The 56,735-nt window shown below is 69.8% G+C and carries 50 protein-coding genes and 2 pseudogenes (2 of these 52 running past the window's edge); 35 read left to right on the forward strand and 17 right to left on the reverse strand.

Annotated elements, in window-relative coordinates; all coding sequences use genetic code 11:
* A protein-coding gene (locus FB475_RS22655; protein WP_141858578.1) for a TetR/AcrR family transcriptional regulator crosses the window boundary here: on the forward strand, positions 1 to 403 show its 3' portion. It extends 239 nt beyond the left edge of the window; 403 of the gene's 642 nt are visible here — the last part of the coding sequence; its start codon lies off the left edge, out of view; it ends in the stop codon at positions 401 to 403.
* A gap of 56 nt (positions 404 to 459) precedes the next feature.
* Complete coding sequence (locus FB475_RS22660) at positions 460 to 1,575, forward strand: epoxide hydrolase family protein (protein WP_141858579.1); 1,116 nt, start codon at positions 460 to 462, stop codon at positions 1,573 to 1,575.
* 78 nt (positions 1,576 to 1,653) lie between these two features.
* Here FB475_RS22660 and FB475_RS38170 read toward each other — a convergent pair.
* Positions 1,654 to 1,977 (reverse strand): annotated as a pseudogene (locus FB475_RS38170) (GNAT family N-acetyltransferase); the annotation flags it as partial.
* 128 nt (positions 1,978 to 2,105) lie between these two features.
* Here FB475_RS38170 and FB475_RS22670 point away from each other — a divergent pair.
* The gene (locus tag FB475_RS22670; protein ID WP_238332347.1) at positions 2,106 to 2,597 is read left to right on the forward strand and encodes a winged helix-turn-helix transcriptional regulator; all 492 of its coding nucleotides are present in this window, start codon (positions 2,106 to 2,108) and stop codon (positions 2,595 to 2,597) included.
* Here the strand turns inward: FB475_RS22670 and FB475_RS22675 are convergent.
* Positions 2,594 to 3,481, reverse strand: a complete 888-nt coding sequence (locus FB475_RS22675) for a helix-turn-helix domain-containing protein (RefSeq protein WP_141858580.1) — start codon at positions 3,479 to 3,481, stop codon at positions 2,594 to 2,596. The two genes, FB475_RS22670 and FB475_RS22675, sit on opposite strands and share 4 nt — an antisense overlap.
* 163 nt (positions 3,482 to 3,644) lie before the next feature.
* Here FB475_RS22675 and FB475_RS22680 point away from each other — a divergent pair, with 163 nt between their 5' ends.
* A complete protein-coding gene (locus FB475_RS22680; RefSeq protein WP_141858581.1) occupies positions 3,645 to 4,475 on the forward strand; it encodes an SAM-dependent methyltransferase in 831 nt (276 codons plus the stop codon).
* A gap of 49 nt (positions 4,476 to 4,524) precedes the next feature.
* Here the strand turns inward: FB475_RS22680 and FB475_RS22685 are convergent.
* Positions 4,525 to 4,653: pseudogene (locus FB475_RS22685) on the reverse strand (ricin-type beta-trefoil lectin domain protein); the annotation flags it as partial.
* A gap of 418 nt (positions 4,654 to 5,071) precedes the next feature.
* On the opposite strand from FB475_RS22685, the gene FB475_RS22690 reads away from it, so the two are divergent.
* Entirely contained in the window at positions 5,072 to 6,256 is a 1,185-nt protein-coding gene (locus FB475_RS22690) for an MFS transporter (RefSeq protein WP_141858583.1), read from the forward strand.
* Here FB475_RS22690 and FB475_RS22695 read toward each other — a convergent pair.
* On the reverse strand, positions 6,253 to 6,828 hold the full coding sequence (locus FB475_RS22695) for a helix-turn-helix domain-containing protein (protein ID WP_238332348.1): 576 nt from the start codon (positions 6,826 to 6,828) through the stop codon (positions 6,253 to 6,255). The two genes, FB475_RS22690 and FB475_RS22695, sit on opposite strands and share 4 nt — an antisense overlap.
* A gap of 54 nt (positions 6,829 to 6,882) precedes the next feature.
* Here FB475_RS22695 and FB475_RS22700 point away from each other — a divergent pair, with 54 nt between their 5' ends.
* Genes FB475_RS22700 through FB475_RS22725 form a run of 6 tightly spaced genes read left to right on the forward strand, consistent with a single transcriptional unit; the run spans position 6,883 to position 10,934 of the window.
* Entirely contained in the window at positions 6,883 to 7,572 is a 690-nt protein-coding gene (locus FB475_RS22700) for an AzlC family ABC transporter permease (protein WP_141858584.1), read from the forward strand.
* Positions 7,569 to 7,892: an AzlD domain-containing protein gene (locus FB475_RS22705; protein ID WP_141858585.1), complete on the forward strand. Its 324-nt coding sequence runs from the start codon at positions 7,569 to 7,571 to the stop codon at positions 7,890 to 7,892. Before FB475_RS22700 ends, FB475_RS22705 begins: the two co-directional genes overlap by 4 nt.
* A gap of 18 nt (positions 7,893 to 7,910) precedes the next feature.
* Entirely contained in the window at positions 7,911 to 8,540 is a 630-nt protein-coding gene (locus FB475_RS22710; RefSeq protein ID WP_141858586.1) for a hypothetical protein, read from the forward strand.
* Positions 8,537 to 9,244: a tyrosine-protein phosphatase gene (locus FB475_RS22715; RefSeq protein WP_141858587.1), complete on the forward strand. Its 708-nt coding sequence runs from the start codon at positions 8,537 to 8,539 to the stop codon at positions 9,242 to 9,244. The genes FB475_RS22710 and FB475_RS22715 overlap by 4 nt, the downstream gene beginning before the upstream one ends.
* A 42-nt stretch (positions 9,245 to 9,286) precedes the next feature.
* A complete protein-coding gene (locus tag FB475_RS22720; protein WP_141858588.1) occupies positions 9,287 to 10,177 on the forward strand; it encodes an ABC transporter permease in 891 nt (296 codons plus the stop codon).
* Positions 10,170 to 10,934, forward strand: coding sequence for an ABC transporter ATP-binding protein (locus FB475_RS22725; RefSeq protein ID WP_238332349.1), 765 nt, complete (start codon positions 10,170 to 10,172; stop codon positions 10,932 to 10,934). The genes FB475_RS22720 and FB475_RS22725 overlap by 8 nt, the downstream gene beginning before the upstream one ends.
* On the opposite strand, the gene FB475_RS22730 is transcribed toward FB475_RS22725, so the two are convergent.
* Positions 10,931 to 11,935, reverse strand: coding sequence for a glycosyltransferase family 2 protein (locus FB475_RS22730; protein WP_141858590.1), 1,005 nt, complete (start codon positions 11,933 to 11,935; stop codon positions 10,931 to 10,933). The two genes, FB475_RS22725 and FB475_RS22730, sit on opposite strands and share 4 nt — an antisense overlap.
* A 6-nt stretch (positions 11,936 to 11,941) precedes the next feature.
* Positions 11,942 to 13,438 (reverse strand): LCP family protein, encoded by a 1,497-nt coding sequence (locus tag FB475_RS22735; protein ID WP_141858591.1) that lies wholly within the window; start codon positions 13,436 to 13,438, stop codon positions 11,942 to 11,944.
* 268 nt (positions 13,439 to 13,706) lie between these two features.
* On the opposite strand from FB475_RS22735, the gene FB475_RS22740 reads away from it, so the two are divergent.
* The 5 genes from FB475_RS22740 to FB475_RS22760 all read left to right on the forward strand — a co-directional run bounded on the left by FB475_RS22740 (position 13,707) and on the right by FB475_RS22760 (position 21,566).
* The gene (locus tag FB475_RS22740; RefSeq protein WP_141858592.1) at positions 13,707 to 14,537 is read left to right on the forward strand and encodes a S1 family peptidase; all 831 of its coding nucleotides are present in this window, start codon (positions 13,707 to 13,709) and stop codon (positions 14,535 to 14,537) included.
* A 102-nt stretch (positions 14,538 to 14,639) separates the two neighbouring features.
* Positions 14,640 to 16,709 carry a spermine/spermidine synthase domain-containing protein gene (locus FB475_RS22745; protein ID WP_238332350.1) on the forward strand — a complete coding sequence of 690 codons (2,070 nt, stop codon included), beginning with the start codon at positions 14,640 to 14,642 and terminating at the stop codon, positions 16,707 to 16,709.
* Between the two features lie 68 nt (positions 16,710 to 16,777).
* Entirely contained in the window at positions 16,778 to 17,740 is a 963-nt protein-coding gene (gene galE, locus FB475_RS22750) for a UDP-glucose 4-epimerase GalE (RefSeq protein WP_141858594.1), read from the forward strand.
* Positions 17,741 to 17,861: 121 nt separating this feature from the next.
* On the forward strand, positions 17,862 to 18,281 hold the full coding sequence (locus FB475_RS22755) for a cyclic nucleotide-binding domain-containing protein (RefSeq protein ID WP_141858595.1): 420 nt from the start codon (positions 17,862 to 17,864) through the stop codon (positions 18,279 to 18,281).
* Between the two features lie 33 nt (positions 18,282 to 18,314).
* The gene (locus FB475_RS22760) at positions 18,315 to 21,566 is read left to right on the forward strand and encodes an AAA family ATPase (RefSeq protein WP_141858596.1); all 3,252 of its coding nucleotides are present in this window, start codon (positions 18,315 to 18,317) and stop codon (positions 21,564 to 21,566) included.
* On the opposite strand, the gene FB475_RS22765 is transcribed toward FB475_RS22760, so the two are convergent.
* Complete coding sequence (locus FB475_RS22765; RefSeq protein WP_141858597.1) at positions 21,541 to 22,329, reverse strand: SDR family NAD(P)-dependent oxidoreductase; 789 nt, start codon at positions 22,327 to 22,329, stop codon at positions 21,541 to 21,543. The two genes, FB475_RS22760 and FB475_RS22765, sit on opposite strands and share 26 nt — an antisense overlap.
* The gene (locus tag FB475_RS22770; protein WP_141858598.1) at positions 22,329 to 23,009 is read right to left on the reverse strand and encodes a TIGR03089 family protein; all 681 of its coding nucleotides are present in this window, start codon (positions 23,007 to 23,009) and stop codon (positions 22,329 to 22,331) included. The genes FB475_RS22765 and FB475_RS22770 overlap by 1 nt, the downstream gene beginning before the upstream one ends.
* A gap of 68 nt (positions 23,010 to 23,077) precedes the next feature.
* Between FB475_RS22770 and FB475_RS37725 the strand changes: the two genes are divergently transcribed.
* Entirely contained in the window at positions 23,078 to 23,497 is a 420-nt protein-coding gene (locus tag FB475_RS37725) for a twin-arginine translocase TatA/TatE family subunit (RefSeq protein ID WP_141858599.1), read from the forward strand.
* 20 nt (positions 23,498 to 23,517) lie between these two features.
* On the opposite strand, the gene FB475_RS22780 is transcribed toward FB475_RS37725, so the two are convergent.
* Positions 23,518 to 24,432, reverse strand: a complete 915-nt coding sequence (locus FB475_RS22780) for a LysR family transcriptional regulator (protein ID WP_141858600.1) — start codon at positions 24,430 to 24,432, stop codon at positions 23,518 to 23,520.
* Positions 24,433 to 24,502: 70 nt separating this feature from the next.
* On the opposite strand from FB475_RS22780, the gene FB475_RS22785 reads away from it, so the two are divergent.
* The 5 genes from FB475_RS22785 to FB475_RS22805 all read left to right on the forward strand — a co-directional run bounded on the left by FB475_RS22785 (position 24,503) and on the right by FB475_RS22805 (position 30,003).
* Positions 24,503 to 25,336 (forward strand): SDR family NAD(P)-dependent oxidoreductase, encoded by an 834-nt coding sequence (locus FB475_RS22785; RefSeq protein ID WP_141858601.1) that lies wholly within the window; start codon positions 24,503 to 24,505, stop codon positions 25,334 to 25,336.
* Positions 25,337 to 25,421: 85 nt separating this feature from the next.
* Positions 25,422 to 26,759, forward strand: coding sequence for a hemolysin family protein (locus FB475_RS22790; RefSeq protein WP_141858602.1), 1,338 nt, complete (start codon positions 25,422 to 25,424; stop codon positions 26,757 to 26,759).
* Positions 26,756 to 27,817, forward strand: a complete 1,062-nt coding sequence (locus FB475_RS22795; protein WP_141858603.1) for a hemolysin family protein — start codon at positions 26,756 to 26,758, stop codon at positions 27,815 to 27,817. Before FB475_RS22790 ends, FB475_RS22795 begins: the two co-directional genes overlap by 4 nt.
* A gap of 41 nt (positions 27,818 to 27,858) precedes the next feature.
* Complete coding sequence (locus tag FB475_RS22800) at positions 27,859 to 28,899, forward strand: NAD(+)/NADH kinase (RefSeq protein WP_238332462.1); 1,041 nt, start codon at positions 27,859 to 27,861, stop codon at positions 28,897 to 28,899.
* A gap of 9 nt (positions 28,900 to 28,908) precedes the next feature.
* Positions 28,909 to 30,003, forward strand: coding sequence for a mannose-1-phosphate guanylyltransferase (locus tag FB475_RS22805; RefSeq protein ID WP_141858605.1), 1,095 nt, complete (start codon positions 28,909 to 28,911; stop codon positions 30,001 to 30,003).
* A gap of 1,220 nt (positions 30,004 to 31,223) precedes the next feature.
* Here FB475_RS22805 and FB475_RS22810 read toward each other — a convergent pair.
* The 3 genes from FB475_RS22810 to cofD form a co-directional block, all read right to left on the reverse strand.
* The gene (locus FB475_RS22810; RefSeq protein WP_238332351.1) at positions 31,224 to 31,904 is read right to left on the reverse strand and encodes a DUF3105 domain-containing protein; all 681 of its coding nucleotides are present in this window, start codon (positions 31,902 to 31,904) and stop codon (positions 31,224 to 31,226) included.
* Between the two features lie 125 nt (positions 31,905 to 32,029).
* A complete protein-coding gene (locus tag FB475_RS22815; protein WP_141858607.1) occupies positions 32,030 to 33,001 on the reverse strand; it encodes a coenzyme F420-0:L-glutamate ligase in 972 nt (323 codons plus the stop codon).
* Complete coding sequence (gene cofD, locus FB475_RS22820) at positions 32,998 to 33,999, reverse strand: 2-phospho-L-lactate transferase (RefSeq protein WP_141858608.1); 1,002 nt, start codon at positions 33,997 to 33,999, stop codon at positions 32,998 to 33,000. Before cofD ends, FB475_RS22815 begins: the two co-directional genes overlap by 4 nt.
* 114 nt (positions 34,000 to 34,113) lie before the next feature.
* Between cofD and FB475_RS22825 the strand changes: the two genes are divergently transcribed.
* The 4 genes from FB475_RS22825 to FB475_RS22840 all read left to right on the forward strand — a co-directional run bounded on the left by FB475_RS22825 (position 34,114) and on the right by FB475_RS22840 (position 40,557).
* On the forward strand, positions 34,114 to 35,358 hold the full coding sequence (locus FB475_RS22825) for a hypothetical protein (RefSeq protein ID WP_141858609.1): 1,245 nt from the start codon (positions 34,114 to 34,116) through the stop codon (positions 35,356 to 35,358).
* Between the two features lie 343 nt (positions 35,359 to 35,701).
* Entirely contained in the window at positions 35,702 to 35,953 is a 252-nt protein-coding gene (locus tag FB475_RS22830) for a WhiB family transcriptional regulator (RefSeq protein ID WP_012919241.1), read from the forward strand.
* A gap of 207 nt (positions 35,954 to 36,160) precedes the next feature.
* A complete protein-coding gene (locus FB475_RS22835) occupies positions 36,161 to 39,076 on the forward strand; it encodes a glycosyltransferase family 2 protein (RefSeq protein WP_141858610.1) in 2,916 nt (971 codons plus the stop codon).
* On the forward strand, positions 39,073 to 40,557 hold the full coding sequence (locus FB475_RS22840; protein ID WP_141858611.1) for a DUF5719 family protein: 1,485 nt from the start codon (positions 39,073 to 39,075) through the stop codon (positions 40,555 to 40,557). Before FB475_RS22835 ends, FB475_RS22840 begins: the two co-directional genes overlap by 4 nt.
* Positions 40,558 to 40,565: 8 nt before the next feature.
* Here FB475_RS22840 and FB475_RS22845 read toward each other — a convergent pair whose 3' ends face one another.
* Complete coding sequence (locus FB475_RS22845; RefSeq protein WP_141858612.1) at positions 40,566 to 40,952, reverse strand: DUF3499 domain-containing protein; 387 nt, start codon at positions 40,950 to 40,952, stop codon at positions 40,566 to 40,568.
* A 31-nt stretch (positions 40,953 to 40,983) separates the two neighbouring features.
* Between FB475_RS22845 and FB475_RS22850 the strand changes: the two genes are divergently transcribed.
* The gene (locus FB475_RS22850) at positions 40,984 to 41,430 is read left to right on the forward strand and encodes a metallopeptidase family protein (protein ID WP_141858613.1); all 447 of its coding nucleotides are present in this window, start codon (positions 40,984 to 40,986) and stop codon (positions 41,428 to 41,430) included.
* 61 nt (positions 41,431 to 41,491) lie between these two features.
* Here FB475_RS22850 and FB475_RS22855 read toward each other — a convergent pair whose 3' ends face one another.
* The 3 genes from FB475_RS22855 to FB475_RS22865 all read right to left on the reverse strand — a co-directional run bounded on the left by FB475_RS22855 (position 41,492) and on the right by FB475_RS22865 (position 46,046).
* A complete protein-coding gene (locus FB475_RS22855; RefSeq protein WP_141858614.1) occupies positions 41,492 to 42,385 on the reverse strand; it encodes an SDR family oxidoreductase in 894 nt (297 codons plus the stop codon).
* Positions 42,386 to 42,419: 34 nt separating this feature from the next.
* Positions 42,420 to 43,169, reverse strand: coding sequence for an SDR family oxidoreductase (locus tag FB475_RS22860; RefSeq protein WP_141858615.1), 750 nt, complete (start codon positions 43,167 to 43,169; stop codon positions 42,420 to 42,422).
* A 135-nt stretch (positions 43,170 to 43,304) separates the two neighbouring features.
* Complete coding sequence (locus FB475_RS22865) at positions 43,305 to 46,046, reverse strand: helix-turn-helix transcriptional regulator (RefSeq protein WP_141858616.1); 2,742 nt, start codon at positions 46,044 to 46,046, stop codon at positions 43,305 to 43,307.
* Positions 46,047 to 46,134: 88 nt separating this feature from the next.
* On the opposite strand from FB475_RS22865, the gene FB475_RS22870 reads away from it, so the two are divergent.
* Entirely contained in the window at positions 46,135 to 47,424 is a 1,290-nt protein-coding gene (locus tag FB475_RS22870) for an NAD(P)/FAD-dependent oxidoreductase (RefSeq protein WP_141858617.1), read from the forward strand.
* On the opposite strand, the gene FB475_RS22875 is transcribed toward FB475_RS22870, so the two are convergent.
* Positions 47,388 to 50,141, reverse strand: a complete 2,754-nt coding sequence (locus FB475_RS22875; RefSeq protein ID WP_141858618.1) for an ATP-binding protein — start codon at positions 50,139 to 50,141, stop codon at positions 47,388 to 47,390. The two genes, FB475_RS22870 and FB475_RS22875, sit on opposite strands and share 37 nt — an antisense overlap.
* A 213-nt stretch (positions 50,142 to 50,354) precedes the next feature.
* On the opposite strand from FB475_RS22875, the gene FB475_RS22880 reads away from it, so the two are divergent.
* The 7 genes in view from FB475_RS22880 to FB475_RS22910 are tightly spaced (at most 37 nt apart) and all read left to right on the forward strand, a layout consistent with a single transcriptional unit that may run on beyond the window.
* Positions 50,355 to 51,449 carry a Gfo/Idh/MocA family protein gene (locus tag FB475_RS22880; protein ID WP_238332352.1) on the forward strand — a complete coding sequence of 365 codons (1,095 nt, stop codon included), beginning with the start codon at positions 50,355 to 50,357 and terminating at the stop codon, positions 51,447 to 51,449.
* Positions 51,442 to 52,185: a ThuA domain-containing protein gene (locus FB475_RS22885; RefSeq protein WP_141858619.1), complete on the forward strand. Its 744-nt coding sequence runs from the start codon at positions 51,442 to 51,444 to the stop codon at positions 52,183 to 52,185. The genes FB475_RS22880 and FB475_RS22885 overlap by 8 nt, the downstream gene beginning before the upstream one ends.
* A 37-nt stretch (positions 52,186 to 52,222) precedes the next feature.
* Positions 52,223 to 53,602, forward strand: coding sequence for a phosphomannomutase/phosphoglucomutase (locus tag FB475_RS22890; RefSeq protein ID WP_141858620.1), 1,380 nt, complete (start codon positions 52,223 to 52,225; stop codon positions 53,600 to 53,602).
* On the forward strand, positions 53,603 to 53,806 hold the full coding sequence (locus tag FB475_RS22895; RefSeq protein ID WP_141858621.1) for a Trm112 family protein: 204 nt from the start codon (positions 53,603 to 53,605) through the stop codon (positions 53,804 to 53,806).
* Complete coding sequence (locus tag FB475_RS22900; RefSeq protein WP_141858622.1) at positions 53,806 to 54,882, forward strand: SIS domain-containing protein; 1,077 nt, start codon at positions 53,806 to 53,808, stop codon at positions 54,880 to 54,882. Before FB475_RS22895 ends, FB475_RS22900 begins: the two co-directional genes overlap by 1 nt.
* Entirely contained in the window at positions 54,876 to 56,027 is a 1,152-nt protein-coding gene (manA, locus tag FB475_RS22905) for a mannose-6-phosphate isomerase, class I (RefSeq protein WP_141858623.1), read from the forward strand. Before FB475_RS22900 ends, manA begins: the two co-directional genes overlap by 7 nt.
* A 23-nt stretch (positions 56,028 to 56,050) precedes the next feature.
* A protein-coding gene (locus tag FB475_RS22910) for a cation diffusion facilitator family transporter (RefSeq protein ID WP_141858624.1) crosses the window boundary here: on the forward strand, positions 56,051 to 56,735 show its 5' portion. 275 nt of this gene lie beyond the right edge of the window; 685 of the gene's 960 nt are visible here — the first part of the coding sequence; its start codon is at positions 56,051 to 56,053; its stop codon lies off the right edge, out of view.

Consider the following 56,735-nt stretch of genomic DNA (forward strand, 5'->3'; position numbering starts at 1 on the left):
GGCGGAGCTCGGCCCGGATCCCGACGTACGGGACTGGGTGACGGTGCTGGTGCGGTCGGCGACGGATCACATGGGAAGCCTGGGTACGCCGAGTTGGCTGGCGCGGTTCAGTGCGCAGCTGATGAACGATCCGGCGCTGCGGGAGATCCAGCTGGAGGAGTCGCTGAGTTCCCCCTCACTGACCCGGGTCGTCGAGGGGCTGGCAGCGGGGCTCGCGGACCTGCCGTCGGAGGTGCGGCTGGAGCGCGGCGACATGGCGCGTCACCTGATCATCCAGATGACGGCCGAGTTCGAACTCGCGCTCGCCGAGGGCCGTCCGACAGCCCGCGCCACCTGGGAGGAAATGGCCAACGGCCTCATCGACGGAATCGTCGGCATGCTGACCGCCCCAGTCACCACCTGACCCTGATGGTCGGCGCCTGCTCGTCGAAGGCTGAGCACGCGACTACAGTGCGCTGGATGATCTCTGAGTTTCGGGTTTCGGTGCCGGAGGGGGAGGTTGCTGAGCTGCGGGAGCGGTTGCGGCGGGTTCGTTGGGCTCGGCAACTACCTGGTGGGTGGGAGCGGGGTGTGCCGGTCGATTACCTGCGGCGGGTGGTCGAGCGGTGGGTGACCTACGACTGGCGGGCGTGGGAGGCGCGGTTGAACGCGTTTCCGCAGTACACGACGGACATCGATGGGCAGACCGTGCATTTCCTGCACGTCCGTTCGCCGGAGCCGGACGCGTTGCCGTTGATCCTCACGCACGGCTGGCCCGGATCGGTCGCGGAATTCCTCGACGTACTGGGGCCGCTGACGGATCCGGTCGCGTACGGCGGAGACGCGCGTGAAGCGTTCCACGTGGTCGCACCGTCCGTCCCGGGACACGGTTTCTCGATTCCGTTGACGGACGGGTGGAACCACGGACGGATCGCCGGCGCCTGGGTGGAGCTGATGCATCGCCTGGGCTACGAGCGGTACGGCGCCCAAGGTGGGGACACAGGCTCGGTCGTCTCGCCACTCGTCGGGCAGCTCGACCCGGACAACGTCGTCGGAGTCCACATCAACGGGGGATTGGCGTACCCGGAGGTGCGGGCCGGTGACGTAACGACCGATGCGGAACGCCAACGGCTGGCCGCGGCGGAGCGGTTGCGCGCGGTCGGGACGGGGTACGCCGACCTGCAAGGAACCCGTCCACAAACGGTTTCGTTCGGGCTGAGCGACTCACCCGTCGGCCAGCTGGCCTGGATCCTGGAGAAGTTCTGGGAGTGGACCGACCCGGCGCGTGAACTCCCCGAGGACGCGGTCGACCTCGACCACGTGCTGACCGACGTGTCGATCTACTGGTTCACCAACACCAGCGCGACTTCCGCGAACCTGTACTTCGAGAACAGGCGCGCGGCCGACGACCTGCGGCCCGGCGTACCGACCGGAATCGCCGTGTTCCCGACCGATCCGGCGATCCGCCGCGTACTAGAACGCCGGCACCGGATCGTCCACTGGTCGGAGTTCGCCCGCGGCGGGCACTTCGCCGCCCTCGAGGCGCCCGACCTGCTGGTCGACGACATCCGCACGTTCTTCCGGCTCGTCCGGTAGCCGGGCGGGAGCGACAAAGCTGAGCAAGGTCCCGTCACGTTCGACGGTGGCGTCCGGCCAGCGACGCCGAACCATCCGGATCGAGCGTTCGTTGGCCGCACTGACCACGAACAGGAAGTACCGTGCGCCGGCCGCGATCGCGTCGGCGGCGGCCACCGAGAGCATCCGTACGCCGAGCCCGCGGCGCTGCTCGTCCTCCGCGATCACGGCGGCCAGTTCGGCGGTTTCCGCGCCCGGCGCCCAGGCCCACATGGCATGTCCGACGATGGTCTCGGCGCGGGTCGCGACGAACGCCGCGCCGGTCGGGCACAGCATCCGGAGCAGGAGCGCGGCCCGCGGCGGCGTACCGATCGCGGTCTGGAACCGGAAGTAGCGGCTGAGATCGGTCAGCCCGGTGAGCATCCTGGCCAGTTCGTCCGCGTCGGGTTCACCGGCGCGGCGGACGAGTGGCGGTCCCGTCTGAGTCTGGTTCACGGATTCAGCCTTGCTCGGCTTGGCTGAGTCTGTCAAGCGGACTTATCATCGATCACATGAGCATGGCAGTGAGCGAACAGGTCCCGGAAGCGATGCAGTGGTCCACCGAGAACTGCACGATTTCCCGGACGATGGAGATCCTCGGCGACAAGTGGACTTTCCACGTACTGCGTGAGCTCTTCGTCGGGGTGCGCCGGTTCGAGGACATCCGGGCCCGCGCGGGCATCCCGCGCCAGGTGCTGACCGAGCGGCTCGCGGCGCTGATCGAGCGCGGCCTGATCCGCCGGCACCCGTACCGGCTGCCGGGGCAGCGCGAGCGCTCGGAGTACCGGTTGACGCAGGCCGGCATGGACCTGTACCCGGTGCTGGTCGCGATGGTGCAGTGGGCCGACGAGTACCTCCCGCTCGACGCCGGCCCGCCGATCGAGCCCCGGCACCGCGGCGACTGCGGCGAACGCGTCAGCGTGGTGATGAAATGCGAAGCCGGCCACGAACCGGCGCCTCGCGAGGTCGCGTTCCGCCCGGGGCCGGGCGCGCAACGGCGTTAGTTCGTTGTCTCGTCGAGGCGTTCGATCGCGCGCCGGATCAGTGTCTCGGTGTCGCGCGGCTGGGCCGCGGTGATCGACACCGCGTCCATCGTGACGACGTACGTGTCGAGCTCCTCGCGCTTGTCGAGGTACACCGCGCTGGTCAAGTGTTCGATGTAGACGATGTCGGGCAGGTCCGGGTCGTTGAACCGGAGCAGCGTGAACGCGCCACCGGTCGCGGTGTACCCGCCCTTGTCGAACGGAATGATCTGCAGCGTGACGTTGTGCCGCCGGGACGCCTCGATCAGGTACTCGAGCTGGTTGCGCAGGATCTGCGGGCTGCCGATCGGACGCCGCAGCACCGACTCGTCCAGCACTGCCCACAGCCGTGCGGGTCGCTGCCGCGTCAGCACTTCGTGGCGGCTCATTCGCAACGACACCAGGCGATCGACCTCGGCCTTCGGCAGCGGGACGTCCTGCCGGCCGAGCTGGATCACGGCCTTCGCGTACTCCGGGGTCTGCAGCAGGCCGGGGACGAACTGCAACTCGAACGTACGAATGAGATCGGCCGCCATCTCCAGGCCGAGATAGTCGTGGAACCAGGCCGGCGTCAGGTCGTCGTAGCGCTGCCACCAACCGGGGTCGTTCGCCTGCCGGGCCAGGGTGAGCAGGCGTTCGCGCTCGTTCTCGTCCTCGAGCTTGTAGAACGTCAGCAGGTCGTCGACGTCGCGGACCTTGAATCCGACCCGGCCGAGCTCGAGCCGGCTGATCTTGGACTCGGATCCGCGGATCTCCCAGGCGGCCTCGGTCCGGCTGATGTTGGCGGCCTCGCGCAACCGGCGCAGGTGGGTGCCGAGGATGATGCGCTGAGCGGTCGGGCCGCTGTACGCCCCCGGCTCGGTCACCTCTGGCCTCCCAGCAGCAGTGATTCGGTGCAGCAGTTGATCATTTCACAACGGATCGTGACTATGTCTACTCGTAGCCGCCGACACGGTGTGTTCAGCGCGCCGTACTCTCGGTAGAGTCTCCCGCACAGACTTCCCCGATCACTCTCTGCGAGGTTCACCGATGGTCGATGCCACCAAAGCGCCAAGCTCAGTTCCGGTCGGTGTCGACACCAGCCGGGCCAGCATCGCGCGGGTGTACGACGCCTTCCTGGGCGGCAAGGACAACTTCGAGGTCGACCGCGAGGTATTGCGTGGGGTCCAGGCGGCCGCGCCGCAGGCCCAGGACCTGGCCTGGTCGAACCGGAACTTCCTGATCCGCGCGTGCCGGTTCCTGGCCGGCCAGGCGGGGATCACGCAGTACCTGGACTGTGGATCCGGTCTGCCCACCGCTGAGAACACCCACCAGGTGGTGCAGCGGATCCAGCCCGAGGCCAAGGTGCTCTACATCGACAACGACCCGGTGGTGCTGGCGCACGGCCGCGCACTGCTCGAGGAGAACGAGAACACGCTGTTCGTCAGCGCGGACATCTTCGACCCCGACGAGGTGCTCGGCAACCCCGAGGTCCGCAAGTTCCTCGACTTCGACCAGCCGATCGCCGTGATCCAGGCCGGCACGCTGCACCACTACATCGGCGACGAGGGTGCGCAGATCATGCAGAAGTACATCGACGCGGTGGTGCCCGGTTCGTACACGGTGATTTCGCACTTCTACGACCCGGAGACTCCCGAGCACTCCGCGGTCGCCCAGAAGATGGAGGACAAGTTCATCCACAGCCCGATGGGTAGCGGCCGGTTCCGCACCCGCGCCGAGCTGATGACGTTCTTCCCGGGCCAGGAGCTGGTCGAGCCGGGCCTGGTGCTCTGCGACGAGTGGTGGCCGGACGGCCCGCGGATCAAGCCGCTGAACCAGGTCGAGGAGTGCATCGTCGGCGCGGTCGGCCGCAAACTCTGAGTTCGCAACTGCGGGGCGCCCTGGTCCAGGGCGCCCCGTTTTGCGTTCCTCAGAACGTCCAGCGTTGCGCCGCCGAGTTGTTGCAGGCGGCAACGGTCACTGGGTTGCCGAGGGCAACAGGTGCGGTGAGGCAGCGACCCCCGCTGCGGATCGTGCCGTCGCCGGGCATCGTCCACTGCTGATTGGTTGCCGGATCCGGTCTGCAGGCTGCCGAGTTTGAACGACGTTCCGGCGGTGACGTCGCGAACGGTCACCCCGTACCAGCCGCCGCCTTCGCTCGCGACAGCGAATGCGTAGGTGTGGCCGGGCGTCGGTGCCTTGTCGAGGCGGCAGCTGCCACCGGTGCCGTCCTCCTGGAACTTGATGCAGTACGTGCCGGCGTCGCCGGCCTTCCAGTCGGTCGAGTTCCAGAGTGAGTACAGGAACATGCCGCCGCCGTCGCGGTAGCTGCATGCCGGTGTACCCGCCGACGTCACCGCCGGTGAAGCCGAACTGGTTGGCCCAGTAGACGTTCGCACGACCGGGCGAGTTGCTGATCGTCATCCGGTACTCGACCGTGCGGTTTGTGATGGAGCTGGACGGGCACTTTGGGTGAGATGAGTAGTGCAGTGCAGCGGATCGGAACGGGGCGGCGCGGGCCGTTTGTGGTGACGGCTGTTGCGTTGTTGGTGTTGTTGTTCGATGGGAATCTGCCGACGCCGCTGTATGGCGTCTATCGGGAGCGGTTCGGGTTTTCCGGGACCGAGCTGACGCTGATCTTTGCTGTCTACATGGCCGTTCTGGTGCCTTCGTTGATGGTGTTCGGTCAGTTGTCGGACCAGGTCGGGCGGTCGCGGGTGCTGATCGGCGGACTGAGTCTCGGCGCGGTCGGACTCGTCCTGCTCGCGGCGGCGCAGGGCACCGCCTGGCTCTTCGCCGGCCGGATCGCGGCGGGGATCGCGCTGGGTGCGACCGCGGGAACGGCGGCCGCGGCGCTGGTTGAGTTCGAGCCGGATGACGACCGCGGCAAGGCGGCGCTCGCCACGGTGCTGGCACAGAGCGGCGGCAGCGCGGCCGGGCCGTTGGTGGCCGGTGCGCTGGCCGAATGGGCGCCGTACCCACGGCAACTTCCGTACGCCGTCGGGCTGGTGCTCACTGTCCTCACGGCGATCGCCGTCTCCCGGCTGCCGCGCGAACCGGTCAGCGGCCGCTGGCGTCCGCAGCGTCCGTCCGTACCGCCGGAGATCCGGGCCGACTTCGCCCGCGCGAGCCTGAGTGGTGCGACCGTCTGGGCGGTCGGTGGACTCTTCCTGTCCGTCGTACCGTCGTACACCGCGCAGCTGCTGCACAATCACAACCTGGCCTTGCTCGGAGCTGTCCCGGCGATGATGCTTATCGCCGCATGCGCGGTCCAGGCGGTCTCGGTCCGGATGCAGCTACCGCCGCGAAAGGCGCAGGCCGCGGGACTCGGATCGCTGGTCGTCGGCCTTGCCGCGCTGGTCGGCGCCTTCCCGGCGAAGTCGCTGCTCCTGGTCGTCGCCGCGGCCCTGTTCGCCGGTGCCGGACTCGGTCTGACGTACTTCGGCTCGCAGGCGGAGGTCAATCAGCTCGCACCAGAGGCCCGCCGTGGCGAGGTGACCGCCGCGTTCCTGACCTGTGTGTACCTGGGCGTGGCCGCGACCGCCATCTCAACAGGTCTGCTGAGCGACGCGTACTCGCTGCCGACCGCGATCGCCGTGGTCTGCGGTGTGGCCGGGGCGACGGCGCTGGTTGCTGTCGGGTGGCAGCTCAAACGCGATTAGACATGCTCCGAGACGAGCGTCGCGGAGGTGTTCTCCTCGAGGGCCTGGAAGAGGTGCGGCAGGTCGCCGGGGTACGCGACATAGTCGCCGGGGTTGAGTTCGACCGGATCGTCCTGCGGGCCGACCAGAGCGCGGCCGGAGGCGAGGATGACGTGTTCGACGACCCCCGGCATATGCGGATCAGACTTCCGGCCGGGGCCGGGAGAGGCGACGATCCGGTACAGGTCGCGGCGGGCGTTCGGCGGGCTGGACGCGACCAGCGTGGCGCTGTAGTCGGCCTGGTCGGAGTAGATCGCCGGGCCTTCGCCGGCGCGGATGATCTGCACCTTCGGGCGCGGTGGGTCGAGCAGCGCGGCGAACGGAGTATCGAGTGCGACGGCGAGCGCCCACAGAGTTTCCACGCTCGGGTTCCCGGTGCCGGACTCCAGCTGAGACAGCGTGGACTTGGCCACGCCGGCCCGCTTCGCTACCTCGGTGAGCGAAAGTCCGGCGCGAGCGCGGTGCCTGCGCAGGGAGGCGGCGATGACGTCCAGCGGTGCTCGGGTGCTGTCCATAGCTCGTGTTCGCTCCATCGGTCCGATTGTTCGGCTTGACGAACGGGCGGGATGGTGTTCATCATAGTGCCCATGCGTTCGATTTGGCGAACACTGGACCGTGGGTTGGCCCGCGACATCGCGCTGGTGTGTCTGGCCGACGGTGTCGTGGGCCTGTCGTACGGCGCGATCAGCGTCGGCGGCGGACTGCCGTTGTGGGTGCCGATCCTGCTGTCGATCGTGGTGTTCGCGGGCGCGTCACAGTTCCTGTTCGTCGGGATCGTGGCAGCCGGCGGCAGCCCGATCGCCGCGATGGTCGCGGGGCTGCTGGTGAACACCCGGCACATCCCGTTCGGGCTGGCGGTGAGCGACGTCATCGGTCGCGGGTGGAAGCGCTGGCCCGGCAGTCACGTGATGACCGACGAGAACGTCGCGTTCGCGATGGGGCAGGACGAACTCGAGCGGCAGCGGGCGGCGTACTGGGCCGGCGGCATCGGCATCTTCGTCTGCTGGAACATCGGCGTCGTGATCGGCGGGCTGGCCGGTTCGGTGATCACCGACACCGATGTCTTCGGGTTGGATGCCGCGTTCCCGGCCGTGTTGATGGCCCTCGTCCTGCCCTCGTTGCGTGATCGCCGGACGCGGACGGCGGCGCTCGTCGGCGTCGTGATCGCGTTGGTGGCAACGCCGTTCCTGCCCGCGGGCCTGCCGGTGCTGCTGGCGCTGCTCGGTCTGCTGTGCTACCGGTCCGACAAGCCGGCTGTCGAGGAGGCAACCCGATGACCAACACACCTCTACTCCTCGTCGGTATCGGAGTGCTTGCCGTCGGCACCTTTTCGCTACGGTTCGCCGGCCCGGCGTTGCGGAGCCGCTTCGAGGTCCCGGAACGGATCCAGCAACTCCTGGCGGTCGCCGCGATCGTCCTTCTCACCGCCCTTGTCGCCACGTCCGCACTGACCGACGGCCACGGACCTGCCGGCATCGCGCGCCCCGCCGGGGTACTCGTCGGCGGAGTCCTCGCGTGGCGGAAAGCACCGTTCGTTCTGGTGGTGGTGGCTGCCGCCGCTACGGCGGCCGGACTTCGTCTGCTCGGGGTGCCGTAACCGCGCTACCGTGCAGGTATGACGATGCAGCCCGCTGCGCCCCGGAAGTCGATTCTGCCGATGATCGGCATCGCCTGTCTCGTCGTCGGCGTACTCCTGGCCGGCTTCTTCGCGTGGCGGATCGTCGTCACGGCGCCGCGCTCGCCGCAGCCGATCGAGAACGGGCGGGTGCACCTGAACCACGAGGGGCTGACGATCTACTCGTCGATCCCGGTGCTCGGCCCGCCGTGTTCGGCGCAGGACGCGAACGGGAACGACGTACCGCTGAAGAAGGACAACGGGTCGGAGACCGTCACGATCAACGGCAGGAGCTGGTACGTCGTCGCGCGGTCGGCGAAGCCCGTACCGGCGGGGGATTACAGCATCTCCTGCACCGACGGCGAGACCAGCGCGACGTACGCCGCCGGGCCGAAGTTCTCGGTGATCGCGTTCGTGGTGTCGATCCTCGGTACGGTCTTCTCGCTGCTGATCTTCATCGGGCTCGGCGTCGTGTTCCTCGTCATCGGCCTGATCCGCCGCAACCGCCGTCCACCCACCACCTATCCCGGGCAACCAGGTGCCCTAGGCAACTATCCGCCACAGCCACCGAACTACGGCTATCCGCCGTACAACCCGGGCCCGAACCCCGGCCGCCCACAGGACCGGTGACCGTGGACCTCGACTGGCCCGGCTGCCGGAACGTCCGTGATGTCGGCGGCCTGCGCACCTCCGACGGCCGGGTGATCCGATCGGGTGTGCTGATCCGCGCGGACAGCCTGCAGTACCTGACCGAAGACGGGGTCGAGGCCGTACGACGAGCAGGGGTGGGCCGCATCCTCGATCTGCGCGGCGACGGCGAGGTGGCGGCGTTCCCCACACCGTTCACCGGAACACCTCTCGCCGTCCGGCAGTCCTTACAAGACCCGGCCGATCCGGACCACGGCCGGGCGACGATCGTCGAAGCGTGCACCTGGATGCTCGACCGGCGCCCCGAGTTGTTCGCCGCCGCGGTCAAGGCGATCGCCGACGAGCAGGACGGCGCGGTAGTGGTGCACTGCCACGGCGGCAAGGACCGCACCGGCATGGTCGTCGCGCTCGCGCTCAGCGTCGCCGGCGTACCGGAGGAGGAGATCGTCGCGGACTACTACCTCACCCAGTCCCGGTTGGCGCCCTGGCTGGAGGAGCAGCTCGCGGCCGAGCCCGACACCTCGAAACACCCGGAAATGCTCGAGTTCCGCGACACCCGGGCCGAGTCGATCGTCGCGATCCTGCGCCATCTGGACACCGAGTACGGCGGCCCGGAAGCATACCTGCGGCTCGGTGGTATCACTGATAACGACCTCAGCAAGCTGAAAGCCCGCTTAGTGGGCTGACCTCCGTCACCAACGCGTCACACACCGCAGTACATTGGCGCAATGCCTGTCGCAGCAACGCCGACCGGGGTGTCCGACCCGGCGGCTTTGGCCGAACGCTACGGACTCACCAAGAGCTCGCTCCGCCCTCCCTTCGGTTCGTACCTTCGCGAGCTGTGGAGCCGTCGAAAGTTCGTCGTCAGTTACGCCACCGCACGCACCTATGCCATGTACGCCGGGGCCCGCCTCGGCTCGATCTGGCAGATCCTCACGCCGCTGCTGAACGCCGGGGTGTACTACCTCGCGTTCGGTGTGCTGCTCGGGACGAAGAACGGGATCGACAACTACGTCGCGTTCCTGCTCAGCGGGGTGTTCGTGTTCACGTTCACCCAGCGCTGCATGACCGAAGGGTCGCGCTCGCTGGCCTTGAACCTGTCGCTGATCCGCACGCTGCACTTCCCGCGCGCGACGCTGCCGCTCGCCTACGTGCTCAACGAGCTGAACCAGATGCTGATCTCGATGGGCCTGTTGTTCCTGGTCGTAGGCTTCACCGACGGTCCCACCTGGCGATGGCTGATGATCGTCCCCGCGATGTTGCTGCAGGTGATGTTCAACGTCGGCATCACCCTGGTCTTCGCGCGGATCGGTACGTTCGTCACCGACATCAGCCAGCTGCTGCCGTTCATCACGCGCACCTGGCTGTACGCGTCCGGGATCTTCTTCTCGCTGCCGTACAAGCTCTCCCAGCTGCACGCGCCGGGCTGGGTCGTCCAGGTACTGGCGTTCAACCCGATCTCGGCGTACATCGACGTCGTCCGGCGGGCGTTGCTGCACGAGCATCTGAAGAACGAGCTGCCGCACGCGTGGTCGATCGCGACCGTCTGGGCGTTCGTGATGCTGGCCGGCGGGCTCTGGTACTTCTGGCGGGCGGAGGATCGTTATGGCCGTGGTTGATGCAGAGGCTGAACCGACGGTCATCGCCGACCAGCTGGACATCATCTACAAGGTGATCGCGGGCCAGGGCGGCAAGGGTACGGCGGCGACCGCGCTGCGCCGGATCATCAAGCGCCAGGACCGGCCGACGATCCGCGAGGTGCACGCGGTCAAGAACGTCAGCTTCACCGCCTACAAGGGCGACGCGATCGGCGTCATCGGCCGCAACGGCTCCGGCAAGTCGACGATGCTGCGCGCGATCGCCGGCCTGCTACCGCCCGCGTCCGGCGTCGTCTACACCGGCGGCCGGCCGTCGCTGCTCGGCGTCAACGCGGCGATGATGAACGACCTGACCGGCGAGCGGAACGTCGTCCTGGGCTGCCTCGCGATGGGCATGTCCCCGGCCGAGACGCAGGCCCGGTACGCCGAGATTGTCGAGTTCTCGGGTATCGGTGACTTCATCGACCTGCCGATGTCGACGTACTCGACCGGTATGCAGGCACGGCTGAAGTTCGCGATCGCGTCCGCGAAGACGCACGACATCCTGCTCGTCGACGAGGCGCTGGCGACCGGGGACGCCGAGTTCCGGGTCCGCTCGGAGCGCAAGATCAAGGAGCTCCGCGACCAGGCCGGCACGGTCTTCCTGGTCAGCCACAGCCTGGAAGTGGTGCAGGAGACCTGCAACCGAGCGCTCTGGCTGGATGCCGGCGTACTGAAACTCGACGGCCCCGTCGAGGAGGTCGTCGAGGCCTACATCAAGTCCACCAGAGCTGGTTAGACCGCCTTCGGGCGTTCGCGGAGGCCGATCAGGAAGCCGAGGCCCCAGGAGATGTGCATGGTGGCGCAGACCAGCGGCATCCAGAACAGCGCCTTCCAGGGCAGGTAGCGGCCCTCCATCGCGGAGCCGAAGATCAGCAGCAGCGCGTACCCGAGCGGGGCCAGGAAGCCGAGGTCGAGCCAGCTGATGCCGGTGGCCAGGCCGATGATGCCGAGGATCGTCCCGACCGCCAGGCCGATCACCGCGACCGGCGGGGCCAGGTACCGCTTGCTGGCGGTCTCCGGGTGCCGGCGGATCACCTCGCGGCGCCACTGGCCGGTGTGGAAGAACTGCTTGGCCACCGCGGACAGCGAGGACCGCGGCCGGTACGTCACCGACAGGTCAGGGCTGAACCAGATCAGGCCACCGGTCTTGCGGATCCGGTAGTTCAGCTCCCAGTCCTGGGCGCGGTGCATGGTCTCGTCGAAGCCGCCGACCCGCTCCAGCGCGGCCCGCCGGAACACGCCGAGGTACACGGTGTCGGCCGGGCCGGCCTTGCCGCCCTGGTGGAACGTCGACGCGCCCAGCCCGAGCCGGGAGCGGTACGCGCAGGCGACCGCCATCTCGGTCGGGGTCCGGCCCTCGGCGGCCATCACGCCGCCGACGTTGTCCGCGCCGCTCTCGTCCAGCACCTCGACAGCGCGGGTGATGTAGCCGTCGGTGAGCGCGCCGTGCCCGTCGACCCGGACCAGGATGTCGTGCTTGGCGTGCGCGATGCCGACGTTCAGCGCGGCCGGGGTCTTGCCGGTCGGGTTCGGCACGATCGTGATCCGGTGGTCCTTCTCGGCCAGCTTGCCTGCGATCTCCTCGGTCCGGTCCTTGCTCGGGCCGATCGCCAACACGACTTCCAGCTCTCCTGGATAGTCCTGGTCGAGGACGCGGCCGACCGCCTCCTCGAGGTGGCGTTCCTCGTTCAGCACAGGCATCACGACGGACACGGGTGGCCAGTGGGACAGCGGCATATCAGGTCAGGCCTTACAGATCGAGGCGACGTCGTCGACGCCGGCGGCGGGGGTGGTCGGAGAGCTGGTCGGCTTCTCGGTCGAGTGGTGAGTCGGCTTCTTCGTGGTGGTGCTGCTCGGAGCGTGCGTTGCGCTGGTGCTACGCGGAGTGTTCGAGGTCTTACCGTCTCCTCCTGAGCCGTCCTTGTCCAGCGATTCGGACTTCGCGATCGCCTCCGCGACCTTGGCCCGGATCAGCGCGAAGTCCGGGTCACTGGTGTGGATCAACGGCGGGACCGCGGAGAAGCTTGACACCGGCAGCTTCTTCGCGTCCAGCGCGAGGTCGGTGAAGGTACCGAGTTCGCTCGCCGGGATGCTGGTCTTGACCACCTCTTTACTGGCCGAGGCGATCGCCTGGAACTTGGTCAGCACGACCGACGGCGACAGCTGATTGAGCATCGCGGCCATCACGCACTTCTGCCGCGCCATCCGGTCGTAGTCCGACGACTCGGCCCGCGACCGGGCGAACCAGAGCGCGTGGTAGCCGTCCAGGTGGACGTTCTTGCCCGGCTCGATGTAGCCCTTGATCGGGGTCGACTCACCGCCGATCGGGACCCGCTTGCCGATGTCCAGGGTGATCCCGCCGACCGCGTTCAGCAGGTCGCGGAAGCCGGCCAGGTCGATCAGTACGTAGTAGTTGATCTTCAGCCCGGTGACCGCCTCGATCGCCTGCGTGGTTGCGGTCTCACCGGGGTTCGGGTCGCCGGGGAACAGACTCTTGTGGCCGACGGCGTAGGTGTAGACGGCGTTCAGCAGGCACTGGGCGCCGCAGTCCTTCCACTTGAAGCCGTCCGGGAACTGCTTCGCCATCGCCGTACCGGCCGGGAACGGCACCTTGGCCAGGTTGCGCGGGAGGCCGATCAGCACGGTCCGGCCGGTGTTCGCGTCGACGCTCGCCACGGTCATGCTGTCCGGGCGGGTACCGACCCGGTCGGCGCCGGAGTCGCCGCCCATCAGCAGCACGTTGTACCGGCCTTTGTCGGCCTTCGACTTGGTGCCGCTGCCGAACACGCTGGCGACGAAGTCGCGCTGGGTGTTCACGATCACACTCGCGTAGATCAGCGCACCCACCACGACGAAGATCAGTGCGCCGTCGAGAATGCTGGTGATCAGCCGGTGGTTGCGCTCGAGCATCAGCGGCTGGCTGATCCGGTACGCGTCCACGAACAGCGCGGCCCAGCCGACCGCGAGCAGGATCAGCAGGATCTGCACCAGCCGCAGCGTGTTCGGCCGGGCCAGGAAGTTGATCGTCCCGGAGCGCCAGATCAGGCCCAGGACGATCAGGAACACGACGACCGCGATCAGCCCGGCGACGACCCGCCAGGCCCAGCGACCGGCCTTCCGGCTGCCCGCAACGATCTGCGCCGATCCCGGCAGGATCAGCGTCATCAACAGCAGTGTCAGCGCCCGCTTGAACCGGACCGGTTCGCGGAGATTGCGCAGGTCTGGCTTCTCCTGCGGCATGACGTCCTTCCGTTCGCAGGAAATTCAACGCAGTTCGGGCGGTCTGATAATGCTCTCGACCGTACCTGGTTGCCTCTCTTCACTTGGTACGACGTGCCGGTGGCGCCGATGGTTCGCACCTGGGCGGATCCGGAGACGAAGGGTAGCAGTCCGGACACGGAGCGCAGGAAAACCCCTGCGCTCACCCTGCTTCACGGAGCTGTGATGGTCCGCGCCGGAAGGATGCGTTACGAAGTCCTCTAAGTACAAACAGTGAGGAAACCGCCCCATGAAACTCTTCCGCACAGTCCTGGCCGTGACCGCGGTCGCCACCACCACCCTCCTCGGCACCAGCGCCGCCCAAGCCGCTCCGGGCGCCGACTTCACCGGCATCGCCGCGCTGAGCAACTGCTCCGCGTCCCTCGTCCGGTACGCCGAATCCGTCGACACCGACAAGGCGCTCGTACTCACCAACGGCCACTGCTACGAGGGCGGCTTCCTGCAGCCCGGACAGGTCCTGGTGAACAAGGCCTCGACGCGGTCGATCACGTTGCTGAAGCCGGACTCCAGTCGCGCCGGTACGGTCCGCGCCGACAAGATCCTGTACGGCACGATGACCAAGACCGACCTGATCGTGTACGAGGTGAACGAGAGCTACGCCTCGATCAGGAGCCGCCTGAAGGTCACTCCGCTGACGCTGGCCAAGCAGGGCCCCGCCGACGGCGCCGGCATGGCCGTCGTCTCGGGGTACTGGAAGCGGATCTACACCTGCTCGGTGCAGGCCACGATCCCGCAGCTCCGCGAGGGCGACTGGACCTGGCAGGACTCGATCAAGTACCGGCAGCCCGGGTGCGAGACGATCGGCGGTACGTCGGGATCGCCGGTCGTCAGCACCTCCACCGGGGAGATGATCGGGATCAACAACACCGGCAACGAGGACGGCGAGCGATGCACGGTGAACAATCCGTGCGAGGTCGACGCCGACGGCAACGTGACGGTCGACCAGGGCGCCGCGTACGGCGAGCAGACCTGGTGGCTCTACACCTGCCTGACCGCCAACCGCACGATCGACCTGGGCAGGTCCGGTTGCCAACTGCCGAAGCCGGTCGGCCGTCGCTGACGCTCTGCTGACACTCGGTGCATGATGCGTGCGGGGTGACGCACGCCACTCGGAATTCCGGTAACGTCGCCCCGCATGGCAGTCGACTCAGCTACTGACCGCGTGCCCACGACCAGTTGGCCGAGCCCGTTCGGCGTACGGACGCGGCTGGTCGCGTCGAGCGCGCTGATGCTGTTCACCGAGCTCGCGCTGATCCGCTGGACCGGCTCGAACGTCGTGCACCTCAGCTACTTCTCGAACTTCGTGCTGCTCGGCTCGTTCCTCGGCATCGGGATCGGCGTGCTCCGGTCCGGCCGGGCGAAACGGCTGCCGTACTACTCGCCGATCATGCTCGGGCTGCTCGTCCTGGTGATCGCCTGGAAACCGGTAACGGTGAACCGGGGCGGGTCGTCCAGCGTCATCTATTTCACCAGCCTGAACACCACCGGCCCGCCGACCTGGGTGATCCTGCCGATCATCTTCGTCGCCGCCGCGGTCGTGCTGGCCGGACCGGCTGAGCTGGTCGGCCGGTGTTTCGCGGAGCTGCCGCGGCTGACGGCGTACCGCTTCGACCTGGTCGGCAGCCTGATCGGGATCGTCTCGTTCACCGCGCTGTCGTTCCTCGGCGCGCCGCCGATCTGGTGGGGCCTGATCGTGACGATCGTGTTCGCCGTACTGATCATCCCGCGGACCGTGACGGCACCAGGCAAGCGGATCGTCGCCACCGCGGTGAGCGCGGCGCTCGTACTGACGCCGCTGATCGTGATGCTCGGCGTGCTGTTCCACGAGTCGACCCGGCCGGACCTGAGCTGGTCGCCGTACTACAAGGTGAAGACCAAGCAGTACACCTGGGAAGGCGTCCCGCTGCTCACGATCACCGTGAACGGCGTGCCGCACCAGCAGGCGATCCCGGCCGAGTCGCGGCTGCAGTGGGAACCGCAGTACGGCCTGCCGTACGAGCGGGCGACCGCGGGCAAGCAGCCGAAGAACGTGCTGATCATCGGCGCCGGCTCCGGGTCGGACGTCGCGATCGCGCTGAAGAAGGGCGCCCAGCACGTGGACGCGGTCGAGATCGACCCGCGGATCCGCGACCTCGGCAAGGCGCTGAACCCGGACCGCCCGTACCAGGACCCGCGGGTCTCGTCGCACATCGACGACGGCCGCGCGTACCTGTCCCGGACCGACAAGAAGTACGACCTGATCCTGCTCGCGCTGCCGGACTCGCTGACCCTGGTCAACGGTGCGAGCTCGCTGCGGCTGGAGAGCTACCTGTTCACCACGCAGGCGTTCGAGTCCGCGAAGCAGCACCTGAACCCCGGCGGCGCGTTCGCGATGTACAACTACTACCGCGAGACCTGGCTGATCGACCGGCTGGCGTCGACCGCGCAGCAGGCGTTCGGGCACAAGCCGTGTGTGGACAAGATCGGTGACGGCCTGCAGCAAGCGGTGGTCACGGTCGGCCTGACCGAGCAGGACCAGACCTGTGCGTCGGAGTGGGCCGGACCGAGCGAGATCACGCCGCCGCCGGCCACCGACAACCGCCCGTTCCTGTACCTGTTCACTGACCGGATCCCGTCGTTGTACCTCGTCACGCTCGGGCTGATCCTCGTCGCCGGTCTGGTCGGCGTCGGCATCGCCGGCGGCGGAGCGTCGTACAAGCGGATGCGTCCGTACGCGGACCTGTTCCTGCTCGGCGCCGGGTTCATGTTGCTGGAGACGAAGAGCATCACCGGGTTCGCGCTGCTGTTCGGTACGACGTGGGTCGTGAACGCGATCGTTTTCGCCGGCGTGCTGGTGGCGGTGCTCGCGGCGGTCGAAGTGACGAGGCGTTTCAAGACGCCACCGGTGAAGGTGATGTTCGCGGTGCTGTTCGGCGGCCTGGCGCTGTCGTGGGTGTTCCCGGACAGTTGGCTGCTCGAGATGCCGGTCGGCCTGCGGGCGCTGGTCGCCGTACTGATCGCGTTCCTGCCGATCTTCGCGGCGAACGTGATCTTCGCGAAGCGGTTCACCGACACCGCGGACGGTACGGCGTCGTTCGGGGCGAACCTGCTCGGCGCGATGCTCGGCGGCTGTCTGGAGTACGCCGCGCTGATCATCGGGTTCCACGGGCTGCTGATCATCGCCGCGCTGCTCTACGCCGGGGCCTTCCTGCTGACACCGAAGATCAAGGCCTTGGGGTCCACTGGCAACTGACTGGCAGTTGGTACGGGTTCGGCCCGTTCACGCCGGTTCCACCGGGTCGTGATGGCAGGATCTGAGACATGACGTGGCTCGTGACTGGTGGTGCTGGGTACATCGGAGCGCATGTGGTGCGGGCGTTCCGCAACGACGGGATCGACGTGGTCGTGATCGACGACCTGTCGAGCGGGAAGGCGGAGTTCGTCCCGGACGGCGTGCCGTTCGTCCGGGCGAACCTGCTGGACGGTGCAGCGGTCCGGGAGGCCCTCGACGCTGCCGGCGGCGTCGAAGGCGTCGTACATCTGGCCGGCTTCAAGTACGCCGGGGTGTCGGTCGAGCGGCCGTTGCATACGTACACCCAGAACGTGACCGGGATGGTCTCGCTGCTCGAGGCGATGGCGGAGAAGTCCGTGTCGAACATCGTGTTCTCGTCGAGCGCCGGGGTGTACGGGACCCCGCGCGACGAGGTGGTGACCGAGGACACCGCGCCGGATCCGCAGTCGCCGTACGGCGAGTCGAAGCTGATCGGCGAGTGGCTGCTCCGCGACCAGGCCGCCGCGACGGACCTGCACCACACCTCGCTGCGCTACTTCAACGTGGTCGGCTCCGGCGACCCGACGGTGTACGACGCGAGCCCGTACAACCTGTTCCCGATCGTCTGCGACCTGCTCAGCCAGGGCAAGACCCCGCAGATCTACGGCACCGACCACCCCACCCCGGACGGCACGTCGGTGAAGGACTACGTGCACGTCGCCGACCTCGCCCGTGCGCACGTCGCGGCGGCCCGCGCGCTCGAGTCCGGCAAGACCCTCGAGCGCGTCTACAACCTGGGCAGCGGCACCGGTACGTCGGTCCGCCAGATCATGGACGCCGCCCGCCGGGTCACCGGCATCGACTTCACCCCGTCGGAGGGCCCACGCCGGCCTGGCGACCCGTCCCGCGTGGTCGCGAACGGCGACCTGGCCGCTCGCGACCTCGGCTGGCAGAACACCTACACCGTGGACGAGATGTTCGCGACCGCCTGGGAGGCGTGGCCGAAGGGCTGATCCGGATCCCTTCATCGTTGTACATGCGCCCTCATGGTCGCGGAACCGGACCGGCTGTAGCCTGTGCCGCAGTTTTACAGTGCTGCCCCGGTCCCGGGGCACCGATCGAGGGGTGCGATCCATGAGTTACGAGAGCCTGCCGCAGTTCCTGGCGAAGATCGATCTCTTCCACGGGCTGTCCGCGAAGACGTTGTCGGAGCTGATCGAGCGCGGCACAACGCTCAAGATCGCGGCCGGCAACCACGTGGTCGAGCAGGGCGCCAACGATGCCGGGCTGCAGGTGGTCCTGGAGGGCTCGGCCGAGGTGGAGGTCAGCGGCGCCGACCGCGCCCCGCTCGCCCCGGGGGACTACTTCGGTGAGATCTCGCTGATCGACGGCCTGCCGCGTTCGGCGACCGTGGTCGCCGGACCGGACGGCCTGACCACGTTCGCGTTGTCCGCGCTTGCCTTCGCGCCGGTGGTGCGGGAGAACCCGGACGTCGCCGAGGCCCTGCTCAAGGCCCTGACGGCCCGGATCCGTTCCCTCGAGTCCGCAGGCTGATCCCGTCGTCGGTGGGTCGGGAACGGTGATGCGATGACCGAGGAGCGCAAGGTCGTCACGGTGCTGTTCTGCGACCTGGTCGGGTTCACCGCGGCGTCCGAGTCGGCCGATCCCGAGGACGTCCGCCGGTGGTTGGCGCCGTACCACTCGACCCTGCGGCAGACGGTCGAGCGGTACGGCGGAACCGTCGAGAAGTTCGCCGGGGACGCCATCCTGGCCGTGTTCGGCGCGCCGCGGTCCAGGGAGGACGACGCCGAACGCGCGGTCCGCGCGGGGCTGGCGATCCTCGACGCGGTGGCCGCGCTGCCGAACGGCCCGCTCGAGGTCCGGGTCGGCATCGAGACCGGGGAAGCCCTGGTCCAGGTCACGGCGCGACCCGAGTTGGGTGAACCGTTCGTCACCGGCCTGGTCGTCAACCTGGCCGCCCGGCTCCAGGCCTCCGCTCCGATCGGCGCGGTCGTGGTCGGTGCCGGCACCTACGCGGCGACCAGCCGGGTGTTCGGCTACGAGCCGCTGGAACCTGTGGCGGCGAAGGGCATCAGCCGTCCGGTCGAACGCTGGCGGGCGGGTCCACCGCGTGCGCGGTTCGGCGCGGACGTGATCCGCGACCTGAGCACCCCGCTGGTGGGCCGGCAGCGCGACCTCACGCTGCTGTGTGCCACGTTCGAGAGGGCGGTCGCGGAACGCGTACCGCAGTTCGTCACGCTGCTCGGCGAACCCGGGATCGGCAAGTCCCGGCTGGTCGCGGAGTTCGGCGCCTGGCTCGACCGGCGGCCGGAGCCCGTGACGTGGCGCGAGGGTCGTTGCCTCCCGTACGGCGAGGCGCCGTTCGCGCCGCTCGCGGAGATCTTCAAGGCCCAGGCCGGGATCCTCGACACCGAGCCGCCCGGACAGGTCGCGGCGAAACTGGACGCGATCCTGCCGGACGGCACCGATCGCGCCTGGTTGCGGGCCCGGGTCGGTCCACTGGTCGGCGCCGAAAGCTCCGCCCAGGCGGGCTCGGTCACGCAGGAGGAGTCGTTCGCCGCCTGGCGGCAGTTGCTCGAGTCGTTCGCCGACCAGTCGCCTGTCGTGCTGGTGTTCGAGGATCTGCACTGGGCATCGGACGCGCTGCTCGCCTTCGTGGATCACCTGGCGGAGTGGCTGACCGACCTGCCGCTGCTGGTGCTCGTCACCAGCCGGCCCGAGCTGCTCGAACGCGGACCCCGCTGGACCCGCGGCGTCCAGAACTCCCTCACGGTCGGCCTCGCCCCGCTGGCCGACGACGAGACCGCCCAGGTGCTGACGAACCGGTTCGGCGGCCTCGACATACCGGACGAGATCCGGCAGCGACTGGTACGGCGTGCGGACGGCAATCCGCTGTACGCCGAGGAACTCGCGCGGATCGTGATCGACTGCGGACCGGACGCCTCCGGTGAACTGCCCGCCGGGATCGCGGCGATCATCGCGGCCCGGCTGGACACGCTGGATCCCGGGCAGAAGGTGCTGATCGCCGCCGCTGCCGTCATCGGCCGCGTCTTCTGGGCCGAAGCAGTAGCGGCACTGACCGGCCGGACACCTGCTGACGTCGTCACAGCGTTGCGGGAGCTCGCCCGCAAGGAACTCGTGCGGCCGGTCCGGCAGTCGACGATGCTCGGCCAGCACGAGTACACCTTCTGGCATGCGCTGACCCGCGACGTCGCCTACAGCCAGCTGCCCCGCGCGGCCAGGTCGGCCTCGCACCTGGCCGCTGCCGACTGGCTGGAGCTGCGCTGCGCGGCCTGTCAGGCCGAGACGCCGAACCTGATCGCGCACCACCTGACCACCGCACTCGACCTGGCCACGGCGCTCGGCGACACGGCGGCGGTGGCTTCGATCGCGCCCCGGGCCCGTCGCTACCAGCTGATGGCCGCCGAGCAAGCCATGAACCTCGACACCAGCCAGGCGATCGCACTGCTCGACCGCGCCCTGGCTCTCACGCCGGAACGGGATCCGGAGCGTCCCGAGGTGCTCACCCGCTGGGGCTGGGCAGCCTTCCTGGCCGGCCGGCTCGACGACGCGCGGGCCGCGTATCGCGAAGCCGTCGCCGGCTTCGAGGCGTCCGGCGACCGCCACGGACTGGCGCTCGCGTTGCGCGCGTCGACGTACGCGATGAACAACATGGCGGAGAGCCTGGCGACTGTGGACCGGGCGGTCGCGATGCTGGAAGGTCTGGGGCCGAGCGAGGACCTGGTGCAGTTGCTGTCCGGGCAGGCCAGCCTCCGGCTGGTGGCGAGCCGCCGGGCCGGCGCGATCAGCGCCGCCGACCGTGCTCTGCGGATGGCGGCCGAGCACGGGTGGGCCGTACCGCACCGGGCGCTGGAGGCCCGTGGGCTGGCCCGGATCAGTCAGGGCGACACCGGTGGGCTGGTCGACGTCAAGGAGGCGTTGTCCGCGCTGCTCGACCTCGGCCGCGGGCGGGATGCGGCGGTGACCTGGCTGAACTACGGCTGGGTGCTGTGGCAGATCGAGGGTCCGGTGGTGGCCGAAGGTGAGTTGGCCACCGCCCGCGAGTTCGCCGTACGGCGCCGGCTGGTCGAGCTGGAGCAGCAGATCGGCTGCACCGTGCTGCAGTTGATGATCGAGACGGGCAGGCCCGAGGAGGCTATCGCGGCGTGCCGGGCGCAGCTCGCCGATCCCGGTCCGGCGTTCACCACGTTGCGCCGGATCGAGGTCCTTGCGGCGCTGGCCGTGGCTGAGCTCGAGTCCGGCGGCCGCCCGGACGCGGTGGAACCGTCTTCCGGTTCGGCTGCGGGCCCGGTGACGATCCGGGAGTACGCCGAGGAGGCGTACCGGCTGGCGGTCGATGCCGGTTGGCCTGATCTCATCGCCGTCGCCGCCTCGCCGGCCGCGACGGTGCGGGCCCTGCAGGACGATCGGAGCGGCGTACTGGAGATCCTGGAACTGTTGGCCGGGCTGTCCGATCTGCGGGGCAGCCTGGAGTTCGAGGCCAGGCTGCCGTCGTTGGTTCGAGCCGCTCTGCTCGCCGGCCATGCCGGACCCGCCGCGGCTCTCGCGGACCTGGTGGAGCCGGTGCTGCCGCTGCGTGAGTACTCGGTCGGGACCGCCCAGGCGCTGCTCGCCGAGCATCGCGGCGAGCTGGAGACCGCGGCCGCCGGATTCTCCCGGGCGGCCGCCGACTGGGGTGCCTTTGGCAACAAACTCGAACAGGCCCATGCCCTGCGTGGCCTGCATCGCAGCACCGGCGATCCGGACGCGCTCGTCCGGGCCGAGCAACTGTTCAGGACTCGGGATACTCCTTCTTGAAGAACCCGGACGGGCCCAGGTTCATCCCGCCCGGACCGGTGAGGACGCCGCCTTCGACCGGGAGGGTGTGGCCGGTGATCCAGGCGGCGTCGCCCGAGGCCAGGAAGGCGACCGCGGCGGCGATGTCCTCCGGTTCGCCGACCCGGCCGAGCGGGTACATCCTGCTGAAGCGTTCCAGGGTGCCCGGCTGGTGATCCCAGACCGGGGTCCGAATGGTGCCGGGGGCAACGACATTGAAGCGGACGCCGAGTTCGCCGTACCGGGCGGCGTAGTTGACCGTCATCGCGATCTGGCCGGCCTTGGCGGCGGCGTACTCGATGTTGCCGAAGGCAGCGAGTCCGTTGACCGAGCTGATCGTGACGACGTTGCCGCGGTTCTTCACCAGTTGCGGGAGCGCGGCCTGGATACAGCGCGAGGCGCCGACCAGGGTCAGGTCGAGTTGCGCGTGGAACTCCTCGGCGGACGCGTCCTCGGGGGCCGTCCGGACGATGCAGCCACCGGCGTTGTTGACCAGGACGTCCAGGCGGCCGAACCGCTCGGTCGCGGCCGCGACCGCCGCGTCCACGTCGGCGCGGTTCGTCACGTCGACGCGTAGCGGCAATGCCTGGTCGCCGATGCTCTTCGCGACCTCGGCGAGCTTGTCCTCCTGGAGGTCGGTCACCACCACCGCGGCGCCCTCGTCCGCCAGCCTGCGCGCGACCGCCGCACCGATACCCTGCGCGGCCGCGGTGATCAGCGCTACCTTGCCCTCGAATCGTTGCATTACCCCTCCAGGACTCGATCGACCTTCTCGTCCGCTACCCGGCGGTCCAGCTTCGACGCGTCCAGGTTGCGGCAGAGCACGATCGAACCACCTCCCGCGATCACTCCGATCAGCAGGTTGACCCCGTCCCGGTCGGTCAGGGTCCGGGTGGTGAGGATGCGGTCCGCGACGGGTTCCGCCGTACCGATCAGTTGCTCGTGGGTGAGTTCGTCGTACGCCGGGGAGGTGGGCGTCGGCGGGTCGTACGGCGAGAAGACGTCGGGGTGGTTGTAGACCTCCGCGCCGTAGTCGTGCACGCCGTCCGGGAGCGGGTCACGGAACCGGCCGCCGAGGGGGAGGAGTGCGGACGCGACGGTCTCCCGCTCGCCGCGGATCGCGAGCTCCGGGCCGGTGATCGCCAGCGTTCCGGTGCCGCTGGTCAGGGCTGCACCGGCCGACCAGGTGGACAGCGCCCAGACCACGCCGAGCCAGTGCGGCGGGAGGCCGATCGCGACGGTGTCGCCGGAGTCGACGTCGTACTCGTCCTGGAGCAGGTTGGCGGTCTTCGCCACCCAGTTCGCGGTGGTGACCGCGCTGAGTTCGATCCGCTCGCCGGTCGCGTCGTCGTAGTAGGTGAGGAACGGCTTGGCCCCGTCCCGGCGAACCGCGGCCGCGAACAGGTCGGGCAGGACTCGTGACATATGGCCCACCCTACGGTTCGCGCACAGGCGTACGTTGGAGGGGGAACAAGTGGAAAGAAGGGCTACCCATGGTGCCGGAGCTAGCGCTGCCCGAAGGCGGCGAATGGATCGTCATCCTCGTTATCGTCGTACTGCTGTTCGGAGCCAAGAAACTCCCCGAACTGACCCGCAACGCCGCCAAGGCGATGAAGGAGTTCGAAAAGGCCCGCCAAGGCTCGGACGACGAAACCCCGGCCCAGGTAACCCAGTCCCAACCCCAGGCAACCCAGCCCCCACCGCCCCAAGCCCAGCAGCCCATCCAGCCCCAGGCCGCACAGCCCCAACCGCAGGCGACCCAGCCGCAGGCGCAGGCCCCTCAGCCACCCCAGCCGCAGGCCCAGGTCCAGACCCAGCCGGTCGGCCCTCCTGCCCCGCAAGCTCCAGCCGCGCCGCACGCCACGCCCGCGCCGCAGCCACCCACGGACGGCACGCAGAACACCGGCCAGTAGCCCGCAGGACGCCCGCCTCGTCAGGTGAGTTCGGCTGCCGTGGTGCGTAGGGCTGCGGCTACTACGGCTGTTGGTTCTGGGAGGGGGCCCGGCATGCGGGCGAGGAGGGTGCGGCGGAGTTCTTGGGGGCCTCCGGTGACTGGGAGGATTTTGATGCCGGGTGGGACTGCGGGGGTGAGGGATGCGGGGATCGTGGTGATCCCGGCGCCGGCGGCGACCAGGTGGAGTTTGGCCAGCCAGTCGCGGGCCGTGTGGGCGATCAGCGGGCGCTCGTCAAGTCCGGGCCACACCCCCAACCACAGTTCACTGCTGGAAGCCGGCCCGGCGATCCAGCGTTGGCCGTGGAGGTCGGCGACCTCGACCGAGTCGTACGCCGCCAGCGGGTGACTGGCCGGCACCGCCAGGCGCAGGCTTCGTTCGGCCAGGGTCTCGAGTTCGAGCGCCGGTGATTCCGCGTCCGGCGGGCGGAACGGTGGCGCGGACGCGATCAGCGCCAGGTCGATCGTCCCGGCCCGGAGCGCCCGCACCAGCGCGGGCGTGGAACCCTCGCGCGTCGTCACAGTCACGGCCGGGTGCGTACGCCGTACCGCGCTGATTGCCCGTGGCAACAAAATCGCGCCGGCGCTGGGAAACCAACCGAGCCGCACGGTACCGCCCGCAGCCGGCAGCCCGGCGAGCTCCCGCGCTGTCGCGTCGAGCTGATCGAGGATCCCGGCCGCGGTCCGAAGTACGACCCGCCCGGACGCCGTCAGCTCGACCCCGTCGCGCCGCCGCTCCAGCAGCCGGCCCCCGGCGGCGCGTTCGAGTGTGGCGATCTGCCGGGAGACCGCGGACTGCGTGTACCCGAGCGCGCTCGCCGCAGCGGTGAACGTACCCCGCTCCGCCACCTCCCGGAACACCCGCAACGCGACCAGCGAGACGTCGGTGAGGTCCATGACATCTACGCATACCACGTGTGCCGAACTTTCGTTGGAGTCATGCCTCCCACGGACCTACGTTGAAGGCATGAGAACCGCACTGATCACCGGAGCCAACCAAGGCATCGGATATGCACTCGTAGCAGAACTCGCCGACCGGATGGACCCCGACGACCTCGTCATCCTCACCGGCCGCAACTCCGAACGCGTCGCCGCAGCGGCAAGCCGGCTCCAGGGAAAGGGCAAGGCCCGGGTCGAGGGGCGGGTGCTGGACGTCACCGATGGTGAGGCCGTGCGCCGGTTGGCCGTCGAGCTCGGCGGCGTGGACATCGTGGTGTCGAACGCGGTCGGGCCGTTGGAGCCGGGGAAGACCGCCGCGGAACAGGTGGACGAGTTCGTGGACGTGGCGAACCTCGGCGCGCAGTCGATACTGCGGGCGTTCGGGCCGATCCTGCGACCGGGTGGCCGGCTGATCGTGGTGGCGAGCTCGCTGGGGACGCTGGCACAGCTCCCGGAGAAGTTGTGGGACCGGTTCGACGGCGCCTCGCTGGAGGACGTCGAGAAGGTCGTCGAGGAGTGGCGTACGGCGGTACACGACGGTACGGCGGCCGCGGCCGGTTGGCCCGAATGGATCAACCTCCCGTCGAAGGTCGCCCAGGTGGCGGCGGTCCGCGCGGTTGCGGCGGAGCGTCGTACGACGGATCTCGCCGACGGCACGCTGGTCGCGTCGGTGTGCCCGGGGCTGGTCGACACCCGCGCCTCGCGGCCGTGGTTCGAGGACTTCAGCCAGGCGAAGTCGCCGGCCGACGCGGTCGTACCGATCGCGGACCTGATCCTCGCCGACCACGTCGACCCCGACCAGTACGGCGAACTGATCCGCGACGGCCAGGTCGTTCCGTGGAAGCCGTTCATCACCCAGTAAGGCGTTCTTCACCCTGAGTCAGGGCCGGCCACCGGCGAACGACCCCGCGGTCGTGCGGGTGCTCGAATTCCCATAGGGTCTTGTCATGCTGATCCTGGCCGGCCTGGCTCTGATCCTGGTGCTGACCGTTGCCACGGGCTACTTCGTCTCCCAGGAGTTCGCGTATGTCGCCGTCGACCGGAGCCGGCTGCGGACGCTGGCCGCGGACGGTGACCCGGCCGCCGCGCGGGCACTGAAGGTCACGTCGCGGCTGTCGTTCGTCCTGTCCGGCGCACAGGTCGGCATCACGATCACCGCGCTGCTCGCCGGGTACTTCGCCGAGCCCTACCTGGGCGAGGGCCTGGAGCACCTGCTCGGCGCGGCCGGCGTACCCAAGAGCGTGAGCCTGTCGATCTCGGTGGTCCTGGCGTTGCTGTTGGCAACGATCATCCAGATGGTGCTCGGCGAGCTGGCCCCGAAGAACCTGGCGATCGCGCGCGCCGAGGCGATCGCGCTGCGGCTGTCCAGGTCGACGCTGATGTACCTGGCGGTGGCCGGCCCGGTGATCCACCTGTTCGACTCCGCGTCGAACCGGATCCTCCGCCGGGTCGGCATCGAGCCGGTCGAGGAGCTGCCGCAGGGCGCGACCGCGCAGGAGCTCGACCGGATCATCGAGACGTCGTACGAACAGGGCCTGCTCGACGAGGACACCATGCGGCTGCTCGACCGCGGCCTGGACTTCCGCGGCCGGACCGCCGGCGAGGCGATGGTGCCGCGGGTCGACGTGGTCACCGTGCACCGCGACGAGCCGTTGACCCGCGTGGTCGAGCTGCAGGACACCGGGCACAGCCGGTTCCCGGTCGTCGGCGAGTCGGTCGACGAGGTGGTCGGCGTGGTCGCGATCGGCGACGTGGTCGAGCTCGAACCGGCCGACCGCGCGGCGATCGCGGTCGGATCGCTGGCGTCCCAGCCGGTCGTCGTACCGACGACGCTGCCGCTGCCCGCCGTACTGGAACGCCTGCGGGTCGCGCGCCGGCAGCTCGCGATCGTCGTCGACGAGTACGGCGGGTTCGCGGGCATCGTCTCGCTGGAGGACATCGCCGAGGAACTGGTCGGCGAGATCCGCGACGAGGACGACCTCCCCGAAACCGGGCTGGTGCAGGGCGGCGACGGCTCGTGGGTGGTACCGGCCAGATGGCGGCTCGACGAGGTCGCGGAGGCCACCGGCGTACCGCTGCCCGAGAGCGACGACTACGAGACCGTGTCCGGACTGGTGATGGCGCTGCTCGGGCGGATCCCCGCCGTCGGCGACACGCTCGTCGTCGACCTGCCGCAGCGGATCGACCACGACGGCAGGCCGTTGCCGGCGGAGTCCGTACGGCTCACGGTGCAGACGATCGAGCGCCGGGTGCCGGGCATCGTGATGATGGAACGAGTGGCATGAGTACGACGTGGGCGTTGCTCATCTCCGCCGTACTGCTGGCGCTGAACGGGTTCTTCGTCGCGGCCGAGTTCGCGTTGGTGGCGTCGAAACGGCACCGGCTCGAGGAGGCGGCCGCGTCCGGCAGCCGATCCGCACGGGCCGCGATCGCCGGCGTCAGCGAGTTGTCGCTGATGCTCGCGGGGGCGCAGCTCGGGATCACGTTGTGCACGCTGGGGCTCGGTTCGCTGAGCGAGCCGGCGGTCGCGCACCTGCTGCATCCGCTGTTCGAGCTGGCACACGTTCCCGAGGGCGTCGGGCATGTGATCGCCCTCGTCATCGCGGTCGGCGGTATCGGCCTGCTGCACGTGCTGCTCGGCGAAATGGCGCCGAAGTCGTGGGCGATCAGCAACCCGGAACGGTCGGCGTTGATCCTCGCGATGCCGTTCCGCGGGTTCACGTACGTGTTCCGCCCGCTGCTGAGCGTCCTGAACTGGATCGCGAACCTCTGCGTGCGGTTGATCGGCGTGACCCCGCAGAACGAGATCGCCAACGCACACGGTCCGGACGAGCTGCGGCTGCTGATCGAGTCGTCGCGCGAGCACGGCACGCTCGAAGAGCCCGAGCACGAACTGCTGACCGCGATGCTGGCGTTGCAGAACACCACGGTCGGTCAGGTGATGACGCCGATCGCGGAGCTGTCCACGGTCGCGTCGACCGCGTCGGCCCGCGAGGTCGAGCGGACCAGCCGGCGCGAAGGTCACTCGCGCCTGGCGGTGGTGAGGTCAGGTCCTGGATCACCAGGGATCTGTGGCATCGTGCACGTCCGCGACGCGGCCCGGGTGACGACCGCGGGCGACACGACGAGCCGGGCCGCGGACCTGATGACGGCGCCGCTCGAACTCGGTGCGAACACCCCGGTGGCGAAGGCGATCCGGACCATGCGCGAGGAACGCTCACAGCTCGCGGTCGTCCGCGGCGGGGACCAGGCGATCGGGGTCGTCGCGCTGGAGGACCTGCTCGAAGAGGTGATCGGTGAGTTCGACGACGAGACCGATCCGATCGTCAGGGCCGCTGAATAGCAGGGTTACGGTGTGGTGTGGCGATTAAACGGCTTGGCTTGGTGGTTCATCAGGGTCGTCCGACAGCGGTTGAGACCGCTGAGACGGTACGGCGCTGGGCGACCGCTCACGGTATCGGCTGTACCGACATCGACGTCTGGAAGGACCACCAGGAACGCCGTACCGGTACCGACGAGCTGCATCACGCCGGCGACCCGGACCTGGTCGTCACGCTCGGCGGCGACGGGACGTTCCTGCGCGGCGCGCGGATCGCGGCGAAGAACAACGCCGCCGTCCTCGGGGTCGATCTCGGCAAGGTCGGGTTCCTGACCGAGGTCGCCTGCAAGGACGTCGAGGCCGCGCTCGAAGCGGTGCACCACGGCGGCGCGACGTACGAGGAACGGATGACGCTGACGATGCGCGCGTCGCGGCCGTTGGAGATCCCGGCCGGCATCGAGTCGCTGCTGCGGTACGGGCACGGGCCGTCGCTTCCACCGCCGCCGGTGCGGCACGAGATGGCCGAGGGCGACGGGTGGGGGATGGCGCTCGACGTGACCGCGTTGAACGACGTCGTGGTGGAGAAGCTGGCGCGCGATCACCAGGTCGCGTTGGGCGTGTACCTGTCCGGGCGGCTGCTGGCGTCGTACTCCGCCGATGCCGTGATCGTGGCGACGCCGACCGGGTCGACGGCGTACAGCTTCGCGGCCGGTGGGCCGATCCTGTCGCCGAACACCGAGGCGATCGTGTTCACTCCGGTCGCGCCGCACATGACGTTCAACCGTACGGTCGTCGCGGCGCCGGACGAGCCGATCGCGCTGCGGGTGCTGCCGCATTCGGGGCAGGCGGCGGTGAGCATCGACGGGCAGCTGCGCGGCGTACTCGATCCGGGGGACTGGATCGGGGTGTACGGGTCACCGCGGCGGCTGCGGTTGGTACGGCTTCGGCCGACCGACTTCTACGGGCGGCTGCGAGACAGGTTCCGGCTCACGGACGCGCCCGCGACCGCGCTGGACGGCGAGGCCGAACTGTTCTGGCAGCCCGCGGATACGCCTGTCCCACCGGACCTTCAGCACTTGCGTCTGTCGCCTGGTGACGACCGGTAGGGTCTCTCCATGCGAAACGTGGTGATCCTCGCCGGTGGTTCGGGGACGCGGTTGTGGCCGATGTCCAGAGACGACCGGCCGAAGCAGGTGCTGCCGTTGGCGGCCGGCCAGTCGCTGCTGCGGGTGGCGTACAACCGGCTGCTCGGACTCGTCGACCCGGAGAACATCTACGTCTGCACGGTCGGCGCGATCACCGACGTCGTCCGCAAGGAACTCCCCGAGCTCGGCCCGCACAACATCATCGGCGAACCCGCCCGGCGCGATACCGCGAACGCGATCGGCCTCGCCTCGGCCGTGGTGGCGCGCAACGATCCGGACGCCGTCGTCGCGTTCGTCGGCTCCGACCACCTGATCAGCCCCGAGCAGGAGTTCCGGGACGCGATCGAGCAGGGCTTCGAGGTCGTCGAGGCGCGCCCCCGGTCCCTGGTCACGTTCGGGATCGAGCCGACCCACCCGCACACCGGCCTCGGCTACATCGAGCGCGGCGCGCCGATCGAGGGCACCACGGCGTACGTCGTCGACCGCTTCCGCGAGAAGCCGGACCGCGAGACCGCCGAGGAGTACCTGGCCACCGGACGGTTCTGGTGGAACTCCGGCATGTTCGTGTGGCGCGCATCGACCGTGCTGAACGTCCTCGACACCCTGCTGCCCGAATCGGCCGCCCGATTGCGCGACGTCGCCGCGGTCTGGGACACACCGGCCCGCGAGCAGACCCTCGCCGAGATCTACCCGAACCTCCGCAAGATCAGCATCGACTACGCCGTGATGGAACCGGCGTCCCAGGGCAAGGTCGACGCGGACGTGGTCGTCGTACCGATGCCCGTCCACTGGCTCGACGTCGGCTCCTGGGCCGCGCTGGCCGACACCTACACCGCCGACCCCAACGGCAACCGCACCGACGGCGCCACCCTCAGCTGCCTGCTCGATTCCCACGACAACATCATCGTCACCGACGACCCCGACCACCTGGTCGCAACCGTCGGCCTGCGCAGCCACATCATCGTCCACACCCAAGACGTCACCATGGTCTGCCCCCTCTCCGACGGCGAACGAGTAAAAGACCTGGTAGCCCAAGTCCAGTCAGACCACGCCCGGTACCTCTGAGGTCCGCCCGCGCACGCTCCGCAGGTGCTCCGGTCGCGGTGCTCCCTCCCGCACCTGCTCCGCGCACTCCCACCCACCCCCGGGCTGCCGCCCGAAGCATCCGTTTCCGGCTGACGCCGGGAGTTTCCGGCTGGCGCCGGGAGAGTTTCCGGCTGCCGCCGGGGAGTTGAGAGCTGCCGCTCGCGGGTGACTGCTTGGCGGGTGTGTTGCGTGAGCTGGATGTGGTGAGAGGTGGATGTGGTCAGCCCCGCGCGCGCTCCGCAGGTGCTCCGGTCGCTCCGCTCCCTCCCGCACCTGCTCCGCGCACTCCCACCCACCCCCGGGCTGCCGCCCGGAGCATCTGTTTCCGGCTGGCGCCGGAGGGTTTCCGGCTATCGCCGGGAGGGTTTCCGGCTGGCGCCGGGGAGTTGCGAGCTGCCGCTCGCGGGTGACTGCTAGGCGAAGGTGGCGGGCGAAGCCGCCGGTAGTGGGTGGTGCGGGTTGCAGGTGGTGGGTGGGGGCTGAGATGGTGAGGGGGAGGCTGAGGTGGTGAGGGGGAGGCTGAGATTGCAAGGGGTGTAAGTAGTTAGGCCTTAGCGCGCCGCGTGCTCCGCAGGCGCTCTCGTCGCCGCGCTGCTCGCTCCCACGCCCGGGGGCAGTGCCCGGAGCATTCGTTTGCGGCTGACGCCGGGAGAGTTCCGGCTGGCGCCGTGAAATGTCGGCGCTGAGCCGGTGGGTGGGAGCACCGTGACCGGAGTGGGGCCTGATCACCTCCAGCACTCGGCACATCCAGCTCGCGCAGCACAGCCGCCAAGCAGTCACCCGCGAGCGGCAGCTCGCAACCCCCCGGCGGCAGCCGGGAGAATGCCGGCGCTAAGCCGGTGGGTGGGTGGGAGCGCGCGGAGCGGGTGCGGGAGGGAGCACCGCGACCGGAGCACCTGCGGAGCACGTGGGGGCTGACCACATCCACCACTCACCACATCCACCACTCACCACATCCACCACTCACCACATCCACCACTCACCACATCCAGCTCACCCAGCACAGGAACCAAGCAGTCGCCCGCGAGCGGCAGCTCGCAACTCCCCGGCGGCAGCCGGGAAATCCGGCGGTAGCCGGGGGTGGGTGGGAGTGTGTGGAGCGGGTGCGGGAGGGAGCGGAGCGACCGGAGCACCTGCGGAGCACGCGGGGGCTGACCACATCCACCACGTGCGGAGCACGCGGGGGCGGGCCAGATCCGTTAGCCGCCGTTGGGTTCTTGGGCGTCGGTGGCGGGGTATTTTTCCATGAAGTTCTTGAGGGCTTCGCCGCTGACCGAGTTGCAGAACTGGCGGTGGCCGAAGGACTTCTGGGTGGTGGGGTCGGGGGCGCTCCAGTGGGCGAACGCGATGTTCTTGCCGTCCGGCCAGCCCTTGCCTTCGGACTGTTTGTAGGGGGCGGCGATGAACTTGTTCAGCGAGCTCTGGGGAAGCTTCGACTTGGCGATCTTCTCGATCTTGTCGATCTCGTTCTTGGGCAGCGTGTCGCGGTACCAGAGGATCGTGTAGCCGTGCTCGAGGTTGTGGACGAGGTTCTCCACCGGCGGGCGGTCGCTCATCGAGTAGAACTTCTTGTCGAACGGCGCCCAGACGGCGTAGTGCGGGCCGGACGACGGCGGGGACACGGCGTACGCGATCTTCTCGCCGTCGGGGCGGTGGTCCTGGGTGCCGCCGCCGTCGTCGTTGGTGGGCGCGTCGCAGGACGCGGCCGAGGCGGCGACGCCGAAGTCGGTGAGTGCCTGGTTCTTGGTCCGGGAGTCCTGGACCAGGCGGATCGCCGGGTAGGCGATGATCGCCAGGCCGACCACGATCGCACCGGCCACGATCATGATCGTGCGGCGGCGGTCCCCGGCGGCCTGCTCGCGCTGCATCTTCTCGATCATTTCGCGGCGCGACTGTTTCTGCGACGACGCTTTACCCACAGTGTTTGGTCTTCCCGGAAGGGGCGGCCACCGCGCCGCCGTGCGATGGCAGTGTACGAGGTGACCCTAAGAAGTTGCCTAGAAAACTATTTCGAACGGGACCCGAACGTGACCGTCGCCGCGCTCCCGGGCCCCGGACGCACGGCGACGCCGTAGCCCTCGGCATGCAGCAGTACGGCGACCCGCTCGGCGACCATGCCGACCAGCACACCCTCATCCGCGGACACCGTGACGACCCCGTCACCCACCTCGAGCGAAACGCCGTCGAGAGCCAGCCCGGCGAACACCTCCGAAGGATCCAGGCCACGCGGCCCAGCAGGAGCCTGCCGGGACAGTACGGCGGCCCGCGCCGCCTCCCGCGTCCCGAGGCTGAACATGTCGAACTCGGCGTCCCGGACCAACGCCCGCGCCCCGGGACCGTCCGAGCCCACGGGCAGGACGACGTCCTCGAGCCCGCGCAGTACGGCGACCGGTACGCCGTCGGCCTTGCCCTTCACCAGCTCGCTCGCACTCGCGATCTCGTCCGCGAGCGCGGGCTCGGTGACCGCGAGCACGTTCCCGTGGCTGTCCGTCGTACCGCGCAGGTCCTCGACGACGCGCACGCCGGCGGCGCCGATCGCCAGGTCGGTCTGCCCGTTCCGCCAGGGACGACCGAGCGTGTCGGTGATGACGATGCCGACGTTCACGTCGTACCGCTCCTTCAAGGCCACTCGCAAAGAACGCGCCGACGCGTCCGGGTCGACCGGCAGCAGCAGGACCGTGCCAGGGGCGGTGTTCGACGTATCCGTACCGGCCGCGGCCATCACCAGGCCGTGTCGCGTCTGCACGATCCGGGTGTCGCCGCGCTGCGCGACGACCCGCACAAGCTCGGCGTCGACCGCCTCCTGCCGGGTGCCGTACGTGAGCCGGCCCTCCGCTTTGCTGACGATCTTGGACGTCACCGAGACGACGTCGCCGTCGCGCAGGTCGGTGCCGTCCGCGATCAGCGCGGCCAGGTCCGCGCCGGCCGCCACCTCGGGCAGTCCGGTCACCGGGAAGATCTCCAGCTGCTTCCTCATCGCCACACGGCCTCCGCGAGGGTCAGTGCCGCGTCAGCCATCGCGGCGGTTTTGGTCTCGTCGGTCATCCACAACGGCACCGCCTGGACGTGAATTCCGGCTCCGGCGATCGAATCCGCCTGGATCGCGTCCGAGCTGTCGATCAGCCAGCCGTCCAGTACGCCGCCCGACGTGCGGGACCCGTAGTACCGCGCGACGGCCGACGCGGTGGACGCGACGCCGACCGCGGCGAGCACCTTGTCCGCCATCCCGCGGACCGGGCCGGTACCGATGATCGGCGACAGCCCGATCACCGGAGCAGACGTTTCCCGCACCGCCTCGCGGATCCCCGGTACGCCGAGGATCGTGCCGACCGAGACCACCGGGTTCGACGGCGGGATGATCAGTACGTCGCAGTCCGCGATCGCATCGAGTACGCCGGGTGCGGGCTTGGCCTTGTCCTGGCCGACGGCAACGATCTGGTGCGCCGGGATCGACGCCTGGTGGCGGACCCAGTACTCCTGGAAGTGGATGGCCTTGCGCCGACCGGGCTGCTCCGGATCGTCGACCACGACGTGGGTCTCGATCCGGTCGTCGCTCATCGGCAGCAGCCGGACCGGGAGCTTCCAGCGCGCGCAGAGCGCCTCGGTGACCGCGGTCAGGCTGTACCCGGCGTCGAGCATCTGGGTCCGGACGAGGTGGGTGGCCACGTCCTTGTCGCCGAGCCCGAACCACGTGGGCTCCACGCCGTACGCCGCGAGCTCCTCCTTGATCACCCAGGTCTCGTCCTCGCGGCCCCACTTGCGCTCCTCGGAGATGCCGCCGCCGAGGGTGTACATGACGGTGTCGAGATCGGGGCAGACCCGCAGGCCGAACAGGGTGATGTCGTCCGCGGTGTTCCCGATGACCGTGATCCGGGCATCCGGACGGGCCTTGATCAGGCCGCGCAGGAAGGCCGAGCCGCCGATCCCGCCGGCCAGGACGGTGACCCGCTCGGGGCGTCGTTCAGGCAATCGCATGGGAAGAGTCTGCCCGAGTCGTCAATGCGTCGGCCCACCGCACGACTATGCTGCACTGCGTCATCAGATCCGCACAGCTCAGTTGTACGGCCCCCCAACATCCGAGGAGCCCTCGTGGTCACCGACGCAACCAAGAAGCTCAGAGAGCCGGTCGCGTACATCCTGCTCGCATTCGCCGGTCTGCTCGCAGTGGCAGCGCTGTTCCAGTTGTTCGTCGGTGGGATCGGCTTCGTGGCCGCGTCCGCCGGTGTGCACAGCATCATCGTCCCGCCGTCCGTCACCACGCTCGCGCTGCTCCCGGCGCTGGTGGGCGCGGTCTGGCTGGTGAACGAGGGTGAGCGGACGCCGAACGCCCGGATCGTCACGCTGGCTGCGCTCGTCGTCACCGGTCTGTTCCTGCTGATCGGCCTGATCGCGACGTTCGCGCAGTTCAACGGCGGCGGCACGGCCGGCGAGAAGATCGTCGGGTTCATCGCCTCGCTCGGCGGTCTCGCGCTGTACGGCGGTGTCGGTCTGTACGCACTGAAGACCTTCCAGGCGCTGCCCGCGCCGGTGAAGGTCCCGAAGCAGGGCCAGTTCCAGGGCCAGCCGGGACATCAGGGTCAGCCGGGTCAGTACGGCGGCCAGCAGTACGGCCAGCCGGGCTACGGTCAGCCGCAGGGCTACGGCCAGCCGGACCCGCAGGCGCAGTACGGCGGTCAGTACGACCAAGGCCAGCAGTACGGCGGTTACGCGGGTGCCGCTGGGGTGGCCGGTGCCGCAGGTGCCGCTGGTGGTTACGCGGCGGGTCAGGGCGACCAGCAGCAGTGGCCGCAGGAGCAGGGCTGGGGCCAGGCCGAGCAGCAGCAGAACTGGTCGGCCGGCGAAGCCGAGGCCCAGCAGCACGCCGCCGGTCAGCACTCCCCGCAGCACGCGGGTCAGCAGGAGCACGCGTGGCCTGCCGAGGGCCAGGCCGCTGCCGAGCCGACCCAGGCCTGGGGTGCCGACAACCAGCAGCAGTGGGGCGGTCACGAGCAGCCGGCTCAGCAGTGGCCGCAGGAGCAGCAGCAGTGGGGTGCGGACGCCGGTCAGCAGCAGTGGGCCGGCCAGGAGTACGGCCAGCCTGAGGCCGAGGCCCAGCAGCCGCAGCAGCAGGCGTGGCCGCAGGAGCAGTCGTGGCCGCAGCAGGCCGAGGACCAGCCGGCCGCCGAGCAGCAGGCTGCCCCGGACAGTGCACCGGCTGCATCTCCTGCATCGCCTGCACAGCCGGCCGAGTCGGCCGACGAGACCCGCGTCGACCCGCGCGTCGAGGGCGACAAGAACGACCAGAACCAGCAGGGCCAGCAAGGTCAGCAGGGCTGGTGGTCACAGCCTTCCTGATCACGCTGACTACATCAGTGATCCAGGACGGCAAGCCCTTGCCGCTCATCTGGGAGATTTCCCTTCCGCACAAGGTTTGAGGCCGGGTACCCGGCGCGAGAGGCCTGTATCCACAGGCCTCTCGTTCTTTTGCGGCCATGTTGCGGATGATCCCAATAGCAGAGCACGGCTTGACTTTCGTGGATTGCAGGAATGTAATTTCAACCGTGTCGTTCGTTAGGACACTCGGTATCGGGGACCGTTGCAGAGCGCAGGACGGACGAGGTCAGGCATGTGGACCGCAAACCCACATGTACAGGGGAACGAACAGGGTCGAGGAGGTCGTACCGTGACAGAAGGCCTGATGGCGATTGTCGACGGTGAGGCGATCGAGGAGGAGCCGAACTGGCAGGAACGGGCGCTGTGCGCCCAGACCGATCCAGAGGCTTTCTTCCCGGAGAAGGGCGGTTCCACCCGCGAGGCCAAGAAGGTGTGCCTCGGCTGCGACGTCCGGGGCGAATGCCTCGAGTACGCGCTGCAGAACGACGAACGCTTCGGTATCTGGGGCGGTCTGTCGGAGCGGGAGCGCCGCAAGCTGAAGAAGAGGGCCGTCTGACAGCCGGCTGAGAGCAGCAGACAACAACACAAGCAACAGCAGAGACTTCCGCGAGGCCCCGGACGATCGTCGTCCGGGGCCCGCGGCTTTTCCACGCAGCTGTTGACGCGGCTTTCCCGACGCTCCGATGTCGGCTGTATGGTGAGTCCTCGCCGGGACCTGCGGTCGCGGTGACCGTCCGCAAGCATCGAGGTGTCACAGCTCCGCATGGAACAAGAAGCCCCGGCAGGCTGGGAATTCTTCGACTCCGTCGATTTCCCGACCGATCACACCGGCGACCACATGCGTCGTCCGCGGGTCCGCCATGTCGTCACCGCGGTGGTGGTCGGGCATGAGGGTGCGGCCTGGCTGCCGCGCCTGTCGGAGTCCTTGTGGGCGCTGAACCCACGTCCGGACCGGCTGATCGCGGTCGACACCGGATCCACCGACGAGACCGCCGAACTGCTCGCCGCGATGCCGGGTGTGGAGCCCGTCGTCGCAGCCTCCGCACGCACCGGCTTCGGGACGGCGGTCGCCCGCGGCCTGGAAACCCACGGTTTCGCGCCGATTCCGAGCGCCGTCGGTCCGTACGGTGACGACGGCCACATGCCCGTGGTGGAGTGGCTGTGGCTGCTGCACGACGACTGCGCGCCGGCGCCGAAGGCACTGGAGAAATTGTTGCTCCAGGCCACTATTTCTCCGCAGACCGGGGTGTGGGGGCCGAAGCTGCGGCTCTGGCCGCGGGACCGCGAGCTGCTCGAGGTCGGTGTCACCACGTCGCTCGGCGGCCGCCGCGACACCGGCATCGAGAACGGCGAGCTCGACCAGGGCCAGCACGACCAGCCGCGGAACGTGCTCGCGGTCAGCTCGGCCGGCATGCTCGTTCGCCGCGACGTGTGGGAGTCGTTGCACGGCTTCGATCCGCGGCTGCCGATGTTCCGCGACGACATCGACTTCGGCTGGCGGGCCAGCCGGGCCGGCTTCCAGGTCGGGGTCGCGCCGGACGCGGTCGTCTACCACGCGCAGGCCGCGGCCACCGGTGAGCGGGCGCTGGCCGGCACCCGGCGGCACGCGTACCAACTCGACCGCGCCCATGCGTACTACACCGTTCTCGCGAACGCCCCCGGCAAGCTGCTTCCGCTGCTGATCCTGCGGTTCCTGTTCGGCACGGTCCTGCGCTCGATCTGGTTCGTCGTCGGCAAGACACCGTCCGGTGCGGTCGACGAGTGGACCGCCTTGCTCGGCACGCTGCTGGCCGGCGGCTGGACCACTGCGCGGAAGAACCGCCGCAATCTCGACCAGGTTCCGTACGACGACATCAAGGGCCTGTTCTCCCGATCGGTGCACGCACTGCGGCACAACCTCGAGGAGACCACCAGCACGATCTCGGAGCGGATCCGGGAAGCCTGGGCCGACGAGCCCGAGGAACAGGTCGTCACCACGGCACGCCGGGCCAAGTCCACGGCGCGCGTCGCGGTGGATCAGCCGCGGTGGCGGCGGCAACTGATCCGGCGGCCGTTCCTGGTCGCGTGGGTGGTGCTCGCGCTCGGTGCGTTGGTCGCGGCGCGTGACCTGATCGGTGGCGGTGCGCTGCGCTCGCACCTGCTCTTGCCTGCCCAGGAGAACATCGCGGCGCTGTGGCATGCCGCGGCGTCCGCTCCGCCCGGGGTCACCCCGCCCGCCTGGCTGGGGCAGATGTGGGCGTTCTCGACGGTGATGTTCGGTCCGGGCGGCGCGACGAACATCCTGCTGCTCGGTGCGGTTCCGCTCGCCGGCCTGGCAGCCTGGGCGTTGCTGCGCGCGTTCGTGGTCGATCGGGTGGCGCGCGCTTGGGGCGCTTCGGCGTACGGGCTGGCCGTCTTCACGAACGGTGCGATCTCGCAAGGGCGGCTCGGGACGTGTGTGGCGGCGATCGTGCTGCCGCTGCTCGGTGCCGCCATCCACACCGTCGCCCGGCGGCGGCGAGTGGTCGTCCAGGGCAGTTGGCGGGCCGCGTGGTTCGCCGGGATCTGCCTGGCAGTGCTGTTCGCGTTCACGCCGGCGCTCGGGTTGCTGATCGCGGTCATCCTGGTCTTCGGCGCGGTGCTCGGCCTCGGCTGGCGGCGCCAGGGGCGGCAGTTGGTGTTCTCGGTCGTGCTCGGCCTGCTGCTCGTGCTGCCGTGGACGATCGACCTGATCAAGCACCCCTCGAAGCTGGGCCAGGAGGCGGGCGGTCCGCCGACCGCCGCGATCGGTCCGGGCGACAGCCTGCCGCATCTGTTGACCGGTACGCCGCTCGGTGCGCCGACGCCGTGGTGGTTCGCCGTACCGCTGATCCTGGTGGCGCTGGTCGCGCTGCTGCGCGAGTCGCGGCAGCGCTACGAACTGCTCGGCTGGTTCGCCGCGCTGGCCGGTCTGGCCGGGACGCTGGTCGCGAGCCGGCTCGGTGGCGGCGCCGGTCCGTTGATGTTCCTGATGACGGCCGGCTGGATCATCTCGGTCACGGTCGCCTGGGATTCGGTCGGGAAGTCGCGGGAGATCCTCGTCCAGGGTGTGCTCGGGATCGCGCTGGTGACGACGATCGTCACCGCGGGGTTCTGGCTCGTCCGCGGGACCGACGGCCCGTTGTGGCGCGGCCCGGCCCAGGACCTCCCGGCGTACCTGGTGGCCTCGCAGGATCCGCCGGACAACCAGTCGATCCTGGTCGTGCGCAAGGCACCGGGCGGCCAGATGCGGTTCTCGCTGGTCAAGGACGGCGGGCCGCGGATGGGTTCGCTCGAGGCGGCGCCGACGCCGGCCCAGACCAAGCCGATCACCGACGTCCTGGCCACGCTCGGCGGTGGCGGCAGCGGTGAGGAAGGGCGCCAGTTGGCCGGTCTCGCGATCGACTACGTGTACCTGCCCGGCCCGGTGGACCCGACACTGCAGTCGACACTCGACTCGCTGCCCGGCCTCACCCGGGCCAGCGCGAACGACGGCGACGCGTCCTGGCTCGTGGACCGCTCGAAGATCACCGGCACGACGCCGATCGTGGACCAGACGCATTCGGTCTGGCGCGTCCTCGGGCTGATCGGCTGGATCATCGCGCTGATCTTCTGCCTGCCGACGGTCCGCCGTACCGTCGCCGTACCGCAAGGAACCCACGCGAGGAGGGATCCGCGGTGAGCCGGTTGCTGTCCGATCCGCGACTCCGGATCGGCGCCGTCGTCGCGGCCATGGCCGTGCTGGCCGGGCTCGGGATCGTCACCCATCCGGGCAAGGCGGACACCCGGGTCGAGGCGGCCACCACGGAGCCGTCCCGGGTGATCGTGAACCGGACGGCGCTTGCCTGTCCGGTGCTGTCCGCGGGCGGCAAGATGACCAGCGTCGTGAACGCGGTCTCCCCGACCCTGCCGGACGGTACGCCGACCTCCGCGGGCGCGGCCCAACCGCTGTCGATCGCGCCGCTGCCGGCCACCTCCAACCCGGTCGGCTCGTTGCTGAAGCGCGGCACCATCGGCTCGAGCCCCGTGTCGTCCAAGCCCGTCCCACTGTCGATCCAGGGCACCGGTCCGCTGGCCGCGGGCACCGTCGGCACGAGTACGACGACCGCGCCCGACGGCGAGGTCAACCGCGGGATGGCGAGCGTGCCGTGCCAGCTGCCCGGATCGGACTTCTGGTTCGTCGGGGCATCCGGTGCGAGCGACCGGCGCGACGTGTTGGTGCTGACCAACCTGGACAGCATCAACGCCGAGGTCAACGTCAGTGTGTACTCGCGGGCCGGTGCCGCGGACCTGCCCGCCGCACGCGGCATCGTCGTTCCGGCGCACGGCACGTCCGAGTTGTTCCTCCGGCAGGTCGCGCCGGACCTGCGCGACATCGCGCTGCACGTCGAGTCGACCGGCGGCCGGGTCGCGGCCGCGGTCCGGTCGAACGCGTCGAGCGCCGGTAAACCGCTCGGTGTCGACTGGCTGAACCAGTCGGCCGACCCGGCCACGATGTCGTTCGTCCCGGCGGTCGCGCCGGGCAACGGGCAGCGGATCCTGTCGATCGCCAACCCGACCGACCTGCAGGCGACCGTCAGCCTGACGATCAACGGACCGAACGGGCCGTTCAAGCCGGCCGGTCTGGAGACCGTGATGGTCGATGCCGGCGCGGTGAAGACGGTCGCGCTCGACAAGGTGCTGAACGGCGACGCGAGCGGGATCACGCTCACCTCGGACCAGCCGGTGACCGCGGCGCTGCGGGCCACCGACGCGAGCCGGACCGAGTTCTCCTCGATCGGATCCGCCGACGCGCTGGCCGGCCCGGCGTACCTCGTGCTGCCCGCCCATCGGCAGCCGGTCGTGCTGCAGGTGACCGCTCCGGGCAAGACCGCGAGCGTGAAGTTCGAGCTGCGCGACGCGGTCGGGCGGGCGCTCGTGACGCGCGCGCTGGACATCGTGAACGGCGCGACCACGCCGATCTCGTTCCCCGCGCAGCCGCGACCGACGTACCTGATGGTTCAGCAGACCCGCGGGACGGTGGTCGCGGGCGTCACGCTGATGCCGGCGCCGAAGCCGTCGAAGGACGACGTACCACAGGTGGCCGCGTGGCCGCTGTCGACGTCACTGGTGTTCCGCGCCCAGCTCGGCGCCCAGCCCGACGTGAGCGCGGCCCTCCGCTAGGGCGTGCCCTAACCCTCGCTGGTGTTGGCGCCGGGGTCCTGCAGCATTCGCAGGTGACGGCGGCGGGCGACCTCGACCGGCGCGCCCGGCGTGCCGGCGCGCGGTTCGCCGCGCGGTGGGAGCGGGCGGGCTGCTTCGCGGACCGCGTTCGCCAGCGCCTCGAGGTCGTCCGACGACGGGCCGGCCGCGGCCGGGTCCGGAGCGAGCCGGATGACCTCCCACCCGTTCGGCGCGGTGAGGCGGTCGGCGTGGTCGGCGCACAGGTCGTAGCAGTGCGGCTCGGCGTACGTCGCCAGCGGACCGAGCACACAGGTCGAGTCGGCGTACACGTAGGTGAGCGTTGAGACGGCAGGCTTCTGACATCCGGCGCGCGAACAGATCCTGGCGATGCTCACGGACAGACGTTACCCCCACTAGGCTGAGCGTGTGACCGAGGCTCGCCGTCATCGCAGGCACATCGACCGCCACGGCCGCGGCCTGCTCGGCCCGATCAGCCGGCCGAGCAAGTTCGCGCCGCGGGGTCTGCCGCTGCAGCGATCGCTCGCGGCCTCGTTCGACGAGGTGGTCGCGATCGAGGTGACCCGGCTGGAGAAGCGGCTGCCGCAGGTGGTCGCGCGGGTCGAGTTCGCGATCGAGGACGTCCCGAACCTGGACCTCGACGCCACCGAGATCCCGCTCACCCACGCCACCGGCGGCACGTCGCACGAGCCCTACCGGATCGTCGTGTTCCGCCGCCCGATCGAGCTCCGCGCCGAACGGTCCGGCAGCAGCCTGTCCTGGCTGGTCCGCTCGGCCCTCGTCCTGGAACTGGCGGACGTCCTGGCCCTCTCCCCGGAACAGATCGACCCCGACTTCGACACCGGCGAGGACTGATCGCCTCGCGTCAGGTGCCGGACCGGTGGGGAGGGGAACCGGTCCGGCGGTGGGGGGACGGTCAGGACAGGTGCGGACCGAGGAGGTCGGTCAGCTCGATGCGTTCGTAGAAGCCGGCCCGGAGGCGGTCGCCGAGGTTGTCGGCTTCTTCGGCGCCGTCGTTGACCGGGTCGATGTGGACGCGGAACGGCCGGCTGCCTTTGGGCAGGTCGACGACGCGGGCGATCTGCCGGGCCACCTCCGTGGGGTCCGCGGTGCTCGGCGCGAGCTTGGCGAGCCGGGTACCGACCTGGTCGATCAGGCCCGCGTACAAGGTCTCGTACGCGGCCACCGTCTCGCTGTCGGCGGGGTGGCCCGCGTGCGCGAAGTGGTTCGTGCCGGTGGTGAACGACCCCGGTACGACGATCGTCGTGTCCACACCGAACCGGGCCAGCTCGGCCGCGTAGCTGACCGCGAGCGAGTCCTCGGCGGCTTTCGCGGCGAAGTACGGCGCGAGGTACGGCGGCGTACCGCCCCGGGTGCTGGAGGACCCGACCCAGACCAGCAGACCGTCCCGGCGCGCCCGCATGTGCGGCAGGATCGCGCGGTTCACCCGCTGCGTCGACAGCACGTTGACGTCGTACACCGCCACCAGTTCCTCAGGCGTGAACGCTTCCGCCGGCCCGAGGACCATGTGGCCGGCGTTGTGTACGACCACGTCCAGCTCGGCGACCTCGTCGAGCACCCGGCGTACCGCGGCGTCGACCGAGTCCTGCGAACTGACGTCCATCTCCAGCGCCCGGACGTCCACGCCGTTGGATCGCGCGTACTCCTCGAGCTCGGCCACCGCGGCGGCGTTGCGGTCGGTGGTGTGCCGCATCCCGGCGTACACCCGATGCCCGGCGTCGGCGAGCGCCCGCGCGGCCATGGCGCCGAAACCGCTGGAGGCACCGGTGACGATGATGTTCTTGGACATGCTCGTTCCTCCCTGGATGACCCCTCGGCGAGACTTAGATGACGCCGCCGTTGACGTAGATGATCTGGCCGTTCACCCAGCGCGCCGGGCCGGCGAGGAACGACACGGCTTCCGCGATGTCCGGCGGTCCGCCGAGGCGCTGGAGCGGAGCCAGGTTCGCCAGCCTGTCGATGGTCGCCTGGTCCTTGCCGTCCAGGAACAGGTCGGTCGCGGTCGGTCCGGGCGCGACGGCGTTCACGGTGATGTCCCGGCCGCGCAACTCCCTGGCCAGGATCAGTGTCATCGCGTCGACCGCGCCCTTGGTGGCCGCGTAGCCGGTGTAGCTCTCGAAGCCCAGCTTGACCACCGACGACGAGAAGTTGATGATCGCGCCGCCGGGCCGGACCCGACGGGCCGCCTGCTGGTTCACCACGAACGTGCCCCGGATGTTGATCCGGTGCATCCGGTCCAGGTCGGCCAGCTCGAACGTCGCCAACGGCGACAGCAGCATGATTCCGGCCGTGTGCACGACGACGTCGACGCCTCCGTAGAGCCGCTCGGTGGCGTCGAACAGGTCCGCGACCTGCGTCTCGTCCGCCACGTCGGCACCGAACGTGCTGGCGGTGCCGCCTTCGTCGACGATCAGCTTGGCGACCTGATCGGCGGTGTCCGGGTTGCCGGCGTACGCCACCAGGACGCTCATACCGTCCGCGGCGAGCCGCCGGGAAACTTCACGGCCGATGCCGCCGGATCCACCGGTGACGATCGCGACGCGGGCATCCGCACTGGTTCCGGGAGTGGCCATCTCGAGATCCTCCGATCAGGGGTACGCCGTCCTTCGCGGCACTTCGGATGGCCTCACTCTCGCGCCACACCGGCAGGCATTGCCCCCGTCACCCCCGGGGTTCGACCCCCGGGGCTCTGCTGTCCCGGGGAATGGTCAGCCGGTCCGGACCACCCGATCGAGCTCGTACCGGGAGGTGATGCCGAGCTTCGCGAAGACGTTGCCGAGGTGGTACTCGACCGTGCGCGGGCTCAGGAACAACCGGGTGCCGATCTCCGGGTTCGACAATCCCTCCCGGGCCAGCCGCGCGACCTGCGACTCACGGGCCGTCAACGCGGCGGCGGTGGCAGCCGTCCGTTTGCGGGCCTTCTCGCCGGTGGCCAGCAGTTCGTGGTGGGCGCGTTCAGCGAAGGCACCGAGGCCCATCGCGGTGAACTCGTCGTGGGCGGCCCGCAACTGTTCGCGCGCTTCGAGCCGCCGGCCCCGCCGCCGCAGCCATTCGCCGTACAGCAATGTGGCGCGGGCCGATTCGGTTCGCATCCGGGTACGCCGCAGCCGGTCGACGGCCTCCTGGTACAGCGCCTCGGCCTCGTCACCGTTGGTCAGCAACGCCTGGCACCGCGCTTGCAGTCCGCGGGCCCACTCGGTTCGGCTCGCCTGGGTCATGGTGGTGATCCACGCGAGGACCTCTGCGGCGAGGTCGTGGCTCCCGCTGCGGACGGCCGCTTCGACCAGCTCTGCCGCCGCCCAGTTGGCCACCCCGGGATAGCGGAGCTCGGGGTACTCCTGGTGACGCAGGGCGTCCTCGGACGAGGCGGCTGCCTCGGCGTAGTTGCCGAGTCCGTTGTGCGCCACCGCGTTGGTCCAGTGCGCCACGGCGATTCCGATACCCTCGCCGCGGCGGGTCACGTCGGGAACGGTGTCCTCGATCAGAGCCTGCACCTCGCTCTGCTGACCGGAGTACGCCGCCAGCGCCATCGCGGCGTACGGCGCGAGGTTGCTGCCGGTTGCCTCGGTGATGGTCGTGCCCTCGTCGATCAGCAAGGTGGCCGCGGCCAGGTCGCCGGCGAACAACAGCATGTAGGCGCGCGTGCTGAGTGCCAGTGGCAGCTCACTGAGCGCACCTCCTTGGCGGGACAGCTCGACGTACCGCGCGGACAGCGCGTGCCAGGCCTGGTCGTCCCACAGATGCAAGGCGGCCTCGGTGGCCAGCCACGACCAGCGCAACTCCTCCTGCGGTGACATGTCGCTGCCGAATGTGTCCAGCGCCTGCCGCAGGAGCGGTGCGCCGGCGGCGTACCCGTCGACGAAGTTGGCCGCGAGGCCGTCCAGCAGAAGGTCAGGCGCACGCGGACTGTCCGGTTGTGGCGCCGTACTGGCGGCGTGGGACACGTCGAGCGTGCCACCGCCCGGACGCGCCAAGTCCCCGACGAACATGGCAGCCGTCAGGCCGTCCAGGTACGTCGCCCGGCACAGCTCGACGTTGATCGGCTCCAGCCGCTGCGCTGCCTTCAACAGCAGCGGCGGTGCGTCGCGGCCGCGGCTCGTGACGAACGCCAGTTGCGCTCGAAGGAGGTCCACCCGCGCTTGCTCCAACTCCTTCAGCGGACCGGCCTCGGCCATGGCCAGCAGGTCCGTGGCAGCGTCGAACGCACCGGACTGGAGCTTCGCCTGCGCCGCGTCAAGTGCCCGGGCCGCGCGCTGCTGCGGATCCGGCGTGAGTACTGCGGCCCGCTCGAGGAACGCGGCAGCGGCAGCGAGGCCGCCACGTGCCTGCGCGCGCCCGGCCGAACGCTCGAGCTCCCGGGCTACGTCCTCGTCGGGGGCGTCCGCGGCGTGCGCGAGATGCCAGGCCCGGCGATCGGCGTCGGTGTCCGGATCGGTGACGTCCGCGAGCGCGCGGTGCGTCTCGGAGCGCTGTTGCGGTGTGGCCTCGCGGTAGATCGCCGAGCGCACCAAGGGGTGCCGGAACGTGATCCGGTCCGAGATCTCCAGCAGTCCCGCGAACTGTGCCCGGTCCGTGGTTTCCACGGTGATGCCGAGTCGCTGCGCCGCCCGGCGGACCAGCGCCAGATCGCCCACGGGTTCGACGGCCGCGACGAGCAGCAACCGCCGTTCGTCGGCCGACAGGGGTCCGAGCCGGCGGCGGAAGCTGTCCTCGATCCGGCCGGCCAGACTCCGCGCGTCGAGCAGCCCGAATCCGCCGGCCAGCTCGGTGTAGCTGAGCTCGCGCGGCAACTCCAGGAGGGCGAGTGGGTTTCCGCGGGTTTCGGCCACGATGCGGTCGCGGACGCGTTCGTCGAGTGCTCCTGGGATCGCGGCGGCCAGAACCTCCCGGGCGCCGTCCGGCGACAGTCCGCGCAGTACGAGTCTCGGCAGGCCGGCGTACGACCGGTCGTTGACCGGATCACGCACGGCGAACACGATGCCGACCGACTCGGCGACCAGCCGCCGGCTCACGAAGGCCAGCGTCTCCGCGGTGATCCGGTCGAGCCATTGGGCGTCGTCGACGACGCACAGCAACGGACGCTCTGCCGCGGCCGCCGCGAGCAGGCTGAGCACGGCCAGACCGACCAGGAAGCGGTCCGGGACCGAGCCGGTCCGCAGCCCGAAAGCGGTCGCCAACGCGTCCTGCTGCGGCGCCGGAACGCTGTGCAGATGGGGGAGCAGCGGTGCGCAGAGCTGGTGCAGGCCGGCGAAGGCGAGTTCGGCCTCCGCCTGCACGCCGGCCGCGCGCACGATCCGGCAGCCCGATGCCTCGCCGACCAGGTACTCGAGCAGCGCCGACTTGCCGATCCCGGCCTCGCCGGAGATCACCAGCGACTCGCTGACTCCGTGGCGCAGGTTCGCCAGCAGGTTGTCCAGCTGCTCGCACTCGCTGCGCCGGTCAACCAACATGTAGCGAAACTAACGCCGATCCCGGCCCCGTGCCCACACCCCGTGCCTCCCGGATCCGATCCCTGGGCTTGCGGGCGACGCTAGTTCGATGAGCGTTCCTCGTGTGGTGATCGTGGGTGCCGGATTCGCCGGGTACAACGCGGCCCGGGGGCTGCGCAAGTACGCCCCCGACGCCGAGATCGTGATGATCAACCCGACGGACTACTTCCTCTACCTCCCGTTGCTGCCGGAGGTCGCTGCCGGGCTGCTGGAGCCCCGCCGGATCTCGGTGTCGCTGCCGGACCGGCTGCGCGGCGTGACCCTGGTGCTCGGCACCGTCACCCACATCGATCTCGAAGACCACAAGGTCGAGTGGCTGGATCCGGAGGGCCGGCCCGGCGGCATCGAGTTCGACCGGCTGGTCCTCGCGGCGGGCAGTGTGAACAAGCTGCTGCCGATCCCGGGCGTCGCGGAGTACGCGTACGGCTTCCGCAGCATCGCCGAGGCGCTGTTCCTGCGCGACCACATCACCCGCCAACTGGAGCTGGCCGCCACCACCGCCGACCGGGACGAGCGGGACGCGCGCTGTACGTTCGTGGTTGTCGGGGCCGGCTACACCGGGACCGAGGTCGCTGCCCAGGGCCAGTTGTTCACCGAGCGCGTGGCTCGGCAGCTGCCCGCCTTGCGCAACCAGCCGATGCGCTGGCTGCTCGCCGACCTGGCCGACCGGCTGCTGCCAGGTCTGCATCCACGGATGTCGGCGACGGCGGATCGGGTACTACGCCGGCGCGGCGTCGAGATTCGCGTCGGGCAGTCTGTGCAGTACGCCGGCGTCGACAGCCTGCGACGGACCACCGGCGAGGAGATCGCGACCCGGTCGCTGATCTGGTGTGTCGGGGTACGGCCCGACCCGTTGGTCGAGGGGCTGGAGCTGCCCACCGATCACGGCCGGCTCCAGGTCCACGAGACCCTTGTGGTCCGCGGCCGGGCGCATGTCTTCGCCTGCGGGGACTGCGCGGCGGTGCCCGATGTCACCCGGCCCGGTTCGATCACCGGTATGACGGCTCAGCACGCGCAGCGGCAGGGCAGACTCGTGGCCCGCAACGTCGCCGCCTCGCTCCGCGGGGACGACCTCGAGCCGTACAAGCACCATGATCTCGGCTTCCTGGTCGATCTCGGCGGCTGGGCGGCCGCGGCGAACCCGCTGAACGTGCCGATGTCCGGTCCGGCCGCCAAGGCGGTCACCCGCGGGTACCACCTGTACTCGCTGCCGGGTAACCGGACCCGTACCGGGCTGGACTGGGCCGTCAATGCGGTGCTGCCGCCTCGTGCGGTTCAGTTCGGCTTGGTCGGCAGGCTGAATCAGGCGACGTCACCGGGCACCCGGTTCAGCTCGTGACGCGAGCTGATCCCGAGCTTCGCGAACGCGTTGCCGAGGTGGTACTCGACCGTCCGCGGGCTGAGGAACAGCCGGCTCGCGATCTCGGGGTTCGACAGTCCGTCCCGAGCCAGCCGGGCGATCTGGCTCTCCCGCGCGGTCAGCCGGCCGGTGCCGGCCACCGCGTGATCGCGGGTCTTCTCGCCGGTCGCGGCCAGCTCCCGCCTGGCCCGCTCGGCGAATCCCTCGGCGCCCATCAGCACGAACATCTCGTGCGCCGTGCGCAGCTGTTCGCGCGCGTCGAGCCGGCGTCCCCGGCGGCGCAACCACTCGCCGTAGACCAGCGTCGCCCGGGCGAGTTCCGCGCGGACCTTGGTACGGCGCAATCTCGCGATCGCCTCGCGGTACTGCGGTTCCGGGTCGTCGTCGTGACCGAGCAGCGCGCGGGACCGGGCCTGCAGTCCGAGGGCCCAGTCGGTCCCACTGGCGCTCGTCAGCTCCGACAACTGGGCGAAGGCGTCGGCCGCGATGCCGGGACGACCGAGGTAGGCGGCTGCCTCGATCAGCTCGACCAGACCCCAGTTCGGCGCCGCGAGTTCCAGCACGCACTCGCTCGCTCGCCGCGCCTCGACGAGCGCGCGTTCGAAGTCACCCGAACTGTTGGCGAGCAGCGCCGCCGCGGATTGCGCGACCGTCAGGCCGATGCCCTCACCTCGCTCGGCCGCGTCGGCGGTCACCGTCGCGAGCAGTTGGCGGGCGTGCTGCCGACGACCTTGCCAGGCCGCCAGCCGCAAGGCGCCGTACGGTACGAGGCTGCTCGCGATCGTCTCGGCAACCACAGCGGCTTCACCACAATGCGCCACGGCCGATCGGTAGTGACCGGTGAACAGTTCGAAGGCGATGCGGGTGTTCAGCGCGAGGATCAACTGGCTGAGCGCGCCGGCCTCGCGGGCGAACTGGACATGGCGGCCGGACAGGATGTCCCAGCTCTCGTCGTCCCACAGGTCGGCGGCGATGGCTTCGGCGAGCCACAACCATCGCAGACCCTCCTCAGCGGTGAGGTCACTACCGCAGAAAGCGCGCAGCATCTCCTTCGCGGCGGGAGCGGCAGCGCGGTACCCGTCGGTGAAGAGCGTGGCGAGGGCATCCAACAACAGGTCGCCCTTGGCCGGGGCATGCTCGCGAGGCATTCGCCGTGCTGCCTGGGCCACGTCGGCGGGCGTGACACCGCCGCGAGCGGCAAGGCGTCCGGCGAACGTGGTGGCGGACAACGCGTCCAGATAGGTGTCGCGGGCGAGCTTGCTGTCGAGTCTCTCCAGCCGGTGGGCCGCCGCGAGCAACAGTGGGGGAGCCTCGTGGCCGTGACTCGTGGCGAACGCGGCCTCCGCCCGCAGCAGGTCGAGCTGGGCCCGTTGGAGTTCGTCGAGCGGACCGGCCTCGGCGATCGCGAGCAGTTCGAGTGTCTGGTTCGGTACGCCGGTCTGGAGCAACACAGTGGCGGCGGCGATGGCCCGTCGTACCTGCTCGGCGCGGTCCGGTGTCAGCCGGGTCGCACGTTCGAGGAACGCCGCAGCCGCGGCCAGCCCGCCGCGCGAGCGCGCCCGGCCGGCGGAGCGCTCCAGCTCGGCCGCGACCGCTTCGTCGGGTCCCTCGGCGGCGTGCGCGAGATGCCAGGCGCGCCGATCAGGGTCGCTGACCGGATCAGTTGCGTCCGCCAGCGACCGGTGAGCCTCGCGCAGGTCCGCCGGCGACGCTGCCCGGCGGATGGCCGAACGTGCCAGCGGATGGCGGAACGTCACCTGCCGTCCCCACTCGAGCAGTCCGGTGAAGCCAGGCAGTTGGTGTACGCCGGGGGTGATGCCGAGGGTGAGCGCGGCGCGGTAGATGAGGGCCGGGTCCCCGGTCGGCTCGACGGCCGCGATCAGCAGCAGCCGGCGGGTGTCGCGTGGCAGGTCCGTCAGCCGGCGTTGGAAAGTGTCCTCGATCCGGTCGGCCAGGTCGTGGTCGTCCGGGAGCCGGAATCCGCCGGCCAGCTCGGTGTAGGTCAGTCCGCGGGGGAGCTCGAGCAAGGCCAGCGGGTTGCCGTGCAGCTCGGCCAGGATGCGGTCTCGTACCCGCTCGTCGAGCGGACCCGGGATGGCCGCGGCCAGCAGCTCGCGCGCCTCCGCGGCGGGCAGACCCTTCACCTCTAGCTGTGGCAGCCCGGCGAAGGCAGTCCCAGCCGGATCCCGGATGGCCACGACGAGCGCGACCGATTCCGCGACCAGCCGCCGGGCGACGAACGCCAGGGTCTCGGCGGAGATCTGGTCGACCCACTGCGCGTCGTCGACCACGCAGACGAGCGGGTCCCCGTCGGCGCCGGCTGCCATCAGGCTCAGCACTGCCAGCCCGACGAGGAACCTGTCCGGCGCGGGTCCGGCGGACAGTCCGAAGGCGGTGCGGAGGGCGTCGCGCTGTGGCTCGGGTAGCTGGTCGATGTGGTCCAGCAGCGGAGCACAGAGCTGATGCAGACCGGCGAACGCCAGCTCGGCCTCGGCCTGGACGCCGGCGACCCGGACCACGTGACACCCCTCGGCCTGGCTGACCAGGTAGTCCAGCAGCGCCGACTTGCCGATCCCTGCTTCGCCGGAGAGCACCAGAGTCGGGCTGTCACCACGCCGTACGGCGTCGAGCAGCCTCCTGAGCTGCCGGCACTCGGCCTGCCTGCCCCGGAGTCCGACGGTCGATTCGCTGGCCATTCCGGCCCCCCGTTCATGCCCGCCTGAACGACGCACAACGACTCCCAGTCTTGTCGAGCCAAAGTCCGCTCGGCAATCACCTGAACGTCCGGGGCGACCTGGCGGACACGCGCACCGAGACCGTTCTGTTAGGACCGGTGGGTTGACCGGTGTTGAAACCTGTTCCGTAGTGTGGGAAGCGGTTGTGTCCTTCGTTGTCATCGGGAGAGGATCGTGAGTGTGAACGATCAAAAACTGCGGGTCGGGGTCGTTGGACTGGGTTTCGCCGGGCGTACCGCGCTGGAGGCGTTCTCCGAGCTGCCGGACGTCGAGGTGATCGCGCTGGCCGGCCTGGAGAAGGACACGCTGACCAGCTTGGGCGAGAAGCACGGCGTACCGCATCTGTACGAGAAGTGGGAGGACCTGCTCGAGACCCCCGGTCTGGACGCGGTCAGCGTCGGTACGCCGACGCAGCTGCACGCCCCGATCGCGCTGGCGGCGCTGAACAAGGGCCTGCACGTCCTGTCCGAGAAGCCGCTGGCCCGCACGGTCGCCGAAGGCACCGCGATGGTCGAGGCCTCGAAGAAGGCCGGCCGGGTGCTGAAGGTGGTCTTCAACCACCGCGAGCGTGGTGACGTCGCGGCGCTGAAGCACCAGATCGACGAGGGCAAGCTCGGCCGGATCTACTACGCGAAAGCGCACTGGATGCGCCGCAACGGCATCCCCGGGATGGGCGGCTGGTTCACCAACCGGGAGCTGTCCGGCGGTGGCCCGCTGATCGACCTCGGCGTCCACATCCTCGACATGGCGCTGCACCTGATGGGCGAGCCCGAGATCAGCACGGTGTCCGCGGACACGTTCGCGGAGCTCGGCCCGCGCGGCCGGGGCAGCGCGAGTACGCCGGACCGCCCGACCGTCGACACGCTCGGGTCGAAGTTCGAGGTCGAGGACCTGGCGACGGCGTACCTGCGGCTGAAGGGCGGCGGCGCGCTGCAGCTGGAGACCAGCTGGGCCACGTTCCGCGCGCCCGGCGACAACTTCGGCATCGAGCTGTTCGGCACCGAGGGCGGCGCGAAGATCGAGGTACAGAACTACACCACCACCGACACGCTGCGGATCTTCACCGACGTGGCCGGCGTACCGGCCGAGGTGAAGCCGGCCACCGGCGCGGGCCTCGGGCACCGTGCGGTCGTGCGGGAGTTCGTCCGGATCGTGCAGAGCGGTGAGTGGGAAGGCCAGAACGGGTCCGAGGCGCTGCTGCGGACCGAGATCATCGACGCCTGCTACGCCTCGGCGAAGGCGGGACGAGAGGTTGTACTCCATGACTGATCCCATCCGCGTCACCGTCTGGGGCGAGAACGTCCACGAGGGCCGTGACGAGACCGTCCGCAAGGTCTACCCGGACACCATGCACGGCACCATCGCGGCCGCACTGCGCGACCGGCTGGGCAGCGAGGTGGTCGTCCGGACCGCCACGTTGCAGGACCCGGAGCACGGACTCACCGAGGAGGTGCTCGCGGACACCGACGTACTCACCTGGTGGGGGCACGCCGCCCACGGCGACGTCGACGACGCGATCGTCGACCGGGTCCAGCAGCACGTACTGTCCGGGATGGGCCTGATCGCGCTGCACTCGGCGCACTTCTCGAAGATCTTCATCAAGCTGATGGGGACCACGTGCTCGCTCGACTGGCGGGCCGAGAACGACCGGGAGCTGATCTGGACGGTCGCGGCCGGGCACCCGATCGCGCAGGGCATCCCGCACCCGCTGGTGATCGAGCGCGAGGAGATGTACGGCGAGCTGTTCGACATCCCGCAGCCGGACGAGCTGGTCTTCGTCAGCTCGTTCTCCGGCGGCGAGGTGTTCCGCTCGGGCTGCTGCTACCGCCGCGGCCAGGGCCGGGTCTTCTACTTCCGCCCCGGCGACCAGGAGTACCCGACGTACCACCAGCCGGAGGTCCAGCAGATCATCGCCAACGCGGCGAAGTGGGCCGCACCGGTGGTCCCGCGGCAGCTCCCGACCGTCCACCACCGTGGCACACCCAACTGGTTCGAGAAGGCCTGAGCTGCACGCTGGTCGGTGGGCCGGATAGGGTCCCTGCATGGCTGATGTTGCGGGGATCTTCAAGGCGTACGACGTTCGCGGGATCGTGCCGGACCAGCTCGACGAGTCGGTGGCCCGGGCGACCGGGGCGGCCATGGTCGAGGTCCTGGACGTGCTCGCCGGCCCGGGCGCGGTCGTGGTCGGCTACGACATGCGGCCCTCCAGCCCGGCCCTCGCGGCGGCCTTCGCCGAGGGCGTGACGAGCACCGGCGCCGACGTGATCGACATCGGCCTGGCGTCCACCGACCAGCTGTACTTCGCGTCCGGGCGGCTCGACCTGCCCGGCGCGATGTTCACCGCGAGCCACAACCCGGCGCGGTACAACGGCATCAAGCTGTGCCGCGCCGGCGCCGCCCCGGTCGGTAGCGACTCCGGTCTGCGGGACATCGCGGATCTGGTCGCGAAGGCGCTGACCGAGCCCGCGTCGACCGGCGCGGCGACCGGGCACGTCACCCACAAGGACCTGCTCACCGCGTACGCCGACCACCTGCACGACCTGGTCGACCTGAGCGGCATCCGCCCGCTGACCGTGGTCGTCGACGCCGGCAACGGCATGGGCGGCCACACCGTGCCGGCCGTGTTCGCCGACGGGCCTGTGACGATCGTGCCGCTGTACTTCGAGCTCGACGGCAACTTCCCGAACCACGAGGCGAACCCGCTCGACCCGAAGAACCTGGTCGACCTGCAGGCCAAGGTCCGTGAGGTGGGTGCCGACCTCGGCCTGGCCTTCGACGGCGACGCCGATCGCTGCTTCGTGGTGGACGAGAAGGGCGACCCGATCTCGCCGAGCGCGATCACCGGCGCGGTCGCGGTCCGCGAGCTGGCCAAGCATCCGGGGGCGACCATCCTGCACAACCTGATCACCTCCAAGGCGGTCCCGGAGCTGATCACCGAGCACGGCGGTGTCCCGGTCCGGACCCGGGTCGGGCACTCCAACATCAAGCAGAAGATGGCCGAGACCGACGCGGTGTTCGGCGGCGAGCACTCCGCGCACTACTACTTCCGCGACTTCTGGCGCGCCGACACCGGCATGCTCGCGGCGCTGCACGTGCTCGCCGCGTTGGGCGAGCAGGACCGCCCGGCCAGCGAGCTGTTCGCGGAGTACGAGCGGTACGTCGCGTCCGGCGAGATCAACAACACGGTCGCGGACGCGGCGGCGACGGTCGCGGCGATCGAGGACACCTATTCTGGCGTCGAGGGCGTGACCGTCGACCGTCTGGACGGGTTGACCGTGTCGGCGGGACAGTGGTGGTTCAACGTCCGTGCGTCGAACACGGAGCCGTTGCTGCGGCTGAACGTCGAGGCCGCGGACCGGGCCGGCATGGAACGCGTCCGCGACGAAGTACTGGCCCTGATCACTGGTTCGAGGGAGAACTGAATGGCAGTCAATCTGGACCCGGACCTGCTGAGCATCCTGGTCTGCCCGAAGTGCCGCTCGGAGTTCCGGGTGGACGACGAGGCCGACGAGCTGATCTGCACCAACGCCGGCTGCGCGCTGGCGTACCCGGTCCGCGACGACATCCCGGTGCTGCTGATCGACGAGGCCCGGGACACCCGCGAACCGGCGGCCACGGAGAGTTGATGAGTACTTTCGACGACACCAGGCTGGACGATCCGGCGGCGCTCGAGGCGGCGGACGGGCTGTTGCGCCGGCTGGCGATGGCCGGTGCCCGGATCCGGGCCGAGCTGGAAGCGTCCGCGGACGTCCTGTCCACATTGGAGTCCGACGGCTTCCGGCCGCGGGCTGTGGTCGCGGCCGGCCGGGACGCGCGGCTCGTCCGGGCGGTTCTGGAGCCGGTCTGCCCGGTGCCGTTCCTCGCCTGGCCCGGTCCGGGGCTGCCCGGCTGGGCCGGCCCGCTGGATCTGGTCATCGTCCTCGGCGGTGCCGCCGAGGACACCGATGCGGTATCGGCCGCGGGCGAAGCGGTACGCCGTGGTTGCGGGTTGATGGTCGCGGCGCCGGAGGACTCGCCGGTGGCGATCGCCTCGGCAGGTCTGCGGCATGCGATCCGGCTGCCGTCGCAGTCGGACGACCAGCTGGCTGCCGCCGTCGCCGTACTGCAGGCCCTGCACCAGATGGAGCTCGGTCCCGAGGTCGACCACAAGGCTGTCGCGGCGTTGCTGGACGACGTGGCGATCGAGTGCTCGCCCAACAACGACGTGTCGTCGAATCCGGCGAAGGAGCTCGCGCTCGTGCTGGCCGACGCGTTGCCTTTGGTCTGGGGTGGCTCCGTACTGGCTGCGCGGGCCGCTCGGCGCGTGGTCGAGGCGTTGCGGCTGGCCAGTGGCCGGCCGGCGCTGGCCGCTGACGCCGGTCACTTGCTGCCGGTGCTCAACCAGCCTCCGCGGGACCTGTTCGCGGACCCCTTCGACACACCGGCGGAGCTGAGGCCGGCGCTGATCATCCTGGACGACGGGATCGAAGAGGTCGGCGTCGCCGAGCACCGCCGCAAGCTCGAGTCGAAGGCGGAGGCGCACGACGTCCGCGTGCACACGATCACGCAGGCGAACGGCACGGACGTCGCGCGGTACGCCGCGCTCACCCAGCAGGGCCGGTACGCGGCGGCGTACCTCGGGATCGGCCTCGGCCGGCACGGCATGCCGACCGTCGACGATCCGTTCGAGCCGCGGAATCCCTCGGAGGACCCGGCGTGGTAGTCCCGCTGCAGAACACGATCCGCGACTACGCGTGGGGCTCGCCGACCGCGCTGCCGAAGCTGCTCGGCGTCGAGCCGACCGGCAAGCCCCAGGCGGAGCTGTGGATGGGTGCGCACGAGTCCGCGCCGTCGGTGCTGCCCTCCGGCGACAGCCTGTACGACGCGGTGTCGGCCGATCCGGCGGCGGTGCTGGGGGAGGAGACGGCTGAGCGGTTCGACGGCCGGTTCCCGTTCCTGGCGAAGCTGCTCGCGGCCGCGCAGCCGTTGTCGATCCAGGCGCATCCCTCGCGGGAGCAGGCGATCGACGGCTACCAGCGGGACGAGGCGGCCGGTATCCCGCGGGACGCCGCGGACCGGAACTACAAGGACGCCTGGCCGAAGCCGGAGATCCTGATCGCGCTCGAGCCGTTCGACGCCCTGGTCGGATTCCGGCCGCTCGACCGGACCGTCGCGTTGCTGGATGCACTGCAACCTGAAGGATTCGCGGAACTGACCGACCTGCTGCGCAACGGCAAGCTGCGCGAGGCGTTCACCGATTTCATGAGCCGCGACCGGGACGCGATCCGTCCGCTCGTGGCCGCGCTCGGCGCGGCCGTCGCGCAGGGTGCTGACGGTTTCGCGCTCGAGTGCGAGACGCTCGCGAAGTTGTGCGCGGACTTCCCGGACGATCCCGGCGTCCTCGCGGCGCTGCTGCTGAACCGCGTGCGGTTGCAGCGGTTCGAGGCGGTGTACCTGCCGGCCGGCAACGTGCACGCATACCTGAACGGGCTCGGGTTCGAGGTGATGGCGAACTCCGACAACGTCCTGCGCGGCGGCCTGACGCCCAAGCACATCGACGTACCGGAACTGGTCTCGGTGGTGGACTTCGAGCCGCTGGCCGACCCGGTGCTGACGGCGACGCCGGACGGCGTGTACGACACCGGGTGCGAGTACTTCGCCATCCACCGGGTCGATCTGACCGACGGCGAGCGCACGGTCGACGGCGTCGGGCCGCGGATCGTCTGCTGCGTCGACGGCACGGTCGATGCCGTCGGCAAAGAGTCTGCCGTGAAGTTGTCCGCGGGTCAGTCCGCGTTCCTCTCCGGACCCGAAGGACCCTGTACCCTGCGTGGTTCCGGCACGGCCTTCGTCGTGTCCGCATCCTGACTGCACGGAGGATCTGAACAACCATGGCTGGTGGCGGGAACAAGGCCGTCGTCGCGGCGTTGCTGGCGAACGCGGGCATCGCGATCACCAAGTTCGCCGCCTGGGCGCTGACCCAGTCGGCGTCGATGCTGGCCGAGGCGATCCACTCGACCGCCGACTGCGGCAACCAGGTGCTGCTGCTGGTCGGCAGCAAGCGGGCCAAGCGGGCGGCCGACGAGCTGCACCAGTTCGGCTTCGGCCGGGAGCGGTACGTCTACTCGTTCATCGTGTCGATCGTGCTGTTCAGCGTCGGCGGTCTGTTCGCGCTGTACGAGGGGTACCACAAGGTGCACGACCCGCACGGCATCGACAGCTGGAAGTGGGTCCCGGTCGTGGTGCTGGTGCTCGCGATCACGATGGAGGGCTTCTCGTTCCGGACCGCGATCGTCGAGGCGAACAAGGTCCGCGCGTCGGTGCCCTGGGTGCGCTTCGTCCGCAACGCCCGCGCGCCGGAGCTGCCGGTGATCCTGCTCGAGGACTTCGCCGCGCTCACCGGCCTGGTGCTGGCGCTGATCGGCGTCGCGCTGACGCTTGCCACCGGCAACGGTGTGTTCGACGGCCTGGGCTCGATGGCGATCGGCGCGCTGCTGGTCTGCGTGGCGATCTTCCTGGCGATCGAGATGAAGTCGCTGCTGCTCGGCGAGTCCGCGACCCGCGAGTCGCAGCAGA

This window comes from Kribbella jejuensis (assembly GCF_006715085.1).
Taxonomy (GTDB): domain Bacteria; phylum Actinomycetota; class Actinomycetes; order Propionibacteriales; family Kribbellaceae; genus Kribbella; species Kribbella jejuensis.

Bases quoted from the DNA above. Each gene is read 5' to 3' on its own strand.
- FB475_RS22700 (WP_141858584.1), top strand. From the start codon at position 6,883: ATGCGTTCGATTTGGCGAACACTGGACCGTGGGTTGGCCCGCGACATC.
- FB475_RS22860 (WP_141858615.1), bottom strand. From the start codon at position 43,169: ATGGCCACTCCCGGAACCAGTGCGGATGCCCGCGTCGCGATCGTCACC.
- FB475_RS22830 (WP_012919241.1), top strand. From the start codon at position 35,702: ATGGCGATTGTCGACGGTGAGGCGATCGAGGAGGAGCCGAACTGGCAG.
- FB475_RS22885 (WP_141858619.1), top strand. From the start codon at position 51,442: ATGACTGATCCCATCCGCGTCACCGTCTGGGGCGAGAACGTCCACGAG.
- FB475_RS22900 (WP_141858622.1), top strand. From the start codon at position 53,806: ATGAGTACTTTCGACGACACCAGGCTGGACGATCCGGCGGCGCTCGAG.
- FB475_RS22680 (WP_141858581.1), top strand. From the start codon at position 3,645: ATGGTCGATGCCACCAAAGCGCCAAGCTCAGTTCCGGTCGGTGTCGAC.
- FB475_RS22805 (WP_141858605.1), top strand. From the start codon at position 28,909: ATGCGAAACGTGGTGATCCTCGCCGGTGGTTCGGGGACGCGGTTGTGG.
- FB475_RS22660 (WP_141858579.1), top strand. From the start codon at position 460: ATGATCTCTGAGTTTCGGGTTTCGGTGCCGGAGGGGGAGGTTGCTGAG.
- FB475_RS22710 (WP_141858586.1), top strand. From the start codon at position 7,911: ATGACGATGCAGCCCGCTGCGCCCCGGAAGTCGATTCTGCCGATGATC.
- FB475_RS22890 (WP_141858620.1), top strand. From the start codon at position 52,223: ATGGCTGATGTTGCGGGGATCTTCAAGGCGTACGACGTTCGCGGGATC.
- FB475_RS37725 (WP_141858599.1), top strand. From the start codon at position 23,078: ATGGTGCCGGAGCTAGCGCTGCCCGAAGGCGGCGAATGGATCGTCATC.
- FB475_RS22765 (WP_141858597.1), bottom strand. From the start codon at position 22,329: ATGCAACGATTCGAGGGCAAGGTAGCGCTGATCACCGCGGCCGCGCAG.
- cofD (WP_141858608.1), bottom strand. From the start codon at position 33,999: ATGCGATTGCCTGAACGACGCCCCGAGCGGGTCACCGTCCTGGCCGGC.
- FB475_RS22755 (WP_141858595.1), top strand. From the start codon at position 17,862: ATGAGTTACGAGAGCCTGCCGCAGTTCCTGGCGAAGATCGATCTCTTC.
- FB475_RS22815 (WP_141858607.1), bottom strand. From the start codon at position 33,001: ATGAGGAAGCAGCTGGAGATCTTCCCGGTGACCGGACTGCCCGAGGTG.
- FB475_RS22690 (WP_141858583.1), top strand. From the start codon at position 5,072: ATGAGTAGTGCAGTGCAGCGGATCGGAACGGGGCGGCGCGGGCCGTTT.
- galE (WP_141858594.1), top strand. From the start codon at position 16,778: ATGACGTGGCTCGTGACTGGTGGTGCTGGGTACATCGGAGCGCATGTG.
- FB475_RS22760 (WP_141858596.1), top strand. From the start codon at position 18,315: ATGACCGAGGAGCGCAAGGTCGTCACGGTGCTGTTCTGCGACCTGGTC.
- FB475_RS22720 (WP_141858588.1), top strand. From the start codon at position 9,287: ATGCCTGTCGCAGCAACGCCGACCGGGGTGTCCGACCCGGCGGCTTTG.
- FB475_RS22865 (WP_141858616.1), bottom strand. From the start codon at position 46,046: ATGTTGGTTGACCGGCGCAGCGAGTGCGAGCAGCTGGACAACCTGCTG.
- FB475_RS22735 (WP_141858591.1), bottom strand. From the start codon at position 13,438: ATGCCGCAGGAGAAGCCAGACCTGCGCAATCTCCGCGAACCGGTCCGG.
- FB475_RS22785 (WP_141858601.1), top strand. From the start codon at position 24,503: ATGAGAACCGCACTGATCACCGGAGCCAACCAAGGCATCGGATATGCA.
- FB475_RS22790 (WP_141858602.1), top strand. From the start codon at position 25,422: ATGCTGATCCTGGCCGGCCTGGCTCTGATCCTGGTGCTGACCGTTGCC.
- FB475_RS22695 (WP_238332348.1), bottom strand. From the start codon at position 6,828: ATGGAGCGAACACGAGCTATGGACAGCACCCGAGCACCGCTGGACGTC.
- FB475_RS22835 (WP_141858610.1), top strand. From the start codon at position 36,161: ATGGAACAAGAAGCCCCGGCAGGCTGGGAATTCTTCGACTCCGTCGAT.
- FB475_RS22795 (WP_141858603.1), top strand. From the start codon at position 26,756: ATGAGTACGACGTGGGCGTTGCTCATCTCCGCCGTACTGCTGGCGCTG.
- FB475_RS22855 (WP_141858614.1), bottom strand. From the start codon at position 42,385: ATGTCCAAGAACATCATCGTCACCGGTGCCTCCAGCGGTTTCGGCGCC.
- FB475_RS22740 (WP_141858592.1), top strand. From the start codon at position 13,707: ATGAAACTCTTCCGCACAGTCCTGGCCGTGACCGCGGTCGCCACCACC.
- FB475_RS22895 (WP_141858621.1), top strand. From the start codon at position 53,603: ATGGCAGTCAATCTGGACCCGGACCTGCTGAGCATCCTGGTCTGCCCG.
- FB475_RS22705 (WP_141858585.1), top strand. From the start codon at position 7,569: ATGACCAACACACCTCTACTCCTCGTCGGTATCGGAGTGCTTGCCGTC.
- FB475_RS22670 (WP_238332347.1), top strand. From the start codon at position 2,106: ATGAGCATGGCAGTGAGCGAACAGGTCCCGGAAGCGATGCAGTGGTCC.
- FB475_RS22770 (WP_141858598.1), bottom strand. From the start codon at position 23,009: ATGTCACGAGTCCTGCCCGACCTGTTCGCGGCCGCGGTTCGCCGGGAC.
- FB475_RS22870 (WP_141858617.1), top strand. From the start codon at position 46,135: ATGAGCGTTCCTCGTGTGGTGATCGTGGGTGCCGGATTCGCCGGGTAC.
- FB475_RS22810 (WP_238332351.1), bottom strand. From the start codon at position 31,904: ATGATCGAGAAGATGCAGCGCGAGCAGGCCGCCGGGGACCGCCGCCGC.
- FB475_RS22780 (WP_141858600.1), bottom strand. From the start codon at position 24,432: ATGGACCTCACCGACGTCTCGCTGGTCGCGTTGCGGGTGTTCCGGGAG.
- FB475_RS22875 (WP_141858618.1), bottom strand. From the start codon at position 50,141: ATGGCCAGCGAATCGACCGTCGGACTCCGGGGCAGGCAGGCCGAGTGC.
- FB475_RS22730 (WP_141858590.1), bottom strand. From the start codon at position 11,935: ATGCCGCTGTCCCACTGGCCACCCGTGTCCGTCGTGATGCCTGTGCTG.